This is a genomic window from Micromonospora sp. WMMD730 (assembly GCF_049178955.1).
GTDB lineage: Bacteria > Actinomycetota > Actinomycetes > Mycobacteriales > Micromonosporaceae > Micromonospora > Micromonospora wenchangensis.
On record NZ_JBMHML010000002.1, the window covers coordinates 5,611,213 to 5,668,883 of the forward strand.

At 72.9% G+C, this 57,671-nt stretch carries 46 protein-coding genes and 2 pseudogenes (2 of these 48 only partly in view); 15 read left to right on the forward strand and 33 right to left on the reverse strand.

Annotation, left to right across the window (positions count from 1 at the left end; translation table 11 throughout):
* Positions 1-555 carry the 3' portion of a nucleotidyltransferase domain-containing protein gene (locus ACN265_RS23750; protein WP_307826073.1) on the forward strand. The gene continues 177 nt to the left of window position 1, outside the view, so the window shows 555 of its 732 coding nt (coding positions 178-732); the start codon falls outside the window, past its left edge; it ends in the stop codon at positions 553-555.
* Between the two features lie 44 nt (positions 556-599).
* On the opposite strand, the gene ACN265_RS23755 is transcribed toward ACN265_RS23750, so the two are convergent.
* Both ACN265_RS23755 and map read right to left on the reverse strand, forming a co-directional pair.
* A complete protein-coding gene (locus tag ACN265_RS23755; protein ID WP_204923878.1) occupies positions 600-1,316 on the reverse strand; it encodes a VIT1/CCC1 transporter family protein in 717 nt (238 codons plus the stop codon).
* A complete protein-coding gene (gene map / locus ACN265_RS23760) occupies positions 1,313-2,170 on the reverse strand; it encodes a type I methionyl aminopeptidase (protein ID WP_088645554.1) in 858 nt (285 codons plus the stop codon). Before map ends, ACN265_RS23755 begins: the two co-directional genes overlap by 4 nt.
* An 88-nt stretch (positions 2,171-2,258) precedes the next feature.
* Here map and ACN265_RS23765 point away from each other — a divergent pair, with 88 nt between their 5' ends.
* Positions 2,259-2,573, forward strand: coding sequence for an STAS domain-containing protein (locus ACN265_RS23765; protein ID WP_307826072.1), 315 nt, complete (start codon positions 2,259-2,261; stop codon positions 2,571-2,573).
* 13 nt (positions 2,574-2,586) lie between these two features.
* On the opposite strand, the gene ACN265_RS23770 is transcribed toward ACN265_RS23765, so the two are convergent.
* From ACN265_RS23770 to ACN265_RS23795, 6 genes are all read right to left on the reverse strand, one after another.
* Entirely contained in the window at positions 2,587-6,270 is a 3,684-nt protein-coding gene (locus ACN265_RS23770; protein ID WP_421409597.1) for a SpoIIE family protein phosphatase, read from the reverse strand.
* Between the two features lie 175 nt (positions 6,271-6,445).
* The gene (locus ACN265_RS23775; RefSeq protein WP_420119585.1) at positions 6,446-6,997 is read right to left on the reverse strand and encodes a pyridoxamine 5'-phosphate oxidase family protein; all 552 of its coding nucleotides are present in this window, start codon (positions 6,995-6,997) and stop codon (positions 6,446-6,448) included.
* A 60-nt stretch (positions 6,998-7,057) separates the two neighbouring features.
* Positions 7,058-7,792 carry a gamma-glutamyl-gamma-aminobutyrate hydrolase family protein gene (locus ACN265_RS23780; RefSeq protein WP_420119586.1) on the reverse strand — a complete coding sequence of 245 codons (735 nt, stop codon included), beginning with the start codon at positions 7,790-7,792 and terminating at the stop codon, positions 7,058-7,060.
* Positions 7,789-8,556, reverse strand: coding sequence for a 3-oxoacyl-ACP reductase (locus tag ACN265_RS23785; RefSeq protein WP_204923873.1), 768 nt, complete (start codon positions 8,554-8,556; stop codon positions 7,789-7,791). Before ACN265_RS23785 ends, ACN265_RS23780 begins: the two co-directional genes overlap by 4 nt.
* Before the next feature lie 5 nt (positions 8,557-8,561).
* Positions 8,562-9,908, reverse strand: coding sequence for an aldehyde dehydrogenase family protein (locus ACN265_RS23790; RefSeq protein ID WP_421411603.1), 1,347 nt, complete (start codon positions 9,906-9,908; stop codon positions 8,562-8,564).
* 114 nt (positions 9,909-10,022) lie between these two features.
* Complete coding sequence (locus tag ACN265_RS23795) at positions 10,023-11,387, reverse strand: glutamine synthetase family protein (protein ID WP_421409599.1); 1,365 nt, start codon at positions 11,385-11,387, stop codon at positions 10,023-10,025.
* Between the two features lie 528 nt (positions 11,388-11,915).
* On the opposite strand from ACN265_RS23795, the gene ACN265_RS23800 reads away from it, so the two are divergent.
* Complete coding sequence (locus ACN265_RS23800; RefSeq protein WP_421409601.1) at positions 11,916-12,509, forward strand: hypothetical protein; 594 nt, start codon at positions 11,916-11,918, stop codon at positions 12,507-12,509.
* An 80-nt stretch (positions 12,510-12,589) separates the two neighbouring features.
* Here ACN265_RS23800 and ACN265_RS23805 read toward each other — a convergent pair whose 3' ends face one another.
* The 5 genes from ACN265_RS23805 to pcaF form a co-directional block, all read right to left on the reverse strand.
* Positions 12,590-14,248 (reverse strand): amino acid permease, encoded by a 1,659-nt coding sequence (locus ACN265_RS23805; protein WP_421409603.1) that lies wholly within the window; start codon positions 14,246-14,248, stop codon positions 12,590-12,592.
* Positions 14,249-14,692: 444 nt separating this feature from the next.
* On the reverse strand, positions 14,693-15,193 hold the full coding sequence (locus ACN265_RS23810) for a DUF456 domain-containing protein (RefSeq protein WP_357928451.1): 501 nt from the start codon (positions 15,191-15,193) through the stop codon (positions 14,693-14,695).
* Positions 15,194-15,370: 177 nt separating this feature from the next.
* A complete protein-coding gene (locus ACN265_RS23815; protein WP_421409606.1) occupies positions 15,371-17,536 on the reverse strand; it encodes a putative bifunctional diguanylate cyclase/phosphodiesterase in 2,166 nt (721 codons plus the stop codon).
* A 7-nt stretch (positions 17,537-17,543) separates the two neighbouring features.
* The gene (locus tag ACN265_RS23820; RefSeq protein WP_421409607.1) at positions 17,544-18,362 is read right to left on the reverse strand and encodes an SAM-dependent methyltransferase; all 819 of its coding nucleotides are present in this window, start codon (positions 18,360-18,362) and stop codon (positions 17,544-17,546) included.
* Between the two features lie 256 nt (positions 18,363-18,618).
* On the reverse strand, positions 18,619-19,824 hold the full coding sequence (pcaF, locus tag ACN265_RS23825) for a 3-oxoadipyl-CoA thiolase (protein ID WP_421409609.1): 1,206 nt from the start codon (positions 19,822-19,824) through the stop codon (positions 18,619-18,621).
* A 158-nt stretch (positions 19,825-19,982) separates the two neighbouring features.
* On the opposite strand from pcaF, the gene ACN265_RS23830 reads away from it, so the two are divergent.
* The 4 genes from ACN265_RS23830 (at position 19,983) to ACN265_RS23845 (ending at position 24,318) form a co-directional block, all read left to right on the forward strand.
* Positions 19,983-20,948 (forward strand): glutathione S-transferase family protein, encoded by a 966-nt coding sequence (locus ACN265_RS23830; RefSeq protein ID WP_421409611.1) that lies wholly within the window; start codon positions 19,983-19,985, stop codon positions 20,946-20,948.
* The gene (locus tag ACN265_RS23835) at positions 20,941-21,651 is read left to right on the forward strand and encodes a DUF998 domain-containing protein (RefSeq protein ID WP_421409613.1); all 711 of its coding nucleotides are present in this window, start codon (positions 20,941-20,943) and stop codon (positions 21,649-21,651) included. Before ACN265_RS23830 ends, ACN265_RS23835 begins: the two co-directional genes overlap by 8 nt.
* 205 nt (positions 21,652-21,856) lie before the next feature.
* On the forward strand, positions 21,857-23,173 hold the full coding sequence (locus tag ACN265_RS23840; RefSeq protein ID WP_204924145.1) for a dicarboxylate/amino acid:cation symporter: 1,317 nt from the start codon (positions 21,857-21,859) through the stop codon (positions 23,171-23,173).
* A gap of 77 nt (positions 23,174-23,250) precedes the next feature.
* A complete protein-coding gene (locus ACN265_RS23845) occupies positions 23,251-24,318 on the forward strand; it encodes an NADH:flavin oxidoreductase/NADH oxidase (RefSeq protein ID WP_420118811.1) in 1,068 nt (355 codons plus the stop codon).
* 98 nt (positions 24,319-24,416) lie between these two features.
* On the opposite strand, the gene ACN265_RS23850 is transcribed toward ACN265_RS23845, so the two are convergent.
* Both ACN265_RS23850 and ACN265_RS23855 read right to left on the reverse strand, forming a co-directional pair.
* The gene (locus tag ACN265_RS23850) at positions 24,417-28,124 is read right to left on the reverse strand and encodes an ATP-binding cassette domain-containing protein (protein WP_421409616.1); all 3,708 of its coding nucleotides are present in this window, start codon (positions 28,122-28,124) and stop codon (positions 24,417-24,419) included.
* 487 nt (positions 28,125-28,611) lie between these two features.
* Positions 28,612-29,451, reverse strand: coding sequence for a DUF4081 domain-containing GNAT family N-acetyltransferase (locus tag ACN265_RS23855; RefSeq protein WP_204923862.1), 840 nt, complete (start codon positions 29,449-29,451; stop codon positions 28,612-28,614).
* A 129-nt stretch (positions 29,452-29,580) separates the two neighbouring features.
* Between ACN265_RS23855 and ACN265_RS23860 the strand changes: the two genes are divergently transcribed.
* Positions 29,581-30,159, forward strand: a complete 579-nt coding sequence (locus ACN265_RS23860; protein ID WP_421409617.1) for a PadR family transcriptional regulator — start codon at positions 29,581-29,583, stop codon at positions 30,157-30,159.
* A 121-nt stretch (positions 30,160-30,280) separates the two neighbouring features.
* Here the strand turns inward: ACN265_RS23860 and ispG are convergent, their stop codons facing one another.
* The 6 genes from ispG to ACN265_RS23890 all read right to left on the reverse strand — a co-directional run bounded on the left by ispG (position 30,281) and on the right by ACN265_RS23890 (position 35,872).
* A complete protein-coding gene (gene ispG / locus ACN265_RS23865; protein ID WP_328339047.1) occupies positions 30,281-31,453 on the reverse strand; it encodes a flavodoxin-dependent (E)-4-hydroxy-3-methylbut-2-enyl-diphosphate synthase in 1,173 nt (390 codons plus the stop codon).
* A 9-nt stretch (positions 31,454-31,462) separates the two neighbouring features.
* Entirely contained in the window at positions 31,463-32,704 is a 1,242-nt protein-coding gene (locus ACN265_RS23870) for a M50 family metallopeptidase (RefSeq protein WP_204923859.1), read from the reverse strand.
* Positions 32,704-33,915 carry a 1-deoxy-D-xylulose-5-phosphate reductoisomerase gene (dxr, locus tag ACN265_RS23875; RefSeq protein ID WP_204923858.1) on the reverse strand — a complete coding sequence of 404 codons (1,212 nt, stop codon included), beginning with the start codon at positions 33,913-33,915 and terminating at the stop codon, positions 32,704-32,706. Before dxr ends, ACN265_RS23870 begins: the two co-directional genes overlap by 1 nt.
* Before the next feature lie 43 nt (positions 33,916-33,958).
* Entirely contained in the window at positions 33,959-34,678 is a 720-nt protein-coding gene (locus tag ACN265_RS23880) for a Uma2 family endonuclease (RefSeq protein WP_421409621.1), read from the reverse strand.
* A 193-nt stretch (positions 34,679-34,871) separates the two neighbouring features.
* Complete coding sequence (locus tag ACN265_RS23885; protein WP_421409623.1) at positions 34,872-35,075, reverse strand: DUF397 domain-containing protein; 204 nt, start codon at positions 35,073-35,075, stop codon at positions 34,872-34,874.
* A complete protein-coding gene (locus ACN265_RS23890; protein ID WP_421409624.1) occupies positions 35,066-35,872 on the reverse strand; it encodes a helix-turn-helix domain-containing protein in 807 nt (268 codons plus the stop codon). The genes ACN265_RS23885 and ACN265_RS23890 overlap by 10 nt, the downstream gene beginning before the upstream one ends.
* Before the next feature lie 150 nt (positions 35,873-36,022).
* Here ACN265_RS23890 and ACN265_RS23895 point away from each other — a divergent pair, with 150 nt between their 5' ends.
* Complete coding sequence (locus ACN265_RS23895) at positions 36,023-36,283, forward strand: hypothetical protein (protein WP_421409627.1); 261 nt, start codon at positions 36,023-36,025, stop codon at positions 36,281-36,283.
* Positions 36,284-36,556: 273 nt separating this feature from the next.
* On the opposite strand, the gene ACN265_RS23900 is transcribed toward ACN265_RS23895, so the two are convergent.
* Positions 36,557-38,116 carry a pectate lyase family protein gene (locus ACN265_RS23900; RefSeq protein WP_421409629.1) on the reverse strand — a complete coding sequence of 520 codons (1,560 nt, stop codon included), beginning with the start codon at positions 38,114-38,116 and terminating at the stop codon, positions 36,557-36,559.
* Between the two features lie 26 nt (positions 38,117-38,142).
* Here ACN265_RS23900 and ACN265_RS23905 point away from each other — a divergent pair, with 26 nt between their 5' ends.
* Positions 38,143-38,376 (forward strand): hypothetical protein, encoded by a 234-nt coding sequence (locus ACN265_RS23905; protein ID WP_204923853.1) that lies wholly within the window; start codon positions 38,143-38,145, stop codon positions 38,374-38,376.
* Between the two features lie 255 nt (positions 38,377-38,631).
* Positions 38,632-39,465, forward strand: a pseudogene (locus ACN265_RS23910) (YhjD/YihY/BrkB family envelope integrity protein); the annotation flags it as partial.
* On the opposite strand, the gene ACN265_RS23915 reads toward ACN265_RS23910, so the two are convergent.
* Complete coding sequence (locus tag ACN265_RS23915; RefSeq protein WP_421409632.1) at positions 39,414-41,834, reverse strand: MMPL family transporter; 2,421 nt, start codon at positions 41,832-41,834, stop codon at positions 39,414-39,416. The pseudogene ACN265_RS23910 and the gene ACN265_RS23915 sit on opposite strands and share 52 nt — an antisense overlap.
* 218 nt (positions 41,835-42,052) lie before the next feature.
* Between ACN265_RS23915 and ACN265_RS23920 the strand changes: the two genes are divergently transcribed.
* The gene (locus ACN265_RS23920) at positions 42,053-43,654 is read left to right on the forward strand and encodes a phytoene desaturase family protein (RefSeq protein WP_420119553.1); all 1,602 of its coding nucleotides are present in this window, start codon (positions 42,053-42,055) and stop codon (positions 43,652-43,654) included.
* Positions 43,655-43,689: 35 nt separating this feature from the next.
* Here the strand turns inward: ACN265_RS23920 and ACN265_RS23925 are convergent.
* Positions 43,690-44,410, reverse strand: a pseudogene (locus tag ACN265_RS23925) (TMEM175 family protein); the annotation flags it as partial.
* A 107-nt stretch (positions 44,411-44,517) separates the two neighbouring features.
* The gene (locus ACN265_RS23930; protein WP_421409634.1) at positions 44,518-46,068 is read right to left on the reverse strand and encodes a Rieske 2Fe-2S domain-containing protein; all 1,551 of its coding nucleotides are present in this window, start codon (positions 46,066-46,068) and stop codon (positions 44,518-44,520) included.
* Positions 46,069-46,332: 264 nt separating this feature from the next.
* Between ACN265_RS23930 and ACN265_RS23935 the strand changes: the two genes are divergently transcribed.
* Positions 46,333-46,554 carry a DUF2631 domain-containing protein gene (locus tag ACN265_RS23935; RefSeq protein WP_088645513.1) on the forward strand — a complete coding sequence of 74 codons (222 nt, stop codon included), beginning with the start codon at positions 46,333-46,335 and terminating at the stop codon, positions 46,552-46,554.
* Positions 46,555-46,623: 69 nt separating this feature from the next.
* On the opposite strand, the gene ACN265_RS23940 is transcribed toward ACN265_RS23935, so the two are convergent.
* From ACN265_RS23940 to ACN265_RS23975, 8 genes are all read right to left on the reverse strand, one after another.
* Entirely contained in the window at positions 46,624-47,844 is a 1,221-nt protein-coding gene (locus ACN265_RS23940) for a DivIVA domain-containing protein (RefSeq protein WP_204923841.1), read from the reverse strand.
* A gap of 22 nt (positions 47,845-47,866) precedes the next feature.
* Positions 47,867-49,018 carry a 23S rRNA (adenine(2503)-C(2))-methyltransferase RlmN gene (gene rlmN, locus ACN265_RS23945; RefSeq protein WP_204923840.1) on the reverse strand — a complete coding sequence of 384 codons (1,152 nt, stop codon included), beginning with the start codon at positions 49,016-49,018 and terminating at the stop codon, positions 47,867-47,869.
* A gap of 104 nt (positions 49,019-49,122) precedes the next feature.
* Positions 49,123-50,397: a phosphatidate cytidylyltransferase gene (locus ACN265_RS23950; RefSeq protein ID WP_421409638.1), complete on the reverse strand. Its 1,275-nt coding sequence runs from the start codon at positions 50,395-50,397 to the stop codon at positions 49,123-49,125.
* A gap of 450 nt (positions 50,398-50,847) precedes the next feature.
* Positions 50,848-51,405, reverse strand: coding sequence for a ribosome recycling factor (frr, locus tag ACN265_RS23955; protein ID WP_204923838.1), 558 nt, complete (start codon positions 51,403-51,405; stop codon positions 50,848-50,850).
* Between the two features lie 86 nt (positions 51,406-51,491).
* Positions 51,492-52,259, reverse strand: a complete 768-nt coding sequence (pyrH, locus tag ACN265_RS23960; protein ID WP_088645508.1) for a UMP kinase — start codon at positions 52,257-52,259, stop codon at positions 51,492-51,494.
* A gap of 171 nt (positions 52,260-52,430) precedes the next feature.
* A complete protein-coding gene (gene tsf, locus ACN265_RS23965) occupies positions 52,431-53,258 on the reverse strand; it encodes a translation elongation factor Ts (RefSeq protein WP_363652264.1) in 828 nt (275 codons plus the stop codon).
* 135 nt (positions 53,259-53,393) lie between these two features.
* Positions 53,394-54,272 carry a 30S ribosomal protein S2 gene (gene rpsB / locus ACN265_RS23970; RefSeq protein ID WP_420119558.1) on the reverse strand — a complete coding sequence of 293 codons (879 nt, stop codon included), beginning with the start codon at positions 54,270-54,272 and terminating at the stop codon, positions 53,394-53,396.
* A gap of 314 nt (positions 54,273-54,586) precedes the next feature.
* Positions 54,587-55,873, reverse strand: a complete 1,287-nt coding sequence (locus tag ACN265_RS23975) for a hypothetical protein (RefSeq protein WP_421409641.1) — start codon at positions 55,871-55,873, stop codon at positions 54,587-54,589.
* A gap of 233 nt (positions 55,874-56,106) precedes the next feature.
* Between ACN265_RS23975 and ACN265_RS23980 the strand changes: the two genes are divergently transcribed.
* Both ACN265_RS23980 and ACN265_RS23985 read left to right on the forward strand, forming a co-directional pair.
* Positions 56,107-56,466 carry a YraN family protein gene (locus tag ACN265_RS23980; RefSeq protein ID WP_204923834.1) on the forward strand — a complete coding sequence of 120 codons (360 nt, stop codon included), beginning with the start codon at positions 56,107-56,109 and terminating at the stop codon, positions 56,464-56,466.
* Between the two features lie 64 nt (positions 56,467-56,530).
* On the forward strand, positions 56,531-57,671 hold the 5' portion of the coding sequence (locus ACN265_RS23985; RefSeq protein ID WP_420119560.1) for a YifB family Mg chelatase-like AAA ATPase. The gene runs 380 nt beyond the window's last position; 1,141 of the gene's 1,521 nt are visible here — the first part of the coding sequence; its start codon is at positions 56,531-56,533; the stop codon falls past the right edge of the window.

Genomic DNA, 57,671 nt, shown 5'->3' on the forward strand with positions numbered 1-57,671 from the left:
CTGCTGGTCACCTACCGGGCGGGCGGCGGCCCGGCCCCGTCGACCCGGCGGGTGGACGGGGTGCTGGTGGCGCTGACCGTGGCCGACGCCGACGGCTACCTGCGGCGGGCCCGGACGCTGACCCCGGCCTGGCCGCTGACCGCCGACCGGTACGTCACCACCGTCGCGCTGTACGACCCGACCGGCTGGCTGCGCACCCTGCGCGACGAGCACCTGGGCCGGCTGGCCCGGGCCCGGCCGGCCGAGTTCAGCACCGCCGCCCGGGACGCCTGGTACCGGGGCTGGGCGGCGCACGCCCGCGCGGCCCGGCTCGCCGAGTGGTACGAGACCGACCAGGCGCTGGTCATGCTGGGTGAGGCACGGCTGGCGGCGGCAACGGTCAGCGGCCTGCTCAGCCGCACCTACTTCCGGGACCCGGGCGACGCGGTGCGGCGTACCGGGCTGGCCGGCGCGGACATGACCGAGGTGGGCCGGGTGCTGACCGGGCAGGCCGAGGAGCTGACCGCCCGGGGCCGACCGGTCGACGGCACGGTGGACGACCTGCTCACCGGCTGAGCCCCGGCACCGCCGGACCGACCTTGGCGACCGACCGGGCAGGTCTAGCCGAGGCCGCCCTGCACCCCGATGAGCATCCCGACCAGGTAGGTCGCGCCGGCCGCCGCCGCGCCGAGCAGCAGCTGCCGCAGCCCGCCGGCCCACCACGGGCGGTGGGTGAACCGGGCCACCACCGCCCCGGCCGCGAAGAGCCCCACCCCGCCGACGGCGAGCGCCAGCGCCAGGCTGGTGGAGCCGAGCAGGTAGCTCAGCAGCGGGAGCAGCGCGCCGACGGAGAAACAGAGGAACGACGAGATCGCCGCCGCCCAGGGGCTGGGTTGTTCGTCGGGGTCGACACCCAGTTCCTCCCGGACGTGCACCCGCAGCGCCTCCTCCGGGTTGCGGCGTACCGCCTCGGCGACCTGGTCGGCCAGGTCACGCGGCAGGCCCCGGGCCACCCAGGCGTCGGACAGCTCCCGGGCCTCGGCCTCCGGGTGGCGTTCCAGCTCGCGGCGTTCCTTGGCCACCTCGGCGGCGACCTGCTCGTTGGCCGACCGGACGCTGGTGTACTCGCCCAGCCCCATCGAGATGGCGCCGGCGACCAGGCCGGCGGTGCCGGTGAGCACGATGCTGTGCGCCGACACCCCACCGCCGCCGACCCCGGCGATCAGGGCGATGTTGGTGACCAGACCGTCCATCGCGCCGAAGACGGCGGGCCGCAGCCAGCCGCCGGACACGTCCGCGTGGTGCGCCTCGCGCAGCGCCGCCGGGGTCTCGGTCACGGCAGGGTGAGGATCTCGAAGCCGTCGTCGGTGACGACGATGGTGTGCTCGAACTGGGCCGTCCACTTCCGGTCCTTGGTGACGACCGTCCAGCCGTCGTCCCACATGTCGTACTGGTAGGTGCCGAGGGTGATCATCGGCTCGACGGTGAAGGTCATGCCGGGTTCCATGATGTCGGTGGGCCGGGGGCTGTCGTAGTGCGGCACGTACAGGCCGCTGTGGAAGGCCTCGCCGATGCCGTGGCCGGTGAAGTCACGGACCACCCCGTAGCCGAACCGCTTGGCGTACGACTCGATGACCCGGCCGATCACGTTGATCTGCCGGCCGGGGCGGACCGCCCGGATGCCGCGCATCATCGCCTCGTGGGTGCGCTCGACCAGCAGCCGGGCCTCCTCGCTCACCTCGCCCACGCAGAAGGTGGCGTCGGTGTCGCCGTGCACCCCGTCGAGGTAGGCGGTGACGTCGACGTTGACGATGTCACCGTCGGCGAGCACCGTCGAGTCGGGGATGCCGTGGCAGATGACCTCGTTGATGCTGGTGCAGCAGGACTTGGGGAAGCCCCGGTAGCCCAGCGTCGACGGGTAGGCGCCGTGGTCGACGAGGAACTCGTGCACCACCCGGTCGATCTCGTCGGTGGTGACCCCGGGCTTGCAGTGTGCGCCCGCGAGCTGGGTGGCCTGCGCCGCCAACCGGCCGGCGACCCGCATCTTCTCGATGGTCTGCGGGGTCTGCACGTGCGAGCCGCGCCACTGCTGGGGTTGCTTGCGGCCCACGTACTCCGGGCGGGCGATGTGGTCGGGGACCGCTCGCCACGGGGAGAGTGTGCCGGGGGTGAGCGGGGCACGGACGGTCATGACGACAGCCTATCTCCGGAGGGCGGAGGGCCTCCCGCACGGCCCGGCGGTTGTTGCCGCCACCACCGGGCTGTGCAATGGTGGCGGGGTGGATCTGGAGGGCGAACCGCCCGTGTTCTCCGCGCGCGCGGAGAACACCGGGGACCACGTCCGCGTCACGGTGACCGGCGAGGTCGACATGGCCACCGCGGACACCATGGTCCAGACCACCCTCCGTGAGCCGGCCCGGCAGGTCACCCTGGATCTGCGCGCGGTCACCTTCTTCGACTCCGCCGCCATCCACGCGGTGGTCCAGCTCGCCCGGCGGTTCCCGGGGGCGCTGACCGTTTTCCCGTCCCGGCAGGTCAGCCGGGTGCTGGAGATCTCCGGCCTGGGCGGGCAGGAGTGGCTGCGCCCGCTCTGACCCGGGGCCCGGCTCAGTCGGCCAGCCGGCGGCGCAGCGACACCTCCGTCCCCTCGTCGGTACGGCGCACCGACAGCTCGCCCAGCGCCTCGATCAGCGCGAGTCCCCGGCCCCGGAACCCGGCCCCGGTCGACTCCCGCCACCGGCCGCTGTCGCGCACCGTCGCCACCACCGTCCGGTCGACGATCGACACCTCGACCACGATCGTCGGCTCCACCGGCGCGACCGGGTGCTCGATGGCGTTGGCGGCGGCCTCGGACACGGCGACGATCAGGTCGAACAGGTCGTTCTCGCCGACGGAGTGCGCGACCAGGAAGTCCTCCAGCCGCTTGCGCAGCACGCTGAGCCGGGTCGGGTCGGCGGGCAGCCGCAACGCGAACCGGTTCAGCTCGGCGGCCTCCAGGGCCAGCACCGCGACGTCGTCGTGCCGGCTGCGCCCGTCGACCCGCCCTACCACCGCGTCCACCAGGTCGGCCACGTGTCCGCCGCCGGCACCGGCAGCGGCGTCCGCCCGGAGCTGGGCGAGGGCCGCGTCGATGCCGGCCCGCCGGTCCTCGATCAGGCCGTCGGTGTAGAGCAGCAGCCGACCGCCGGGGGCGAGTCCACCCTCGACGGTGCGGTAGTCGGTGCCGGTGAGCGCCCCGATGGGCGGCCCGAGGGCCTGTTCGTGCAGGAAGGCCACGTCGTCTCCTCGGATCAGCAGGGGGGACGGATGACCGGCGCTGGCGTACCGCAGCCGGCCGGTGCGCGGAGTGAAGGAGAGGCAGAACACGGTGGCGAACGACTGCCGCTCGGTCGAGCCGACCAGCCGGTTGAGCCGGGTCAGCGCCTGCCCCGGGTCGTAGCCCTCCAGCAGGTAGGCCCGCAGGCCGTTGCGGAGCTGACCCATCGCGGCGGCGGCCCGGACGCCCTTGCCGACGACGTCGCCGATGACCAGCACCACCTCGTCGTCGCCGGTGCCGATCACGTCGTACCAGTCGCCGCCGACCTCGACGTCGGTGCTGCCGGGCAGGTAGCAGCTGGCCATCACCGCACCCGGGAGCTGGGGCAGCGAACGCGGCAGCAGGCTGTGCTGCAGCGTGGTGGCGATCCGGTGTTCGGCCTCGTAGAGCTGCGCGTTCTCCAGTCGTACGCCGACCAGGCGGGCCAGTTCCCCGACGGCGGCGTGCTCGGTGCCGTCGCCCTCCCGACGCCAGACCCGCAGCTCGCCGAGCTGCCCACCGGTGCTGCCGGTCAGCGGCAGCACCTGGGACGGCTGGTCGGTGCTGGCACCACCGCCGTCGACCTCGTGCCGCGCGCCGGTGACCGTGGTGACCGACACCCGGGCCGCCTCGGCGAGGTGCAGGGCGTGCCGGGCGGCGACCCGGACCACGTCGGCGGTCGACTTCGCGGTGTTGACCGCCACAGCGGCGTCCGCGAGCGCCCGCAGCCGGCGGATGATCTGACCCCGCAACTGGCCCAGTTCGACGTTGGCCCGGACCCGGGCGATCAGCTCGGTGCCGGAGAACGGCTTGGTGAGGTAGTCGTCGGCGCCCACCGAGAGACCGGCGACCGCCTCGGCGGAACCGGCCCGCGCGGAGAGCAGCACGATCGGCACGTACCGGGTGGCCGGGTTACCGCGCAGCGCGGTGACCAGGCCGAAGCCGTCCAGCCGGGGCATCATCACGTCGGTGAGCACCAGGTCGAACCGGCCTGCGGTGGCCTCCTGGAGGGCCACCGCGCCGTCCGGTACGGCCACCACCTCGTACTCGGGACTGAGCAGGCGGGTGACGTGTTCGCGCAGGTCGGCGTTGTCGTCGGCGAGCAGGATCCGGCCGCCCCGGGCGGGGTGGCCGGTGGCCGGGGCGGGCCGCCCGTCACCGGCCGGGTCGGGCCGGTCGGTCCACCGGGCGGTCTCCGTGACATAGAGCGACGCCTGCACCGACTCGCTGGTGGGCAGCGGCGCGGCGGCGGCGACCCGGTCGGGCGGCAGGTGCGCGGAGCCGAACGGGACGGTCACGGTGACCGTGGTGCCGTGGTCGACCCGGCTGGTGGCGGCGACCGTGCCGCCGTGCATCTCGACCAGTTCACGGACGAGGGCCAGGCCGATCCCGGTGCCCTCGTGGGTACGCGAGCGGACCCCCGGCACCCGGTGGAACCGCTCGAAGACGTGTGGCAACTCCTCGGCGGCGATGCCGACCCCGGTGTCGACCACCTCCAGCCGGGCCGTGCCGTCGACCGCGACCACCCGGACCCGGATCTCCCCGTCGAAGGTGAACTTCAGCGCGTTGGAGAGCAGGTTGAAGACGATCTTCTCCCACATGTCGCGGTCCAGGAGGACCGGCGCGGGCAGCGGCGGGCAGTCGACCACGAGCCGCAGCCCGGCCCGCTCGGTCGCGGAGCGGAAGGTGCTGGCCAGCCGGGAGGTGTATTGGGCCAGGTCGGTGGGCTGGTAGTGGGCGGCCAGCCGGCCTGATTCCAGCCGGGAGAAGTCGAGCACCGTGTTGACCAGCTTGAGCAGGCGCAGCCCGTTGCGGTGCATCATGGTCAGCCGGTCGAGGTGCTCGGCGGACAGCGTCGGGTCGGCCAGCATCTCCTCCAACGGGCCGAGGACGAGGGTCAGCGGGGTGCGGAACTCGTGGCTGACGTTGGCGAAGAAGTTGGTCTTGGCGCGGTCGAGCGCGGCCAACTCGGCGGCGCGGGCCCGCTCCTGCTCGTACACCCGCTGCTGGCCGACCACCCGGGACACCTGCGCGGCGATCAGGCCGAGGAAGTCGCGGTACTCGTCGGTGAACGGCAGCCGGGCGGACCGGCCGACCACCAGCGCCCCGGCGGGCTCGCTGGTGGCGGTGAGCGGCAGCACCAGCGCCCGGGGGGCGACGTCGTCCGGCACCGCGCCGAGCAGCTCGGCCACCTCGATCTCGGCGGCCACCCCGCCGGCGGCCACCCGGGCCAGCGTGGCCGGCGGCTCGGCCGGCACCCGGGCGGGATCGACGCCGCTGGCCCCGGCCGGCACCGGCCGACCGGTCTCGTCGGTCAGGTAGACCAGGGCGAACGGCACGTCGGCCCGGTGCCCGTCGAGCACCGCCGCCGTGGCCCGCCCCAGCTCGGCCATGCTGCCGGCCGCGCCGAGCCGGACGCCGAGTTCGGCCAGGGCCCGCAGCCGGCGTTCCCCGACGACCCGGCCGGTGGTCTCGTTGACGAAGCAGAAGACGCCGTTGACGCTGCCGTCGTCGTCGCGAATCGGGTCGTAGGAGATGTCGAAGTAGACCCGCTCGACGAAGCCGTGCCGGTCGAGCAGGAACGGGTGGTTCTCACCCCGGTAGGACTCGCCGCTGCGGCGTACCCCGTCGAGCAGGGGGCCGAGCACCTCCCAGGTCTCGGCCCAGTGTTCCCTGGCGGGTCGGCCGAGCGCCACGGGATGCTTGTCGCCGATGGTGGGCCGGTAGGCGTCGTTGTAGAAGGCCAACTGGTCGGGGCCCCAGAACATGACGATCTGGGCCCGCGAGGAGAGCATCATGCCGATGGCGTGGCTCAGCGCCGCCGGCCAGGTGTCGGGGCTGCCGAGCGGGCTGGCCGCCCAGTCGTGTCCGCTCAGCCGACCGCCCATCTCGCCGCCCGCCGCGAACGCCCCGGTCAGCCACGGGGGCAGTACGCGGTCGGCGGACGACGGTGCGGACAGCCCACGGCCATCCTCGCCCCCACGGGCCGAGCTCATCCGCGCCCCCTGCTTCGGCCGGTCGTGCCCCCCAGAACGCCTCGGCTCACGCCGGTCGCGTCCGTCTTCTACCCCGACGGATCAGGAACGTAACGCACAGGTTCCGACGGACGCTGGTAACCCGTGCCTCATCCTGCCGTCATCTGCCCGACAGCGCACGGTGAGGGGCCGGCGCTCAGAAGACCGGCAGGCCGTCGATGCTGGCCGCGTTCTTGGTCGCCCGGTAGGTGACCAGATCCTCGGCGGTGCGCCGGGAGTGTGACGTGAGCAACAGGTCCCGGTCGGAGCGGTAGTCCATCAGGGGCACCGCGTAGCCGCAGGAGTCGCTGACCCGGTCCACGGTCACCCCGATCACCGCCCGCACGGCGTGCACGTCGGGCGGCTCGGGGAAGTCGGTCAGCAGCGCCGCGAAGCCGGGGTCGGTGACCGGGGTGGCGACACCCCGCCCGTGCAGTCGGACGATCTTCGGTGGGCCGTCGAAGGCGCAGAACATCAGCGTGATCCGGCCGTTGTCCCGCAGGTGGGCGATCGTCTCCGCGCCGCTGCCGTGGTAGTCGAGCCAGGCCACCCGGTGCGGCCCGAGCACGACGAAGGTGCCCCGCATGCCCTTGGGGGAGACGTTGACGTGCCCCCCGCTGCCGCTGGGCGCGGTGGCCACGAAGAACATCGGCTGCGCCTCGACGAACTCCCGCAGTCGCCCGTCCAGCGCCGGATACACGGTCCCCATGCCGTCATCCTGCCGCCGCTGACCGCATTCCGGGACAGGTTTCCCAGCTGGCAGGAAGCGTCAGCGGTCCCGGGCCGCCCTCACCAGGGCGCTCACCGGGCGCGGGTCGTCGTCGTTCTCCGGATGCCACTGCACCCCGAGCAGGAACCGTCGCGCCGGGTCCTCCACCGCCTCCACCACCGAGTCGTCGGCCCAGCCGGTGACCGTGAGCCGCCCCGGATCGGCCACCGCCTGGTGGTGGTACGAGTTGACCCGGTCCACCCCGGCCAGCACCGACGCCGTCCGGGTCCCCGGCGCGAACCGCACCGGATGCGCCCCGTACACCCCCGGGGCGGGGCGGTGCCGGTCGTGACCCACCACGTCCGGCAGGTGCTGGTGCAGCGACCCGCCGTACGCGACGGCCAGCAACTGCATGCCCCGGCACACCCCCAGCACCGGCAGGTCCACGGCGAGGGCGGCAGCCAGCAGGGCAGACTCCCCGGCGTCCCGGTCGGGCCGGGGCTCGGTACGCGGGTCCGCCGGCTGGCCGTAACGCTCCGGGCCGACGTCCGCGCCACCGGCCAGCAGCAGCCCGTCGAGCACGTCCACCACGTCGGCGTCCAGGTCGTCCGGGGGCAGCACCACGGCCCGGCCCCCGGCGGCGGTCACCGAGCGGACGTACGCCTGCGGGATCAGCGACGCCGGCACGTCCCGCCAGACGGCCCAGCTCGCCGGCTCGACGTACCCGGTGATGCCGATCAGCGGACGCGCCCTGCGGCCGGACGGCCCGGCGCCGCCACCCGCCGGCCCGCTCACAGCGGGGTGACGTACGCGCCGGTGATGCCGCCGTCGACGACGAACTGCGCGGCGGTCATGAACGACGCGTCGTCGCTGGCCAGGAACGCCACCGCGGCGGCGATCTCCTCCGGTGCGCCGAACCGGCCCATCGGCACGTGCACCAGCCGGCGGGCGGCCCGCTCCGGGTCGGCGGCGAACAGCTCCATCAGCAGCGGGGTGGCGACCGGGCCGGGGCAGAGCGCGTTGACCCGGATGCCCTCCCGGGCGAACTGCACGCCCAGCTCCCGGGTCATCGCCAGCACCCCGCCCTTGCTCGCGGTGTACGCGATCTGCGAAGTGGCCGCCCCCATCAGCGCCACGAACGAGGCGGTGTTGATGATCGAACCCTTGCCCTGCCGGCGCATGTGCGGAATCGCGTACTTGCAGCACAGGTAGACGCTGGTGGTGTTGACCCGCAGCACCCGCTCCCAGGCGTCCAGCCCGGTGTCGAGGATCGAGTCGTCGTCGGGTGGGGAGATGCCGGCGTTGTTGAACGCCACGTCGACCCGGCCGTGCCGCTGCACGACCCCGTCGAAGAGGTCCCGCACGGCCGCCTCGTCGGCGACGTCGGTGTGCACGTACTCGCCGCCGACCTCCTCGGCGGCCCGCCCACCGGCCTCGTCGTCGATGTCGACGCAGACCACCCGGGCCCCCTCGGCGGCGAACCGCCGCACGGTGGCCAACCCGATCCCGCTGCCCGCCCCGGTCACCACGGCGACCCGGTCCTGTAGCCGACCCTGCACTGGCGTCACTCCTCTGTGCCGATGAAGACGTTCTTGACGTCGGTGAAGGCGTGCAGCGCGTCCGGGCCCAGCTCACGGCCGAGCCCGGAACGCTTCATCCCACCGAACGGGGTCCAGTAGCGCACCGAGGAGTGTGAGTTGACGCTCAGGTTGCCCGCCTCCACGGCGCGGGCCAGCCGCAACGCCCGGCCGACGTCCCGGGTCCAGATCGAGCCGGACAGGCCGTACTCGGTGTCGTTGGCGAGCCGGACCGCATCGGCCTCGTCGTCGAAGGGGAGCACCGAGACGACCGGCCCGAAGATCTCCTCCCGCCAGTGCCGGTCGGCCGGGGAGTCGGCGAGCAGCACCGTCGGGGCGTGCCAGAAGCCGGGGCCGTCGGGCCGGTTGCCGGTGAACGCGACCCTCGCACCGTCGAGGTAGCCCGCGACCCGGTCCCGGTGGGCGGCGGAGATCAGCGGGCCCATCTCGGCGGTCTCGGCGGCCGGGTCCTCCACCCGCAGGGCCCGGACCGCCGGTTCCAGCAGTTCCAGGAACCGGTCGTAGACCGGGCGCTGGACCAGGATCCGGGAGCGGGCGCAGCAGTCCTGGCCTGCGTTGTCGAACACGGCGTACGGCGCGGTGGCCGCCGCCTTCTCCAGGTCGGCGTCGGCGAAGACCAGGTTGGCGCTCTTGCCGCCCAACTCCAGGGTGACCCGCTTCACCTGGGCGGCACAGCCGGCCATGATCCGGGTGCCCACCTCGGTCGAGCCGGTGAAGCAGACCTTGCGGACGGCCGGGTGGGTGACGAACCGTTCGCCGACCACGTCGCCCCGGCCGGGCAGCACGGTGAACACGCCCTCCGGCAGGCCGGCTTCGCGCCCCAACTCCGCCAGGCGCAGCGCGGTCAGCGGGGTCAGCTCGGCGGGCTTGAGCACGACCGTGTTGCCGGCGGCCAGCGCGGGGGCGAAACCCCAGGCGGCGATCGGCATCGGGAAGTTCCACGGCACGATCACCCCGACCACGCCGAGCGGTTCGTGGAAGGTGACGTCCCAGCCGCCCGGCACCGGGATCTGCTGCCCGGTCAACCGCTCCGGCGCCCCCGCGTAGTAGTCGAGCACGTCGCGGACGTTGCCCGCCTCCCACCGCGCATTGCCGATGGTGTGCCCGGAGTTACGCACCTCCAGCCGCGCCAACTCCTCCAGGTGCGCGTCCACCAGCCCCGCGAACCGCCGCAGAACCCGCCCCCGCTCCCCCGGCGCCACCTGACGCCACGCCTCGAACGCACCAGCAGCCCGCGAGATAGCCGCATCCACCTCCCCCGGTCCGGTGGCCGCCACCTCCCCCACCACATCCCCGCTCGCCGGATCAACCACCCGCGTCACACCCCACCCCTTTCCCCGTCGATCATGGAGTTGTGGCGCCCCGCATGAACCACATACCGCCACACGTCGCCCACCACAACTCCATGATCGACGCCGCAGCGGGGGTCAGAGGCGTTCGAAGCCACGGGTTAGTTCCCAGTCGGTTACCGCGGCGTCGAAGGCCGCCAGTTCGACCTTTGCCTGGTTGGCGTAGTGGGCGTGGACCTCGTCGCCGAAGGCCGACCGGGCGATGTCGGAGTTCTGCCAGAGGGTCAGGGCGTCGCGGAGGGTGGGTGGGACGCGTTCGGCGGACGGGTCGTCGTAGGCGTTGCCGGTGCACTCGTCGGCCAGCTCCAGCTCCTGCTCGATGCCGTGCACCGCCCCGGCGACCAGGGCGGCGATCGCCAGGTACGGGTTGACGTCCGCGCCGGGCACCCGGTTCTCCACCCGCATCCCCTGCCCGTGGCCGACCAGCCGCAGCGCACAGGTGCGGTTGTCGGTGCCCCAGCGCAGCGCGGTCGGCGCGAACGAGCCGGGCTGGTAGCGCTTGTAGGAGTTGATGTTCGGGGCGAACAGCACGCTCATCTCGCGCATGGTGGCGAGCAGCCCGGCCAGCACCCGCTGCCCGGTGACGCTGAGCTGCGCCGGCCCGTCGCCGAGCATCGCCGAGCGGCCGTCGACGTCGCGCAGCGAGAAGTGGATGTGGCAGGAGTTGCCCTCCCGGGCGTTGGGCTTGGCCATGAACGTGATCGACACGCCCTCCTGGGCGGCGATCTCCTTCGCCCCGTTCTTGTAGATCACGTGGTGGTCGGCGCAGGCCACCGCATCGTCGTAGCGGAAGGCGATCTCGTGCTGGCCGAGGTTGCACTCGCCCTTGGCGCTCTCCGGGGTCAGCCCCGCGCCGGCCATCTCGGTGCGGATGCGACGCAGCAGCGGCTCCACCCGGGCGGTGCCGAGCAGCGAGTAGTCCACGTTGTACTGGTTGGCCGGGGTGAGGTCGCGGTAGCCGCGCCGCCAGGCCTCCTCGTACGAGTCGCGGTAGAGGACGAACTCCAGCTCGGTGCCGGCGTACGCGGTCAGCCCGTGGTCGGCCAGCCGGTCGAGCTGCCGGCGCAGGATCTGCCGGGGCGAGGCGACCACCGGGCCGGAGCCGTCGAGCCACTCCAGGTCGGCCAGGAGCAGCACGCTGCCCGGCTGCCACGGCATCCGGCGCAGGGTGGACAGGTCGGGGCGCATGGCGAAGTCGCCGTAGCCGCGTTCCCAGCTCGACATGGCGTACCCGTCGACGGTGTTCATGTCGACGTCCACCGCGAGCAGATAGTTGCAGCCCTCGCTGCCGTTGGCGACGACCTGGTCGAGGAAGAACGGGGCGTGGAACCGTTTGCCCTGGAGGCGGCCCTGCATGTCGGTCAGGGCGAGCACCACCGTGTCGATCTCGCCATCGGCGACGGCGACCCGGAGCTGTTCCAACGTGAGCGGGGCTTTCCTCATCCGTGCGCCTCCATCACCAAGGTCTACCGGCCGAGCGGATCACCGTCAATGCCCCGTCCGGGCGGGCCGGCAAACCCCTGACCCGGGTGCCCGGTCGGACCCGGTCCGGAGACGGCGGCCCGGCCTGCGAGGGCCCGCCCGTGGCCCGGAGCCGGACGCGACCCCGACGCGCGAAACGAGCGGAAATTGTCGTACGCACAACGACGGAAATGCTTTTCCCAAAGGCGGGAAAGAAGCGCCGCGACACGCCACTCATCCGTTCGGACACATAGCCGGCCACACCGATCGGTAATCGCACGGCGACCTTGCGTGAAAGTTGGAACCCTTGCCAGAATTTGAGCCGGCCGGTGCGACGCACGGCACTTCGTCGGCCGATCCGCACGACCACTTCCCCTGACCCGCCGCGTATTCGCGCGCAATGCGTCGACAGGTCACCGGAGCGTGGATGTTCGGCCCCCTCGGTCGCACCGGGCCGGCCGGCCCAGAAACACCCGAACTGCTCCATCACGACGCACCGAAGGACGCGTAATGACGAGAGTACGTCCCAGTGGGAAGCCCCGGGCCCTCGCCGCCCTGGTGGCGATCGCCGTTTCCGCCGCGCTGCTCGCGGTGGCCGGCCCGACCCAGGCGGCCCCCCGCACCGCCGGAGCCGACGCCGCGCAGCCGGCGGCGGGATCGTCCGCCACCGGTGGCGCGCGGGCCGGTCGCCTCGCGCCGCTGTCCACCGGAGCCACCGGCGTGTCGGCGGGTTCCTCCGGCACCCTCGCCTCGACCTCGGTGACGGGGACCGTCGGTTCCATCACCGTCACCTGCACGCTGACCCCGAGCACCCCGTTCGTCTACTACGGCGGCCCGTACGGCGGCGGTGAGGAGGGCCTGGCGTCGGTGCAGTGCACCTATCCCGTCTACGCGATCCAGGTCGAGGTCGCCCTGTTCCGCTACAACACGCAGGTCACCTACAACACCAAGACGGCCTACAGCACCGTCCTCGGCACCGTCGACACCGAGTACCCCCGGTCCACCGGCGAGTACAAGACGGGCGCGGACGCCTTCATCACCTGGAACTACGGCGGCCCGACCACCTTCATCCCGCTCACCCTCAGCAACAGCGCGTACCTCTGACGGTCGCCGGGCGGCCCCCGGCCGGAACCCTTCAGGGCCCCGGCCGGGGGCTGTCCGTCGTCGCCCCGGAGGGCTGGTGGTCAGGCCGGCCCGTCGACCCGTGCGGCGTCCGCCGCCGGTGCCGCCGGTACGTCGACCGTCCGGCGCGGGCCGGTGAACCACTTCCGGGCCGAGGCGTACCACCAGATGCCCACCCCGAGCAGCACCCCGCCGACGGCCAGCGGCGCGTAGTTCACCGCCGACCAGCTGAACCCGTCGTTGCCGGGCACCCCGGCCGGCACGATCGGCAGCACGAAGTAGACCGAGATGATCACGATCTCGACCACCGCGACCCAGCCGAACAGTTTGTACTTGCGGCCCAGCGTCCACGGCCCCGGTTCGAACCGGTCGCCGAGGCGCAGCCGCAGCGCGATCGGGATGACGAAGGACAGGTAGAGGCCGATCACCGCCACCGACACCACCGCGTAGAAGGCGACCGGGACGCCGTCGCTCTGGTAGAGCGCCGGCAGGGTGAGCACCAGGCCGGCCAGCGTCGCCCCGATGATCGCGTTGGCCGGGGTGCCGTTGCGGTCGACCTTGGACCACAGCCGCCAGCCGGGCACCGCGCGGTCCCGGCTGAACGCGTACGTCATCCGGCTCATCGAGGTCACGCAGCTCATTCCGCAGAAGAACTGCCCGATGGTGGAGATGATGATGACCGTCTTGAAGAAGAACGGGGTCAGCGCGGATTCGAAGATGGCGCCGGAGAATCCGCCGGCCGCGTTGATCGCGTCCACGTCGGTGGCGGCGAACAGGAACGCCAGCAACAGGATCCACCCGCCCACCGCCGAATAGAAGATCGACCGCCACAACCCCTTGGCGGCGGCCTGCGACGCGCCCCGGGTCTCCTCGGACACGTGCGCGCAGGCGTCGAATCCGGTGATCGTGTACTGGGTGAGCAGGAATCCCAGCGGCAGCACGTAGAACCAGAACGTCAACCCACCGGTGTCGCCGTCACCGAATCCGGAGTTGTTGAACCGCTCGGTGAACACGAACTGGAAGCTCTGGTGCCGGTCGGGCACCACCAGCAGGATGGCCACCACGGCGGCGGCGCCGGCCACGTGCCACCAGACCGACACGTTCTGGAGTACGTCGATGATCCGGTGCCCGAAGATGTTGATCAGCCCGTGCAGGGCCAGGATGATCACGAACAGCAGGAACGCCTGCCGCAGCGTCCCCTCCCACCCGTCGAAGAGCGCCGACAGGGTGAGGTTGAGGAAGGTGGCGCAGCCGTAGTCCACCGACGCGGTGACGGCGACCAGGCCGATCAGGTTGAGCCAGCCGGTGAACCAGCCGTGCACCGGCCTGCCCATCTTCGCCGCCCACCAGTAGATCCCCCCGGCCGTCGGGTACGCCGAGACCAGCTCGGCCAGGCAGAACCCGATGATCAGGATGAACAGCGAGATCAGCGGCCAGCCCCAGGAGATGGCGACCGGCCCGCCGTTGTTCCACGCCTGCCCGAAGGTGGTGAAACAGCCGGCCAGGATCGAGATGATCGAGAACGAGATGGCGAAGTTGGAGAAGCCGCTCCATGTGCGGTGCAACTCCTGCTGGTAGCCGAGTTCGGCGAGTCGTCGGGCGTCGTCGTCCGGCGCGTGCGGTTGCCCGGCGGTCGACGGTTGCCCGTTCCCGGCGGTCGACGGTTGCCCGTTCCCGGCGGTCGGCGGTTGCCCGGTGGTCGGCGGGGGCGTTGTGGCCACAGCACACCTCCCTGAGGTGGTACCCGGTACTGCCCGGGTGATCCCCGGGTGCGCCCGAGTCTCGTCCCGCCGATCACGACGGTCAATCCGTCGCCGGTGCCGAACTCGTTAATTCGCGTCGCCCCGGGCGGCGGTGGTCAGGTCGCCCCGGCGGCGGTAATCGGGTTGCCCCGGGTCCGGCACCGACGCATGCTTGAGCCCGGGACCAGGCCCGATCGCGACGGGCCGACGCCGGGCGCTCGGCAGGAGCCCGGCACCACGGCGGCGCGGGACGCCCACCTCTCTCTCACGTACGGTGTCGTGCCGTACCCGACGGGCGTCCCGCTCCGCCTCCCACTCCCGCCCTGATCGACTCGCCTGGGCCGATGTTGCGGCATCCGCCGGGCATGGACACCGCAACATCGACCCAGAAGAGTCGATCTTGCCGGCCGCTCCCGTGGGTGGTCAGGTGAACAGGAGGCCGGCCACCCAGAGGGCGGCGATCGCCAGGCCGGCCAGGAACTCCACCAGCATCGACAGGCCGGCCGCCTTCAACGCCTGCACGGTCGCCGGCCAGGCGAGCTGGTTGCTGCCCAGCCGCAGCCGTTCGGCCCCCCACACCCCGCCGACGAAACCGATCACCAGGCCGATCACCGGGATGACGAAGAACCCGACCAGCCCGAGCAGACCCCCGACGAGCAGCGACGACGTGGGCACCCCGGTTCGCTTGAGGTTGCGCCCCGGCCAGGCGTACTTGATCACGGCACCGCCCGCGGCGACCACGGTGGCGGCGGCGAGCACCGCCCAGCGTCCCGGCCCGGCACCGCCGAAGAGCGCCCAGAGCAGCACCCCGCCCCAGCACAGCGGCAGCGCCGGCAGGCCGGGCACCACCACCCCGGCCAGCCCGGCCACGATCGCGATCGCCGCGACCACCGAGACCGCCGCCCCACCATCGGTCAGGCTCACCCCGCCACCTCTCCCCCGCCCGGTCCCGTCCCGGTCACGTCGTCACCATGCCAGAGCACCGGCCTCCCCGCCGGCCACCCGTACCCGACCGGCCGCTTGCGGCCACCCCACCCCGAACGACCACGCCCCGGTCACCACCGCGCCGTCGACGACGCCCCCGACCGGGCCGGGGGCAGGTCACTCCGTCGTCTCCCCGCGCAGCCGGGCGGTGATCTGGTCGGCCGGGGCGGGCGGCCCGAACCAGCGGCCCTGGCCGGTGTCGCAGCGCAACGCCCGCAACCGTTCGGCCTGCTCCCCGGTCTCCACCGCCTCGGCGGTCACGGACAGCTCCAGCGCGTGCGCCAACCGGACCAGGGCGTCGACGATCCGCTCGTCCCGGTGGTCCGGAGACGAGTCGCCGCCGTCACCCCGGATGCCCTCGACGAACGGACCGGCCAGCTTCAGGCAGTGGATCGGCAACCGCCGCAGGTACGCCAGGTTCGAGTAGCCGGTGCCGAAGTCGTCGATGGCCAGCCGTACGCCCAGATCCGCCAACCGGTACAACGACCGTAACGGCTCCCCGGCGGTGCCCATCACGGCGCTCTCGGTCAGCTCCAGCTGCAACAGCTCCGCCGGCAGGCCGCTGCGGCTCAGCGCGCTGGCGACGGTGTCCACGATGGCCGGATCGTCGGCCTGCCGGGCGGCCAGGTTGACGCTGACCACCAGCTTCGCCTCCGGGAACTCCCGGTGCCAGGCGCGGGCGTCGCGGCACGCCTGCCGCAGCACCCACTCGCCCAGCCTGACGATCAGCCCGGTCTCCTCGGCCAGGCCGATGAACCGGTCCGGGCCGACCAGGCCCAGCTCCGGGTGGGACCAGCGCACCAGCGCCTCCACCGCGAGCATCGAGCCGTCCAGCAGGGAGACGATCGGCTGGTAGTGGACCACGAACTCGCCCCGGTCCAGTGCCGCCGGCAGGCCCGCCGCCAGCGCGGACCGGGCGATGTCGGCGGCGCTGCGCTCCGGGTCGTACACCGCCCAGCGGCCCCGGCCCTCCGCCTTCGCCCAGTACAGCGTGGTGTCGGCGGCCTTCATCAGCTCGGACACGCTGGTCTCGCTGGCCGGGCACTCGACCACACCCACGCTCGCCGAGACGGCGAGCTGATGGTCGCCGACGAGCACCGGCGCGGCCACCGCGGCGAGCGCCAACTCGGCGACACCGACCGCGTCGTCGATGCCCTCGCCGCCGTTGACCAGGATGACGAACTCGTCGCCACCCATCCGGGCCACCAGGTGCCCCTGGCCGATGACACAGTCGGACAGCCGCCGGGCGATGGTGACCAGCAGCCGGTCGCCGAGGTCGTGGCCGAGGCTGTCGTTGACCGCCTTGAAGCCGTCCAGGTCGAGGAAGCAGACGCCGATCCGCTGCTCGGGCCCGGCGTCGGCGAAGACCTGGCCGAGCTTCTCGAAGAACAGCGTCCGGTTGGGCAGGCCGGTGAGCGGATCGTGCAGGGCCTGGAACCGCAGCCGCTGCTGGAGTTCGTACCGCTGGGTGATGTCCTCGATCATGGCGACCGTGAACCGGGGGCGGCCGTCGTCGTGCCGGATCAGCGAGACGGCCAGGTCGGTCAGGACGACGCTGCCGTCCTTGCGGTAGTAGCGCTTCTCCACCCGGACGCTGTCGTGCTTGCCCTCGATCAGCTCCTGGTACATCTCCCACATCCCGGCCGCGTCGTCGGGATGGAACAGCGCCGAGACGTTGGTCTGCCGCAGCTCCTCCGGGGTGTAGCCGAGCATGTCGGCGAAGGACTGGTTGACCTCGATGATCTGACCGTCGATGCCGGCGAGGCCGATGCCGATGACCGCCCCGGTGAAGACCGCCCGGAACCGGGCCTCGCTGTCACGCAACGCCCGCTCCACCGAATCCCGCGCCTGCCAGGCCGAGCGGGCGATCCGCTCCTGCTGGCTGAAGGTACGGTCGCGCAGCGCCCGGCCGAACCCGGCGGCCAGCCCACCCTGCAACGCGGCCACCCGGACGGGCAGGTCGGGCGGCGGGTCGTCCGGGGGCAGCACCCGCTGCGGCAACTGCTCGCCGAGCGCCCGCACCGACCAGTCCAGGATGCGCGGTTCGGTCAGGTGCGCCTCCACCAGCGCCCGGCCCACCTCCTCCGCCGGGGCGGCGGAGAACTCCTCGGCGAGCAGGGCCTGCGCCAGCCGTACGGTGTGCGCCAGCAGCAGCCGCTCGGTCTCGTCCGTGCTCATCGGCACGAACCCGAGCCGGCGTACCGCCCGTGCCCAGTCGGCGGCGTAGCCCTGCGCGCCCGGACGGGACGCGTCGGTGCCGCCGGGGTCCGGAACGGCGGACATGGTCGGCTCAGCCGGCGGAACGGTCGTACCGGGCGACGCCGCCGAACGCCCCGAACCGCTCGGGGTGGTCGTCCACGTCGGACGGGGAGTCGGGCCGCCACAACGGCATGTGCACCACACCCGGCTCAAGCAGCGTCCAGTCGCCGAAGAAGCCGGTGATCTCGGCGCGGGACCGCAGGGTGATCTCGGTGTCGGTGCGGGCCGAGAGCCGCTGCGCGTCGAGCATCTCCTGGGGCTGGTCCTCGAAGGTGGAGTGGGAGATGACCAGGAAGCTGCCGGGTGCGGCGGCGGCCCGCAGGGTGGCGAGGACGTCGGCCGGGCGGTCGGCGTCGGGGACGAAGTGCACCACCCCGGCGAGCAGGATGCCCAACGGACGGTCGAAGTCGATCAGGCCGCTGGACCGGGCCTCGTCCAGGATCAGCTTCGGCTCCCGCAGGTCGGCGTGCACGGCGACGGCCCGGTCGTTGCCGGTGAGCAGTTCGCGGCTGTGCGCCACCGCTACCGGGTCGATGTCGACGTAGACGATGCGGGCCTGCGGGTCGGCGGCCTGGGCGACCTCGTGGACGTTGCCGACGGTGGGGATGCCCGAGCCGATGTCGAGGAACTGGTCGATGCCGGCGTCGAGCAGCACCCGCACGGCGCGGCGCAGGAACTCCCGGCCGGAGCGCATGGTGGCCGCGAGGTTCGGGGTCATGCCGGCGATCTGCTCGGCGAGCCGCCTGTCGATCTCGAAGTTGTGCGCGCCGCCGAGGAAGTAGTCGTAGACCCGGGCGGCGCTGGGCCGGCTCAGGTCGATCTCGGCGGGAAGTCCGTCCGGCGTCTGCATCTCTGCCTGGCCCCCAGTTCGTCGCCGCCATGCGGGAGGGCACCGGTGTCGACGGCGTGCGCGGGCACGCGGAGCCGCACCGGCCGACCCGCGGATCGTGTGGTGCTGACCACTCTAGGCCCGTCCGCCCAGGTACGGGAGATCAGCCGACCCCGATCTGTGCCCGGGACCGGCAGGTCGGACCCGCCGGGCTGAACCGTGGTCACGCTACGCGTCCGCCCGCGCACCACAGGCCACCACGGCGCGTCCGGGCGGGTCAGCCGACGGATTCCAGCACCAGGGCGATGCCCTGACCCACCCCGACGCACATGGTCGCCAGGGCCCGCCGGCCGCCCCGACGGCGCAGTTCCAGGGCTGCGGTCAACGCCAGCCGGGCGCCGCTGGCCCCGAGCGGATGCCCCAGCGCGATCGCGCCGCCGTTCGGGTTGACGTGCTCGGCGTCCTCCGGCAGGCCCAGCTCACGCAGCACCGCGATCCCCTGCGCGGCGAACGCCTCGTTCAGCTCGACCACGTCCACGTCGGCCAGGGTGAGGCCGAGCCGGTCGAGCAGCCGACGGGTGGCCGGCACCGGCCCGATCCCCATGATCCGGGGCGGTACGCCGGCCGCCGCCGCGCCGCCGATCCGGGCGAGCGGGCTCAGGCCGTACCGGGCCACCGCCGCCTCGGACGCGACAAGCAGGGCCACCGCGCCGTCGTTGACGCCTGAGGAGTTGCCGGCGGTGACGGTGCCGCCGGCCCGGAACGGGGTGGGCAGCGCGGCCAGCTTCGCAAGCGAGGTCTCCCGGGGATGCTCGTCGACCTCGACCAGCTTCGTCTCCCGCCGACCGGCCGGCACGGTCACCGGCACGATCTCCTCGGCGAACCGGCCGTCGGCCTGCGCCTTGGCGGCCCGCTGTTGGGAACGCAGCGCGAACTCGTCCTGCGCGCGCCGGTCGACGCCGAACTCGGCGGCCACGTTCTCGGCCGTCTCGGGCATCGAGTCGATCCCCCACCCCGCCTCCATCAGCGGGTTGACCAGCCGCCAGCCCAGGGTGGTGTCGTACACCTCGGCGGCCCGCGAATACGGCGTGGTCGCCTTCGGCATGACGAACGGGGCCCGGCTCATGCTCTCGACGCCACCGGCGAGCACCAGGTCGGCCTCCCCGGCCACCACGGCGCGGGCGGCGGTGGCCAGCGCGTCCAGGCCGGAGCCGCAGAGCCGGTTGACGGTGCTGCCCGGCACCTCCTGCGGCAGGCCGGCCAGCAGCGCCGCCATCCGGGCCACGTTGCGGTTGTCCTCGCCGGCCTGGTTGGCGCAGCCCAGCACCACGTCGTCGACCCGGGACCAGTCCACCGCCGGGTGCCGGGCGACCAGTTCGCGCAGCACGTGGGCGGCCAGGTCGTCGGGGCGCACCCCGGCCAGCGCGCCGGCGTACCGGCCGATCGGGGTACGGACTCCGGACACGAGGTAGGCCACGGTCATCGACGCACGTCCTTCGGGGGTGGGAAGGGGCTGGCGGTCCCGGCGTCACCCGGGTCACGGGGGACGCCCGCCGTCAGGATATCCACGCCCGCGCGCGACGCCGCCCCGGCCGGGTCGCGCACCAGGTCGGGCGGGCGGACGCCGGATAGGTTGGCGGTATGACCCGGCCCCAGTTCAGCGCAGAGACCTCCGGCGGTGGGGCGTTCGTCCGCCAGCCCAACCGGTTCACCGGCCGGGTCACCCCGCACTCCACCTCGCCCGAGGGCGGCGGGCCGGACGAGCAGGGGCGCTGGCCGCTTGCGGCCGGCCGGTACCGGCTGATCTGGTGCCGGGCCTGCCCCTGGGCGCACCGGGCCATGATCGTGCGGGGCCTGCTCGGCCTGGACGGGGTGATCTCGCTGGGCACTGTCGACCCGATCCGCGACGAACGCGGCTGGCGGTTCACCCTCGACCCGGACGGCTTCGACCCGGCGCTGGGCATCGGCTTCCTGTCCGAGGCGTACCTCGCCACCGACCCCGACTACACCGGCCGGGTGACCGTGCCCGCGCTGGTGGACACGCTCACCGGCCGGGTGGTCACCAACGACTATCCGCAGCTCACCCTCGACTTCTCCACCGAGTGGCGACGCCTGCACGCCCCGGACGCGCCCGACCTCTACCCGGTCGCGCTGCGTCCGGAGCTGGACGCGCTGATGGCCGAGATCCACACCGACGTCAACAACGGCGTGTACCGGTGCGGCTTCGCCACCTCCCAGCAGGCGTACGACGAGGCGTACGCGGCGCTGTTCGCCCGGCTGGACGCGTTGTCACAGCGGTTGGCCGGGCAGCGGTACCTGATGGGTGACGCGATCACCGAGGCGGACGTGCGGCTGTTCACCACCCTGGTCCGCTTCGACGTGGCCTACCACGGGCACTTCAAGTGCAACCGGCAGAAGCTGACCGAGATGCCGGTGCTCTGGGCGTACGCCCGGGATCTGTTCCAGACCCCGGGTTTCGGCGGGACGGTCGACTTCGACCACATCAAGCGGCACTACTACGCCACCCACCGTGAGATCAATCCCACCGGGGTGGTGCCGGCGGGCCCGGACACGTCCGGCTGGCTCACCCCGCACGGCCGTGCCTGAGGCCGCCCGCGCCGTCGCCGGCCGGCTCGCCGCCGGCTGCGTGCTGCTCGGCGCGGTCGCGGTGACCGTCGCCGTCGGAGCCGGCCCGGGTGGCCCGTGGCGCGGGTACGTCAGCGAGGCCGGCGTCAGCGACAGCGCGTTCGCCTCGACGTACCGGATGGGGGTGTTCGCCCTGGCGGCGGCGCTGCTGTCGCTGGCCGCGGCGCTGCCGGTGACGTTGCGGCTCGCGGCCGGCCTGCTGCTGGCCGGCGCGGCCGGCACCGTGGTCTCGGGCGCGGTGACGTGCAGCGCCGGGTGCCCGCTGCCGCCGTTCGAGGCGGCGACACCGGCCGACCTGGTGCACGCCGGGGCGAGCATCGTGGCGGCCGGGGTGACCGTGCTCGCCATGCTGGTGGTCGGGTTCCTCCGGCCGGCGACGCCGGGGCTGCGCCGGGTGGCCCGGGTCGCCGGGGTGCTGGCGTTGCCGGTGGCCGGGGCGGTCGCGCTGGGCCTGCTGACGGTGGGCCGGGGCGATCTGGTGGCCGGGCTGGAACGGGTGCTGCTGGTGGTCTGTGCCGGCTGGGGCCTGTGCACCGCTCTGCTGCTGGCCCGGCACCGGCCGGCCGCTGACGGACCGGCCGAGCGGACCGGCTCCGGCGTGCCCCGTGTCCGTGAGCACGACGAACGTGACGAACGGGTCACCGGGTCGACAACCTCCGTGTAAGGAGCCTCACGCGGAGCGGTCCTTCCAGCTCGCGGTCGGCCGGGAGTAGCGTCGACAGGCGATGACCAATGTCTGGCACCTCACCGTGCGCCTGTACGTCGACCTCCGACGCCAGGCCAGTGGGGTCTGTCCGGCGCAGCCACGCTCCTGACGCTGCCCGCGACCGACCCCTACCGACATTGGACCCGCCCTGATGGCTTCCACCCTGCGCAAATTCCCCTTCTCCGCCCAGATCCTGCTCGGCCTCGTGCTCGGCGCGGCGCTGGGCTTCCTCGCCCGCGAGGGCGACCTGAGCTGGCTGGCCAGCACCCTCGACACCGTCGGCGGGCTCTTCGTCCAGTTGCTCAAGCTGGCCGTCCCGCCGCTGGTCTTCACCGCGATCGTGGTCAGCGTGGTCAGCCTGCGCGGGGTGGCCAACGCCGCCCGGCTGGCGCTGAAGACGCTGCTCTGGTTCGGCGTCACCGCCTTGATCGCGGTGAGCCTCGGCATCGGCATCGGCCTGCTCACCGACCCGGGCCGGGGGGTGAGCCTGGACGTCGGCGGCGCGACCGCCCCGAAGACCACCGGCTCGTGGACCGACTTCCTCACCGGCATCGTGCCGACCAACCCGGTGGGCGCGTTCGTCGAGGGCAACGTGCTCCAGATCGTCTTCCTCGCCCTGGTGGTCGGTGCCGCCGCGCTGCTGGTCGGTGCGGCCGCCGAGCCCTTCGTCGCGCTCAACCGCGCGGTGCTGGCCATCGTGCAGAAGGCGCTGTGGTGGGTGATCCGGCTCGCCCCGATCGGCACCCTCGGGCTGATCGGCCACGCCGTCGCCGCGTACGGCTGGGACCTGCTGGCCCCGCTGGCGAAGTTCACCACCGCCGTCTACGTCGGCTGCGCGATCGTCCTGTTCGTGGTCTACCCGCTGCTGCTGGTGACGGCCGGCCGGCTCAACCCGCTGCGCTTCTTCGCCGGGGCCTGGCCGGCGATCGAGCTGGCCTTCGTGTCCCGGTCCTCGGTGGGCACCATGCCGGTGACCCAGCGTTCCGTCGAGCGGCTCGGCGTCCCCCGTGAGTACGCCTCCTTCGCGGTGCCGTTCGGCGCGACCACCAAGATGGACGGCTGCGCCGCCATCTACCCGGCGCTCGCCGCGATCTTCGTGGCGCAGGTCTTCGGGGTGGACCTCGGCATCGGCGACTACCTGCTGATCGCCTTCGTCTCGGTGGTCGGCTCGGCCGCCACCGCCGGCCTGACCGGTGCCATCGTCATGCTGACCCTGACCCTGAGCACGCTGGGCCTGCCGCTGGCCGGGGCCGGCCTGCTGCTGGCGATCGACCCGATCCTCGACATGATCCGCACCGCCACCAACGTGGCCGGGCAGGCCGTCGTGCCGACCATCGTGGCCGCCCGCGAGGGCATCCTGGACCGCGACGCCTACGCCAACGCCGGACGGCGCGACCTGACCGACGCCGACGAGACCGACGCCGACGAGGCCGCCGACCGGCCGGCCCGCCGCGACGACCTCGCGCCGGCACCCGCCTGAGCGCACCGGCCGGGCCCTCCTTTGGACACCGCGCCCCGCCCCGCACCGCCACCCGCCCGTACCGGAGGATCACCCGCATGAGTGCCCTGTTCACCCCACTCGCCCTGCGCGGCGTCACCCTGCCCAACCGGATCGCCCTCGCGCCGATGTGCCAGTACAGCGCCGGCCCGGACGGGCTGCCCACGGACTGGCACCGGGTGCACCTCGGGTCCCGGGCCGTCGGCGGAGCCGGCCTGATCCTCACCGAGGCCACCGCGGTCGTTCCCGAGGGGCGGATCAGCCCCCAGGACACGGGCATCTGGTCCGACGCGCACGTCGACGCGTGGCGGCCGGTCACCGCGTTCGTCGCCGCCCAGGGGGCGGTGCCCGCCGTGCAGCTCGCCCACGCCGGGTTCAAGGCCAGCACCTACCGGCCCTGGGCGGCCGAGCGCGGCGGGGTGCCGGACGCCGAGGGCGGCTGGACGCCGGTCGGCCCCGGAGCCGAGCCGTTCCTGCCCGACTACCGGCAGCCGACCGCGCTGGACGAGACCGGGATCGCCGGGGTGGTGTCCGCGTTCGCCACCGCCGCCGGTCGGGCCGTCGACGCCGGCTTCGCCGTCGTGGAGATCCACGCCGCACACGGCTACCTGCTGCACGAGTTCCTGTCCCCGCTGACCAACCACCGCACCGACGGCTACGGCGGCGACCGGGCCGCCCGGATGCGGCTCACCCTGGAGGTGGCCCGCGCGGTCCGGGCCGCCGTCGGCGAGCAGGTGCCGGTGCTCACCCGGATCTCCGCCACCGACTGGGTCGACGGCGGCTGGACGGTGGACGACAGCGTCGCCCTCGCCGCCGAGCTGGCCGCGACCGGCGTCGACCTGGTGGACGCCTCCTCCGGCGGGGCGTCGACCCGGGCGGCCATCCCGGTCGGACCCGGCTACCAGGTGCCGCTGGCCGCGCAGATCCGCCGCGAGGCGGGCGTGCCGACGGGTGCGGTCGGCCTGATCGTCGAGCCGGAGCAGGCCGAGCAGATCGTCGCCGCCGGGGAGGCCGACCTGGTGCTGCTCGGTCGGGAACTGCTGCGTGACCCGTACTGGCCGCGCCGGGCCGCCGCGAAGCTCGGTGCCACCCCCGACTGGCCCGAACCGTACGCCCGCGCCTTCTGACCGTCTGCCGACCGGCCTGCGGCGACCGCTGTGGGGAGAGTTGTCGTCGCTGGAGCGACGACAACTCTCCCCGGTCCCGCGGCCCGACGGCGGCGGGGTCAGCCGGCCAGGTGACCCCAGTCGTCCTCCAGGTTCCGCCACGGGCCCTGGGCGGCGACCGTGCCGTCGACCAGCACCACCACGTGGTCGGCGCGGACCAGCGCCGCCCGCTTCGAGGTGGAGCCGAGCACGGTCACCCCGTGCTCCCGCAACGCCGCCCACAGCGCCAGCTCGGTGGTGACGTCCAGCGCGGAGGACACGTCGTCGGCGACCAGCAGTTCGGTACGCGGGGCGAGTGCCCGGGCCAGCGCCAGCCGCTGCAACTGCCCACCGGACAACCGGGTGCCCTTGTGCCCGATGAGCAGCCCCAGCCCGCCGCCGCCCGCCAGGTCGTGCTCCAGTTGGGCGGTGGTGACCGCCCCGGCGGCGTCCACGTCGTGGCCGAGGGCGATGTTGTCGGCGACCGTGCCGGAGAGCACCCGGGGCAGCTGACCGACGTAGCCGACCTGCTGGGGGCGTAGGAACAGCTCCGGCTCGGTCACCGGCTCGCCGTTCCACCGCAGCTCGCCGACGTGGTGCACGATCCCGGCCAGCGCCCGCAGCAGCGACGACTTGCCGGACCCGACCGGCCCGACCACCAGGACCAGGTGGCCCCGGTCGACGGTCAGGTCGACGTCCCGCACGGCGAGGGTGCCGTCGGAGTGCCGCGCCCCGAAGCCGACCAGTTCCAGGCGGCGCAGCGGCCGGCGCGGCGGCGGCTGCGGTGCGGGGGCGGTGCCGGCGGCGATGTCCACCCCCGGCACCTCCGCCGAGTACGCCCCGATCCCGGTCATCGCCACCGTCCGCCGGGTCCACACCCGCGCCGACGGGTACTGCGAGACCAGGGACGCGGTGGTCCAGGCGAACCAGCGGGCCGCCCCGAGGGTGGAGACGGCGACCAGGGTGGCACCGGCGGAGAGCCCCCCGCCGAGGTAGAGCGCCCACGCGGCGATCGGCAGCAGCCCGCTGGCCACCGAGGGGGTGGAGCGGGCCCACACCTGCGCGGCGATCTCCCGCCGCTGCCGGTCGCTGCGCACCAGGTCCAGCGCGGAGAGGTGGTCGAGCACCGGCCGGGTCGCCCCGGCGAGCTTGACCGTCCGGGCCGCCGACAGCGACGAGACCAGCGCGGTGGCGAAGGCGGCCCGGGCGGCCACCGTGTCCCGCGCGGAACGCTCCAACCGGGGGCCGAACAGGGTCGCGGCGAGCCCGGACACGGCCATCGTGCCCACGAAGAACAGCGCCGGCACGAGACTGCCCGTGATCAGCGTCATGGTCACCATCGTCACCAGGGCGATGAACTGGTCCATCAGGTTGTCGGCGAGCTGCACGACCCGTTCGGTGTCCCCGCTCTGCGCCACCACCTCGGCCGGGGTGTGCCGGCTGGTACGGCGCGGGCCGGTCTGGCCGTGCACCAGCCGCAGGCTCATCCGCAGCATCTGCCGTACCCACCACTGGGGGAACCGCAGGTTCGTCAGGAAGGGCAGCGGCAGCACCACCACCAGCGCGGCGGCGATACCGAGCGCCGGCAGCCACGGGTCACCGCCGTCGACGACGTCCGCCCACAGCCAGGGCAGCACCGCGCCGTCGAGGCCGAGCACGGTGATCACCATGAACAGCCCGACCGACAGCAGGCCGAGGCGCGGGTCGTTCAGGCCCAGCCGCAGGATCTCCCGCATGGTCCGCGCGGGCGGTAGCGGTGGCAGCGGCGGCGGGTCCCCCTTCGGTACGGCCACCGCCGTCCGTCCGGCCGTCCCGGTCCCCCGCACGGCGCCGGCCCGACCCGGCCCGTCACCGCCCGGCTTGTCGATGCCCGACCCGGTACCGGGCGGCCCGGCCGGGGACGTCGCGTCGGCGTCCGGCCAGGCGGTGACCGCCGCGTCGGCGTCCGGCCAGCCGGTGACCGGCGCGTCGGCCTCCGGCCAGGCGGTGACCGGCGCGTCGGCGTCCGGCCAGGCGGTGCCCCTGGTGCCGGCCTCCGGCCAGGCGGTGGCCGGGCCGTCGAGCAGGTCCAGTCCGCCCCGGCTGCCGGACCGGCCCGCACCGACCGGGGTGTACGCGGCGGCGTGGCTGGTGGCGAGCAGCTCGGCGAAACGGGCCGAGGAGCGCAGCGGGCCGGCCTCCAGGACCGCCCCGTCGGCCATCACCACCACCTCGTCGCAGCGCCGCACCGACGACAGCCGGTGCGCGATGATGATGCCGATCCGGTCGGTGAGCAGACGTTCCGTCGCCTCGCGTACCCGGGTCTCGGTGACCGGGTCCAGCCGTGCGGTGGCCTCGTCGAGGATCACCACGTGCGGGTCGCGCACCAGGATGCGGGCGAAGGCCACCAGCTGTTCCTGGCCGGCGGAGAGCACGTGGCCGCCCTCGCCCAGCCGGGTCCGGATGCCGTCGGGCAGCTCCGCGACCCACCCGGTGAGCCCCAGCTCGGCCAGCGCGCGGGGCGCGTCGTCGAGCAGGTCCGGGTCGAACAGGGCGACGTTCTCGGCGAGGGTGCCGGCAAGGATCTCGGTACGCTGCGGCACCACCGCGATCCAGCGCCGCAACTCCTCGACGTCCAGGTCGCACAGGTCGGTGTCGCCGAGCAGCACCGTCCCACGCGGCACCTCGACCGCCCGGGTGAGCACCTTGGCCAGCGTCGACTTGCCCGAACCGGTCCGCCCCACCAGCGCGTACGACCGGCCCCGGACGAAGCTGAGCCGGACGTCGCGCAGCGCGGGTTCCCGCTCGTCCTCGCCGGTGACCGGGTAGCGGAAGGTGAGCCCGCGCAGGGTCAGGTCGCCGTCGGTGGGGGTGAGACCGCCTGAGGGTTCCTGCCGGGAGTCGGAGAGCAGCAGCACCCGGGCCCAGGCGCCGAGCGCGTACTGCAGGTGCGGCACCCAGCGGGCGAGGTGTTCGACGGTCGCGCCGAAGCTCAACGCGAGCAGCCAGATCGCGGTCAGCCGGGCACCGTCGATCCGGCCGGTGGTCAACGCCCAAGCCCCGGCGAGCACCACCGCGGCGATCCCGACCCGGATGGTGCCGGCGGCGAAGGCGGTGACCCGCGCCGACATCAGGAAGACCCGGCGGCAGCGGGCCAGCACCTCGGCGGCCCGCCGGGCGTACAACCGCAGCACGTACGGCTGGGCGAGGCTGGTGCGGACGTCGTCCTGGCCGTGCACCGCCTCCTCCATCACGGCGGCCAGGTCCGACCAGGCTTCCTCCTCGGACATCCGGGCCGGGGCGATGGCGGCGGTGGGACGCCGCAGCACCACGACGAGCAGCGCGGTGAGCAGCAACATCGCCACCCCGGCCGGCCACCAGACGAACAGCGCGCTGACCGTGGCGAGCAGGCAGAGCACCAACCCCTGGACCAGCCGTACGCCGGTGTTTCGCAGCTCGGAGGCGACCTGGTAGACGTCGTTGTCGATCCGGTCGAGCAGTTCACCGACCGGGGTGCCCTCCAGGGTGGGCAGATCCTGCCCGAGGGCGACCCGGCAGAGCCGGCGGCGCACATCGGCGGACCAGTCGGCGGTGATGCCCGCCATCAGCAGCGCGATCACCAACTCGCCGAAGACCGCGACGACCAGCGCGACGACCAGCGCGGCGAACCATCCGGCCGAGCGGTGTACCAGCACCGTGCCGGCGACCGCCGAGGCGGCGGCCTGACCGGCGGCACCGAGGACGACAAGAACGATCACGACCGTCACGCGGCGTGGCGCGGACGCCCAGAGATCACGGAGCAGGCGCATGGAGACTCCCTCCGGGACTCGGGGTGGCGGTACCCCCCAGCCTGACCCCCCGCCCCCCTCCCCTCAACGCATTTACCGCCCCCCCCACCACCCTCCCCCGCCCCACCTCCCCCTGCCCCGCCCGCCCCTGCCCTGCCCCTGCCCCGCCCCGGTGATCAAGAGATTTGCGTCAAGATTGATCTTCAGATTGCCTCAAACCTCTTGATCAACTGACTCAAACCTCTTGATCACCGAGACGAGCCGGCGACCAAACGGGGGGAGGTGACGACCGAGGCGAGGTGGCGACCGACGGGGCGAGGTGGCGACCGACGGGGCGAGGTGGCGACCGACGGGGCGAGACGGAGCGACCGGGGCGAGACGGATGACGGGCGGGGTACCCAGAGGAGGCAGGAGCCAGGGGAGGCAGGAGCCCGGAAGGCGGGGGCTCGTGGCGAGCGGGGGTGCCCGGGGAGGCGGGGCGCGCGGGGAGGCGCGAGGGGCGGGATCGTCAGAAGAGGATGGTGGCGAGGGTGCCCACGCGGTGGAAGCCGCAGCGTTCGTAGACCCGGCGGGCGGGGCGGTTGAAGTCGTTGACGTAGAGGCTGACCGTGGGGGCTACCCGGAGCAGCGCGTCGTGGACGACGGCGGCCATCGCGGCGCTCGCGATCCCGCGTCCGCGCCACGCGGGGGCCACCCAGACGCCCTGGACCTGGGCGGTACGGCGGGTCACCACCGCCAGTTCGGCCTTGAACACGACCTCGCCGTCGACCATGCGGGCGTACGCCCGGCCGGCGCGGACCAGGTCCTCGACCCGTCGGCGATAGGCCCGGCCGCCGTCCTCGGCCAGCGGTGAGACGCCGACCTCCTCGGCGTACATGGCGACCGCGGCGGGGAAGAGCAGGTGCACCTCGTCGGGGCGGACCCGGCGCACCTCGGGGTCGACCGGGATGGCGGGCAGGGCATCGGTGGCCAGCAGCGGCTGGTTGGGGCGGACGTCGCGGGCCGGCCCCCAGTGGTCGGCGAGCCGGTCCCAGAGGCCGAGCACCGCGTCGGCCCGTCCGACGATGGAGGAGCAGAGCCGCTCCTCGCCGGAGAGCTGCTCGGCGAAGGCGGCGACGGCGGAGTCGGTGGCGAGGATCGGGGTGAGGTTGCCGCCGAGCCAGCAGATCGACTCCAGGTTGCGGCGGGTGCCGTAGCCGAGGATCCGGCCCTCGGCCCGCCACCAGGCGAGGCCGCGTGCGGAGACCCGCTCGGCGACCTGCGCGCCCGCGTACGGGTCGAGGTCGAGCAGCCGCTCGACGGCGCGCCGCTCCGACTCTCCCAGTTGGCGTACCGGCACCGTCAGCACGCTTACCAGCCTGCCAGATCCGGGCGGTGGTTCGCCGGGCGACCGGCACAGCCGTCAAGGGACTTGTCGCCAACACATTGCCGATATATCGTTGATGCATCAGCGACAGCACAACGAGAGGACGACATGATGGGATTCCACCGTCGGATCCACGCACTGCAGGAGGCCCGGCAGCGCGGCTTCGGCTTCCCGCCCATGCCCCCCGGCCCGCACGGGCACGGAGGCTGGGGCGGTGGCCGGGGCGGGCGCGGGCGGGGTCGGGCACGCCGCCCCAACGTCCGGGCCGCCGTGCTGGCCCTGCTCACCGAGCGGCCGATGCACGGCTACGAGATGATCCAGGAGATCGACTCCCGCACCGGCGGGGCCTGGCGGCCCAGCCCGGGGTCGATCTACCCGACGCTGCAACTGCTGGAGGACGAGGGCGTCATCGCCGCCAGCACCGATCCGACCGGCGGCGGGCGCAAGCGGTTCGACCTGACCGAGGCCGGCCGGGAGGAGGCCACCACGGCCGCGCAGACCCCGCCCTGGGCCGAGTTCGCCGAGGACACCGTCAACAGCTGGCACGACATCCGCGACGCGGGCGCGCAGGCCATGCACGCGCTGCGCCAGGTGATGATGACCGGCACCGACGACCAGCGGGAACGCGCCGCCCAGGTGCTCGACGAGACCCGCCGCAAGCTGTACGCGATCCTCGCCGAATCCGAGTGACCCCCGGGGTACGCCCCGGCGACCTGCCGACCGGCCCGGACCGGGACGACTCCGGCGACGATCACCCGGTACCGACGAAGGCGGCCCTCCCGGTGGGAGGGCCGCCTTCGTCGACGGTGGATCAGTGCACGGTGACGGTGGGGCCGGGGATCAGGTCGCGCAGCTCCTCGGGGATCTCCGCGCCCATCTCGTCGGCGATCCGCAGCGCCTCCTCGATCAGCGTCTCGACGATCTGCCCCTCGGGGACGGTCTTGACGACCTGCCCCTTGACGAAGATCTGCCCCTTGCCGTTGCCGGAGGCCACCCCGAGGTCGGCCTCGCGGGCCTCGCCCGGCCCGTTCACCACGCAGCCCATCACGGCGACCCGCAGCGGGACGGGCAGCCCCTCCAGGCCGGCGGTGACCTCCTCGGCGAGCTTGTAGACGTCCACCTGGGCCCGCCCGCAGGACGGGCAGGAGACGATCTCCAGGCCGCGCTCGCGCAGCCCCAGCGACTCCAGGATCTGGTTGCCGACCTTGATCTCCTCGACCGGCGGGGCCGACAGCGACACCCGGATGGTGTCGCCGATCCCCTCGGCCAGCAACGCCCCGAAAGCGACCGCTGACTTGATGGTGCCCTGGAAGGCAGGCCCGGCCTCGGTCACCCCCAGGTGCAGCGGGTAGTCGCACTGCTCGGCGAGCTGCCGGTACGCCCGGATCATCACCACCGGGTCGTTGTGCTTGACCGAGATCTTGATGTCCCGGAAGCCGTGCTCCTCGAACAGCGAGCACTCCCAGAGCGCCGACTCGACGAGCGCCTCGGCGGTGGCCTTGCCGTACTTGGCGAGCAGCCGCTTGTCGAGCGAGCCGGCGTTGACGCCGATGCGGATCGGCGTACCGGCGGCGGAGGCCGCTGCCGCGATCTCCCTGACCTTGTCGTCGAACTGGCGGATGTTGCCGGGGTTGACCCGGACGGCCGCGCAGCCGGCGTCGATCGCGGCGAAGACGTACTTCGGCTGGAAGTGGATGTCGGCGATCACCGGGATCTGCGACTTCCTGGCGATCGCCGGCAGCGCCTCCACGTCGTCCTGGCTGGGCACGGCGACCCGGACGATCTGGCAGCCGGACGCGGTCAGCTCGGCGATCTGCTGGAGGGTGGCGTTGACGTCGGAGGTGAGGGTGGTGGTCATCGACTGCACCGAGACGGGGGCACCGCCACCGACGGGCACCGAACCGACCATGATCTGGCGGCTGGCCCGGCGCGGGGCGAGCGGCGGGGGAGGTACGGCGGGCATACCGAGACTGACAGCGGTCACTTCAGGCACTCACCTTGTGAAGAGGGTGATGGGGTTGACGATGTCCGCGGTGGCGGTGAGCAGGGTGAACGCGCCACCGATGAGGATCACCGCGTACGTGATGGGCATCAGCTTGAGGTAGTCGACCCGGCCGGGGTCGCGCCGGCCGATCCGGGCGTAGAGCCAGGAGCGGGCCCGTTCGAACCAGGCGATGGCGATGTGGCCGCCGTCCAGGGGCAGCAGCGGCAGCAGGTTGAACACGCCGACGAAGAAGTTCAGCGAGATGAACAGCAGGACCAGCAGCTGCCAGACGCCGTTCTCCAGGGCTTCGCCGCCGAGCCGGCTCGCGCCGACGACGCTGATCGGGGTGTCCTTGTCCCGCTCGCCGCCGGTGACGGCGGTCCACAGCGCGGGCACCTTGTCGGGGATGCGCTTGAGTGCCTCGTAGGTGCCGACGGCCAGGTCCTTGGTGTAGCCGGCGGTGGCCGGGATGGCCTCGACCGGGCCGTAGGTGACGTTCGCCGGGACACCGGGCGGGAGCATCGGGCCGGCGACGCCGAGGGCGGAGACGGTGATCGGGGCGCCGTTCGGGTCGTCCAGCGGCTTGCGCTGCACGGCGGCGAGGTCGGCCCGGACCTGGCCGGCGACCCCGTCGCGCTCGTAGCTGATCGTCGCCGGCTGGCCCGGCGGCAGGTCACGGACGGTCTTGACCAGCGCGGCGTAGTCGGGGACGGCGACGCCGTTGATCGCGACGATCTTGTCGTCGTCACGCAGCCCGGCCTGCTTGGCGGGGCTGACCGGGTCTCCGGGGGCGCACTCGCGGACCGCGTCGGTGGGGACGACGCACTCGACGACCTTGACGTGCGCCGGCAGCGGGTTGGGCAGGTCCTTGTTGGGCAGGCCCATGAACATGGCGGCCAGCCAGATCGCGATGACGGCCAGCGCGAAGTGGGTGACCGAGCCGGCGGACATCACGATCGTCCGCTTCCAGACCGGGTAACGCCACATCGCCCGCTTCTCGTCGCCCGGTTCGACGTCGTCGTCCTGCGGCGTCATGCCGACGATCTTGCAGAATCCGCCGAGCGGGATCGCCTTGAGGCCGTACTCCGTCTCACCCCGGCGGAACGACCAGATGGTCGGCCCGAAGCCGACGAAGTAACGGGTGACCTTCATGCCGAACGCCTTGGCGGTCAACATGTGACCGGCCTCGTGCAGGCTCACCGAGATGAGGATCGCCAGGGCGATCACCACCACCCCGAGCAGATAGAGCATCAGGCTTCCTTCCCCGACCCCGAGATGATCTCCTGCGCGTGCGCGCGCGCCCACGATTCGGCGGCGAGCACGTCCTCGACGGTACCTGGTTCACCGAAATCGGGGGCGTCCTCCAAGACCCGCCCGAGGGTGTCGACGATGCCGAGGAACGGCAGCCGTCCGGCGACGAACGCCGCAACACACTCCTCGTTGGCCGCGTTGTAGACCGCCGGGCGGCAGTGGCCCGCCACGCCGGCCGCCTTGGCCAGCGCCACCGCCGGGAACGCCTCGTCGTCGAGCGGGGCGAACTCCCAGGTGTGGGCGGTGGTCCAGTCGACGGCGGTGGCGGCGTCGGGCACCCGGTCGGGCCAGCCGAGGCCGAGCGCGATGGGCAGCCGCATGTCCGGTGGGCTCGCCTGGGCCAGGGTGGAGCCGTCGACGAACTCGACCATCGAGTGGATCACCGACTGCGGGTGCACCATCACGGTGATGTCGGCGTAGGGCACGTCGAACAACTCGTGCGCCTCGATCACCTCCAGCGCCTTGTTGACCATGGTGGCCGAGTTGATCGTGACGACCGGTCCCATGTTCCACGTCGGGTGGGCGAGCGCCTGCTCCGGGGTGACAGCGGTCAGCTCGTCGCGTCGCCGCCCCCGGAACGGTCCGCCGCTGGCCGTGACGACCAGCCGCCGCACCTCGCCCCGGGTGCCGCCGCGCAGGCACTGGGCCAGCGCCGAATGCTCCGAGTCGACGGGCACGATCTGCCCCGGCCGCGTCACCGCGGCCTTCACCAGCGGGCCGCCGGCCACCAGCGACTCCTTGTTGGCCAACGCGAGGGTACGACCACAGCGCAGCGCGGCCAGCGTCGGCGCGAGCCCGAGCGACCCGACCACCCCGTTGAGGACCACGTCGCAGGGCCACTGCGCCAGCTCGGTCATGGCGTCCGGGCCGGCGATGATCTTCGGCAGCCTGAAGTCGCCGGTGGCCCAGCCGCGCCGGCTCGCCTCGGCGTAGAAGGCGAGTTGCAGATCCTGCGCGGCGGACGCCTTCGCCACCCCGACCGCGTCCACGCCCAGTTCGAGCGCCTGGGTGGCGAGCAGTTCGACGTTGCCGCCGCCGGCACCGAGCGCCACCACCCGGAACCGGTCGGGGTTACGCCTGACGATGTCGATCGCCTGGGTGCCGATCGAACCTGTGGAGCCGAGCAGAACGAGGTCCCGGGGAGTTGTCACCCGGTCATTCTGCCCCGTACACGCTGTGCGCCGGCTGGGAGCCTCACCGCTCGACGTCACCCTCCGCGTCTGCCCCCTGCCCCAGCGGTTCCGCCTCCTCGACCGGTGCCTCCTCGCCCAGTAGGTCGGCCGGATCGATACTGAACGCGAAGGGCTGCCGCATGACGAACGTCGTCCCGGCGGCAGCCGCCGAGACCGGCCGGTACTCCCCGTCGGTCAACTCGAAGAGCGCGATGGTGGGCACCCGGTTACGCAGGTCGACGCGGAGGAAGAACGGGACACCGGCGGCGGCGTACTCACGGGGCCGGTCGATCACGTCCTTACGCCTGTTGCCCGGCGAGACGACCTCACCGAGCAGCACGGCGTGGCCGATGTCCATCGTCGTCCGCCCGCCACCGGGAACGTCGAGGATCACGATGTCCGGAATGAAGAGGTCGGCACCAGAAACGATGTTGGCTTCGGCGTACAGCCACAGTTTTTCCCGGCGGGCCGCCTGTTTGAGCAGGTAGGCCAGATCCAACTCGGCATTCTGATGGTCGTATCCGGCATGTGGGGTCACGATCACGCTTCCGCTCAGGACTTCAACCTTGGGACCGTTGGTCTCCGGCAACAGGTCGAGGGCGAGCTGGGCGGTCCACGGCTCGTCGTGCCAGCGCAGCACGTCGAACGACGGCCCGGTCGGCCGGTCGATCGACCCCGGCGACGGGGACGTCGGGTCGGGCGACTGCGGTGCCGGCTCGGGCGCGAATGCGGCCTGGGCCATCCGGGCTCACCCCCTCAGCGGAACATCCTGCTGGTCCCAGCCTAATCGCCGCAGCCCCGCCGCCGGGCCGTCGCACCACTGGTGCGTCTCCAGGCACCCGCCCACCCACCCCGACCGCGTTGATCAACACGATGGGGCCAATATGGGGGTGTCCGGGCGGCGTGGCCCCCCTACACCGACCCAACTGGGTCGATCACCACGAGGTCAGGTCACCCGAGCGGGTCGCGGCGACGAAGCCGGCCCAGGCGGCGGGTGTGAACGTCAACACCGGGCCACCACGGTCCTTGCTGTCCCGCACCCCGACCACCTGCGGCAGATTCGTCGCCACCTCCACACAGGTGGCACCGCCATTGTCGCTGCGGGTCGACTTGCGCCAGATCGCGCCGCTCAGCTCCATGACTTCGCCAACTCCCGTATCAGCTCCCGCGAGGCCCGCCGGGGCAGCGCCTCGCCACGCAGGTTCTCCCACCTGCGTTGAAGGCTATCAACGTCATCCGGACGGTCGGTGACCTGCGCCCGCAGCGGGGTGTCCAGGTGCGCTACCTCGCCGCCCTCGGGCATGCGGGCCAGGATGAACGGACCGGCCAGGCCGGCGTGCATACCGGCATCCGCCGGCACCACATGCACGCTGATGTGTGAGTGTTCGGTCAGCCGCAGCAGATGCTCGAACTGCCCGATCATGACCGCCGGCTCACCGACCGCCCGGCGAAGGACCGCCTCGTCAACCACGGCCACGAATTCCGGTGGAGGCTCCCGTTCCAGCACGGACTGTCGTTCCAGACGCGCCGTGAGTCGCTGCTCGGTCTCCCCCTCCCGCAGCATTCCGCCACCGTGCAGCACGGCACGGGCGTACGCCTCGGTCTGCAACAGACCCGGGATGAGGGACGGCTCGAACCAGCGGATCAGGGTCGCCTCCCGCTCCACGCTGATCCATTCCCGAAACCACGGGGGCGCGGAGTCGGCGCGGACCAGGGCTAGCAGCCGTTCGAAGAGGCCGCCGGCCGCCAGGACAGCGTCCGCGCGGGTGATGAAGTCCTGCGACGGCGTACGGTGGCCGATCTCGACCATGCCCACCAGCGACGACGAGTAGCTGATCTGTTGGGCCAGGTCCTCCTGGCTCAGCCCACGTTCCTTGCGCGCCCGGCGCAGCTCCGCCCCGAGGAATTCCAGGGTCGACATCGGTCCACCGGTCATCACACCTCCACCACACGTATGCCTTCCGCCGCCAACGTCGCCCACCGGGCCGGCCCCGGTCGGCACACCCGACGCTGAGGCCACGCGCCGCCTTCCGACAGTAGTCGCGTCCACAGCAGAGTGTGAACAGGCATACGGGAGGAGCGGCGGATGAGGAAGCGCGACAGGCCGGTACCGCTGACGCCACGGCATCGGCGGGACTGGTCCCGGTGGGGTCGGCACTGCACCTGTGGGCTGCGCTGGCCGTGCCCGGACCGGCTCGCCGCCGTACCGCTGCGGGAACCGCCACCACCCACGCTGCCCGTGCCCCGCCCTTACCTGTGGAACGGCCCCACCGCCGCCTACTGGGTGGGCGCTGCGGGACTGGTCACCCGGGGGCAGGCACGTCGGGCGAACGGCCGCCACCGGTGACCCTGCCGACGGGCGGCGCACGGCGCGGGCGACCGGCGTCGGCCGTGCCGCCACCGGACGACGCACGACGGGAACGGTCCTGTCGGCGATGACCCCGCCAGTGGACGGGGCACGGCGGGGGCGGTCGGCGGCGGTCCGGGCGGACGGCCCGGGTCGTCGCCCGCCGGTTGATCGGCACAACGGGGCCGATGTGGGGGTGTCCACGCCGATCGGACACCCCAACATCGGCCCCACTGAGATGATCACCGTCCCGGGACCGCCCGGGGACGACGGTCAGGCGTAGGTCTCGAACTCGGCGACCTTCGGGGTGGCAGCAGAGCTGTTGATCCGGAAGGTGACCTTCTTCAGGGAGGTACGGGCAAAGGTGATCACGCCGGCCCGGCTGCCGGAGGCCAGCACCGCCCCGGTGTCACCGTTGAGCACCTGCCAGGAGGTGATGCTGCCGGCCGAGCCCGACGCCTCCCGGATGTTGATCGAGGAGATGCTGGTCGCGGAGCCCCACTTGATCGAGATGTCACCGGTCGACCCGGCGGGCGACCAGTAGGTGCCCAGGTTGCCGTCCCGGACGTCGCCGTAGCTCGTACCGCTGGCCTTGCTGGAGCCGTCGGAGCCGGCGCCGATGCTGAGGTTGGTCCCGCCGGGGGCGCTGGTGGGCGGCGGGGTGGTCGGGGCCGGCGTGGTCGGCGCAGGCGTGGTCGGTCCCGGCGTGGTCGGGTTCGGGGTGGTCGGCGTGCAGCTTCCGTTGGACTCCTTGAGGCCCATGTTCGCGCCGGCCGTCTGCCGGACGATGTCCGGCACGCAGCTCGCCCCGTCGAGGCGGTAGGAGTACGGGATGCTGACGCTGGTGTTCGACGGCATGCCCGGCCCGGCGGGGTTGGTCTCGCTGCCGGGGCTGGACCAGGTCACGTTGTCCAGGATGTTGCCGCTGGCCTGCCAGTAGCCGGCCTCGCTGGTGTAGAAGGTGCCCAGCACGTCCCGGGAGTTCTTGAAGTAGTTGTTCTCCACCTTGGCCCGCGCACCGGCCCGGGAGTTGATCCCCGACTCGTTGAGCTGCACGTACGAGTTGTTGTAGATGTGCGCGATCCCGCCCCGCAGCAACGGCGTACGGGAGTCGATGTTCTGGTAGAGGTTGTGGTGGAAGGTGACGAAGCCGTTGCCCCGGTCGCTCTCGCTGGAGCCGATCAGGCCGCCCCGGCCGGAGTTGCGCAGGATGCTGTACGACAGCGTCACGTACTGGACGTCGTCCTTCATGTCGAACAGCCCGTCGTAGCCCGCCGACTCGCCGCCCGACGCCTCCAGCGTGGTGTGGTCGACCCAGACGTTGCGCACGCTGCTCTCCATGCCGATGGCGTCGCCGCCGTTGGAGATGGGCGAGCCCGACTTCTTGACGTTCCGCACCGTCACGTTCTGGATGATGATGTTGCGGGAGTCGCGGATGTGGATGCCGAGCTGGTCGAAGACCGCCCCGCTGCCGACCCCGACGATGGTGACGTTGCTGATCTCCTTCAGCTCGATCTTGTCGGCTGCGGTGTTGCAGCTGTTGCCCGACACCTTCGTGGTGTTGCCGTGGTTGATCGTGCCCTGCACCTCGATCACGATCGGGGTGCTGCTGCTGGCCCGGTTGCACAGCGCCGCGTGGATCGCGGTGCCGGTGCTGGCCCGTACGGTCTGCCCGCCCGCGCCGCCGGTGGTGCCGCCGTTCTGGGTGGCGTAGCCGCTGGCGCTGCCGGCCGCCGCCGACGCCTGGTGCACCGGCAGGGCCACGCAGATCGCGGCACCGACGGCGGCCGTGGCCAGCCCCGCCTGGACTCGTCGTGCGACTGGTCGTCTCATCCTCGCGTCACCTTTCTCATTACCTGGTGGTGGTGCCGCTGCCGGGTGGTGTGGTGCCCGGTCGGGCGGCGGTGATGACGGTGGTCCTGGTGGACCTCTGCGCGCCGGGGACGGGCCGGGCCTTCGCGGCCGTCAGGCGGAGTCGCCGGCCGGCCAGGGGTGTCTGCGCCGGTGGTCGGGTCGACCCGCTCGCCGTGCTGCCGCGCACGGCGAACTGGCGCCTGCGGCGGTGGTGGAACTCGCCGGGGCACCCGCACTGAGCATCTGGAAAGCGCTTTCCACAAGCGAGGATAGGGCGACGTCTATGGACACCGCAAGACGTCGTCCGGATTGCGGCTAATGACCGCCTACCTGCCGGCCAGCCCGCTATTGATCCACTCGCCGGGGCTGATGTTGCGCCATCACGGCGTCCCGACACCGCAACATCGGCCGAGTTGAGCCGATCATGGCTGGCACACGGGCATGACGCGGGATCGTGATGCGTGGCGGCGGGCGACAGGGGGAAGAACATCGCGATGGGCGACGCATGGCAGCGTACGAAGCGGATCACCAGCGCCGCGTTCCGACCGGTACGCGGGCGGGACCTCTCCCTGCACGCCGCCGCGATCACCTTCTACGGGGCGATCGCCGTGGTGCCGGTGGCCCTGCTGGCGATCTGGCTGACCTCGCTGCTGGCCGGCGCGGACCGGGTACGCCGGCTCACCGCGTACGCCGTGGAGACGCTGCCGGACGCGATCGGTGCGCCCGAGGCGGTGGACGCGCTGGTCAACGCCGGGGTGCAGTTGACCCCGCTACTGGCGCTGGCCTCCCTGCTGCCCGCCTCGCTCTACGGCGAGGGGCTGCGCCGGGCGTTCGTCTCGGTGGCCGTCGCCCCCAATCCGGACGAGTCGCTGGTCGGCTGGCGGGGCCGGTTGCTGTTGCTGCCGCTGCTCGCCCCCGCCCCCGCCCTGCTGCTGTCGATCCTCATCGCGCTGCCCACCACCACCCGGCTGATCCGGCAGGGCGGCTGGGTCGCCGCCCTGGGCATCGTGCTGTCGTTCCTGGCGGTGTGGCTGGTGCTCACCCCGGTGCTGATGTGGGTGTTCCGGGTGGTCGGGCCGGCCTCACCGGACTGGCTGTCGACGTTGGCGGTCGGCTCGTTCACCGCCGCCAACCTCTCCGGCTTCCTGCACGGCTTCGTGCTGTTCTGCTCGCTCCCGCTGGATCTCGGGGTGCCGTTCGGCGGCTTCGACCCGGTCGGGGCCGGCGTCGCGGTGCTGCTCTGGCTCTACCTGTTCCACGTGATCGTGCTGGCCGGCTACTCGGCCACCCTCGCGTTGTCCCGCTGGCGGGCCCGCCGCGCCGCCGCCTCCGGGTCGACGTCCGGCTCGGGGCCGACCGTCGGCTCGGCGTCGACGTCGGGCCCCGGGAGCGCGTCCGCAGGCGTCGATGCCGCGTCGGCCACGGCGAACCAGCCCGAGGCATCCGCCGACCCGCCCGGGGTCCCCGCCGCCGGGACGGGCGACACCACCGGGACGGGCGCCGGCGACGGGACGGGCGACGCCGACGCCGACGTGTCCGGGGTCGTCGGCGGTTCCGCCGGGTCGTCGGTCTCGCGCAGGCCGTAGCGGGCCCAGAACCGGGCCAGGGGCGCCGGGGCCCACCAGTTCCACCGCCCCAGCAGCCGCATGGTGGCCGGCACGAGCAGCGCCCGGACCAGCGTCGCGTCCACCACGATCGCCACGATCATGCCGACGCCGATCAGCTTGATGTAGGCCATCCCGCCGGTGGTGAAGCCGGCCACCACGATGATCAGCAGCAGCGCGGCGGCGGTGATGATCCGGCCGGTGCGTTGCAGGCCGGTGGCGACCGAGGCGGTGTTGTCGCCGGTGCGGTCCCACTCCTCGCGGACCCGGCTGAGCAGGAACACCTCGTAGTCGGTGGCCAGCCCGAACAGCACCGCGAGCATGAGGATGAGGTTGCTCGGCTCGATGAACCCGGTGGAGGTGAAGCCGAGCAGGCCGGACAGGTGCCCGTCCTGGAAGATCCAGACCACCACGCCGAACGACGCGCCGATCGACAGCAGGTTCATCAGCACCGCCTTGACCGGCAGCACCACCGAGCCGAAGGCGAGGAAGAGCAGCAGCAGGGTCGCGCCGGCCATCAGCAGCGCCATCCACGGCAGCCGGTCGCCGAGGCTGTCCAGCAGGTCGACGTCGGCGGCGGGCCGCCCACCGACCAGCACCTGCGCCCCGGCCGGGCCGGGCAGGTCGCGCAGCGTCCGCACCAGGTCCCGGGCGGCGTCGCCGGTCGGCTCCCCGGGGTAGCTCACCGACAGCAGGGTGGACTCCCCCTTCGCCGCCGTCACCTGCACCCCGGTCACCCCGGGCAGCGCCGCGATCCGGTCGGCGAACGGGCGTACCGTGTCGGCGGGCGCGCCGGAGACCAGCACCTCGACCGGGGCGATCGTGCCGCCGGGGAACTCGGCGGCGATCCGCTCGGAGACCACCCGGGGTGCGGCGTCCGCCGGCAGCACCCGCTCGTCGACCCCGCCGAAGGTGATCCGCGCGAACGGGGTGGCCAGCACGCCGAGCAGCAGCGCGACCCCCACCAGGTACAGCGCCGGCCGGCGCATCACGCTGCGCGCGATCCGGGCCCAGGCGCCGCCGGACGCACCCGCCGCCGGCCGCCCACCCCGCGTCCCCCGCCGCCACGGCAGCGGTACGCGCACCGCGTCCACCCGGCGGCCGAGCACCACCAGTAGGGCCGGCAGCACGGTGAGCGCGGCCAGCATCGCGATCAGCACGGCGGCCATCCCGCCGAAGCCCATCGACCGCAGGAACGGCTGCGGGAAGATCAGCAGGCTGGCCATGGCGAGCGCGACGGTCAGCCCGGAGACGAAGACGGTCCGGCCGGCGGTGAGCATGGTGCGGCGGATCGCCTCGGCGACGGACCGGCCGGCGGCCAGCTCCTCCCGGAACCGGCTGACGATGAACAGCGCGTAGTCGACCGCCATCCCGAGGCCGATCAGGGTGATCACGTTGATCGCGAAGATCGACACGTCGGTGACCAGGTTGACCAGGCGCACCGCCACGAACGCGCCGAGGATGGCCAGCCCGCCGACGAGCAGCGGGGTGCCGGCGGCGACCAGCCCACCGAAGATCAACACGAGCAGCACCAGCAGCACCGGCATGGACAGCAGCTCGGCCCGGGTCACGTCCTCGGTGCTCTGGGTGGTGGCCGCCTCCTGGAACGCCACCAGCCCGCCGACGTCGGTCCGCAGGCCGGGCGCGTCCAGCGCGGGGCGCAGCGCCGCGAACTGCGCCGAGCGGGCGTCCTCGTCGCCGCCGGTGAGCTTGACCAGCGCGTAGGTGGCCCGGTGGTCGGTGGCGACCAGCGCGGGCGCGAGCGCGTCGTACCAGGTGGTCACCTCGGCCACCTCGGCGCGCTGACGCAGCCCGGCCACCGTGAAGGTGACCGGGTCGCGGAACTGCGGGTCCTCGACGGTGACGGTGTCGCTGGACCACAGGACGATCACGTCGGCACCCTGCCTGCCGAGTTCGGCGGTCACCCGCTGCACGGTCCGGCTGGACTCGCTCGACGGGTCGTCGAAGCCGCCTCCGCTCAGCTCGCCGAAGACGCCGGTGCCCCAGGTCGCCCCGACGGCGATCAGCACCCCGGCGACGGCCAGCACCGCCCACCGGGCGCGCACCACCACCTGCCCCCACCAGGCGAACATCGGCCTCTCCCCTCGTCGACCCGCCGGCCCGTCCAACCACCGCCGCCCGCACCCGGGCCGTCCACCGGGACCGCCCCACAGCGATCGACGTCCACTATCGCAACAACCGTTCACGTTCGACGGGCCGGGACCGGCCTCTCCCGGTTGCCGGAGCGGGCGGGGCACCCGCCGGTCGAGCCGGCACACGGACGCCACGTACCGCACTAGGCTGCGCAGGCATGAGCGATGCGAGTGAGCTGCCGTCCCGCGCCGACGTCGTGATCGTCGGATCGGGGCACAACGGGCTGGTCTCCGCCGTCCTGCTGGCCCGCGCCGGGCTGGACGTGCTGGTGCTGGAGGCGGCGGAGGTGATCGGCGGGGCCACCCGCACCGAGAACCCGTTCCCGAAGGTGCCCGCGCTGCGCCACTCCACCGGGTCGTACCTGCTGGGGCTGATGCCGCCGGAGCTGCTCGCCACCCTCGACGTCCGCATCCCGGTGCTGCGCCGCGACCCGCACTACTTCCTGCCCACCCCGGGCGGGCCCGGTGCGCCGTACCTGCTGTTCGGCAGCGACACCGCGGCGACCCGGCGGCAGCTCACCGAGTTCTTCTCCCCCGCCGACGTGGCCGCCGACGACGCGCTCCAGGCCGAACTGGCGCAGTTGCGCGCCGACCTGGCCCCGGCCTGGCTGGCCGAGCCGCTGCCGGTGGAGCAGACCGCCGAGCGCTACGTCCGCCCCGAGCTGCGGCAGGTCTTCGTCGACCTGGTCCGTGGTTCCGTCGCCGACTATCTGGCCCGCTTCGACTTCCGCTCCGAGCTGCTGGTCAGCATGTACGCGGTCACCGACGGGCTGTCCGGCCTCAACGCCGGCCCGGACGACCCCGGCACCGGCCACAACTTCCTCGTGCACAACATGTGCCGGCTGCCCGGCGCGGACGGCACCTGGATGATCGCCCAGGGCGGGATGGGCACCGTCTCCCGCACCTTCGCCGAGGCCGCCCGCGCCGCCGGGGCGACCATCCTGACCGGTGCCCGGGTCGACGCCGTCACCCTGTCCGGGGGCGCGGCGTCCGGCGTGCGGCTCGCCGACGGGCGGGAGGTCGCCGCCGAGGTGGTGCTCGGCGCGTGTGACCCGTACCGGCTGATGGAGCTGGTGCCCGACGGCGCGCTGCCGGCGGAGCTGGGCGCGCGGATGGCGGCGGTCCGCCGGCCCGGCACCACCCTGAAGCTCAACCTGGCGCTGACCGGGCTGCCCCGGTTCTCCTGCCTGCCGGCCGACGCGCCCAGCCCGTTCGGGTCCACCATCCACCTGCTCCCCGGGTCGGCGTCGCTGGTCGGGGCGGGCGGCGAGTCGCCGATGGCGGCGCTGCGGGCGATGTGGGCCGACGTGCAGGCCGGGCGGCTGCCCGACGAGCCGACCATCGAGTGGTACCTGCACACCACCGTCGACCCGTCGCTGTCCGACCCGGCCGGGCACCACTCGTCGGCGCTGTTCGTCCAGTCGGTGCCCTACACGCTGGCCGGCACCGACTGGGACACCGCGTTGCCCGGCTACGTCACCCGGCTGGTGGAGATCTGCGAACGGTACGCCCCGGGCACCGGTGACCTGATCGCCGACGCGGTGCCGCTGCCCCCGCCCGGCATCGAGGCGCACTTCGGCATCACCGGCGGGCACATCCACCACGTCGACAACACCGTTTCGTTCACCGACCGGATGCCGTACGCCACCGGCATCGACGGGGTGTACGCGGGCAGCGCCGGCTGCCATCCGGCAGGCAGCGTGATCGGCGCGGCCGGCCACAACGCCGCCCAGCGCATCCTCGCCGACCTGGGCCGCTGACACCCGACCGGCCACTGACACCCGACCGGCCCGCGCCCCCGCTCAGGCGGGGGCCGGCCGGGAGGACGGCAGGTCGCCCGGACCCCGGATCAGGTAGAGCCCGGTGAGCAGGAAGTACGCCGCGAGGCTGAGCACCGGGTCGACGAACGAGATGCCGAACGCGACGACGTACAGCACCGGGCCGAGCAGGAACCGGCGGGCCACGGCGCGGGCCAGCCGGGGGTCCAGCCCCGGGTCGAGCAGTCGGCGGCGGCGGGCCCACCACCAGCTCAGGTTGAAGAACAGCGCCTCACCGAGCACCGTGCCCACGTAGAGCGCGGCGGTCAACCGCTGGTCGGCGACGGTGCCCCGCAGGTTGTCGGCGAGCAGGCTGGCCGCGAACGGGATGGCCGCGACGAACAGCAGCAACAGCAGATTGAGGACGAGCAGCATCTGGTCGACCTTGACGACGTACCGCCACATGTTGTGGTGGGTCAACCAGACCTGCCCGACGATCACGAACGTGATCACGTACGCCAGGTAGGCGGGCCACTCGTGGAACAACGCCCCGGGCAGGTCCTGCCCCTCGGGCCGCTGCGGGCTGAGTTGGAGCAGCTCCACCGCCATCAGGGTGAGCACGATCGCGATCACCGCGTCGCTGAACGCCTCCACCCGCGACGCGTCCCGCTCCTTCTCCCGCCGATGCCCGAACTCGTACTCCTCCTCGTCCCCCACCCCACCCCCACTCCCCACGCCCACCCTCACCCCACCCTCCATGCCTGTGTCGATCAAGGAGTTGTGGTGCCCGGGGTGCACCGGTTCAGGGCCACTGCGGCCCAGCACAACTCCATGATCGCCGGAAACGGGGGTGGGTCGGGGAGGGATTAGGGGGTTTGGGTGCGGGCGGCGCGGATCTTGTGGCCGACGCTGGTGAGGCAGCGGCCGGACGGCAGGTCGAACTTCCAGCCGTGCAGCTGGCAGGTGAGCTGGTCGCCATCGACGATGCCGAACCGGGTCAGGTCCGCCTTCAGGTGCGGGCAACGGCGCTGCACCACCCAGTCGCCCAGGGTGACGTCCTCGGCGTCGACGGCCCGCTCGTGCTCGTCGTACCAGCCCTCGGCGTACTGGAGGCGCTCGGTGGACAGGCACTTGAAGAAGGCATACACGAACTCGTTGTACTGGCCGATCCGGGCCGCCGAGAAACGGCAGGACAGGAAGAGCGAGTTGACCCAGTCGACCTCGTCGATGTAGAGCAGGTGCTCGATCAGCGCCCGCTCGGTGCGGAACCGGTACCGGACCTTCTCGTCCGCGTACGGCCGGACCTCCTTGCCGGGGAAGTCCACCACGATCGACTCGACGCTGTCGCCGTCGTAGCCGACCAGATCGAAGCGGACCGGGCCGCCGACGCCCTTGGCCAGGTAGATCGACTCGTCGAGCAGCGGCTCGATCCGGCGCTTCATCCCGGCCAACACGTCGATCTCGGGGTGCCGCCAGGACGCCTTCTCGGCCTCGATGACGCCGCGCTTACGCTCCCGCATCTCCTCCAGGTGGGCGGTCTTGTTCGCGAAGAACTCCTCGACCGGCTGCGGGTGGGTGGTGGTCGCACCGGAGGTGGTCACCTCGGCGACGCTGCCCGGCAGCAGCACGATGCCGTTGGTGCCGCCGACCTTCGCGTACTCCGACAGGAACACCGACTGGTCCGGGAAGATGTTGCCCTCGTCGCCGTGGATGTCGTTGAACTGCCACAGCGCGTCGTCGAGGAAGCACGGCGGGCCGGCGATCGGGAAGACGTGGTCGGCCTTCAGGTCGTCGATGTAGCGCCAGGTCCGGTCGAACTGCCGCTCCCGCTTCTGCTTGCCGAACGCGGTCTTCGCCGCCTGCGGCAGCTCGTAGACCATCGGGTACCAGATCGCGCCGGAGAACTGGAGCAGGTGCGCGTGCACGTGGCCCAGCTCGGCGAAGACGGTGAGGTCGGTGGGGCGGGCGTCGTTCTGGTTGAGCAGCCGGACCCCGTCGTACTCCACCCAGAGCGACGAGTCGCCGATCGGGCCGTCGGTCGGGCTGGTCAACGCCTGAATCATGATCTTCAGGCCGCCGTCCAGCTCCACCACCTGCTCGTTGGGGGCCCGCAGGAACTTCGTGAAGCCCAGCGCCCGCAGCTCGTCCTCCATCTCCGAGGTGGGGAACTCGGGCAGCAGGACGGTGGCGTCCTTCGAGACGAAGTCCCGCAGGTGTTTGGCGTCGAAGTGGTCCCGGTGCAGGTGCGACACGTACAGATAGTCGACCCGGCCCAGGGTCTCCCAGTCGAGCAGGGAGTTGTCGGGGAACGGGAACCACGAGGCGAAGTAGGCCGGATTGACCCACGGGTCGCACAGGATGCTGCCCGCAGCCGTGTCGATCCGCATGCTGGCGTGTCCCGTACCGGTCACTCGCACCGCAGTCCCCCTCAAACAGACAATCAAGGTGTACGTCAGGAACGCTACCGGAGGCAGTGTGGTCGACGGCCCGCGACGCCGGTAGAGCCGACCCGCCCCACCGGGAAAGGGACCTTCGGCCCGGGTGCCGCCCCGGCCGGCCAACCCCACCCGGTGGCGTGGTCCTGCGCCGTACCGCGCCTCCAGCAGGGCGGACCCCGCACCGGGCCCGGGGCGGGGCGTGCCAGACTAACCGGAGATCCGATCGCGAGGGAAGGACCGACAGTGGCAGGAAGCGAGCCGGTAACCGCGCCAGATCAGCACAGGCCCGGGCACCGCAAGGCCGGGCGGATCGGCGCGGTGCTCTCCGCGTTGGCGCTGCTGGCGATGCTGTGCGGCAACCACGAGGGCAAGGTCGAGGACATCTGGCTGGTCGGCCTGGCGGTGCTGTTGCTGGCGATCGTCGTCGGCGACGCCGTGCTGCGTCGCAGCGGGCTGCGCTCCTGACGCACCGCCCCCGCAACGCCACGAGGGCCCACCCCCGGCCGGGGGTGGGCCCTCGTCACGTGTGGTGGATCACCGGCCGAAGAGGATGTCCTGCACGTCCTTGAGCGCGGCATCGACCTCGGCCTCAAAGTAGCCGCCCGGCACCAGGCCGAAGCGCAACGTGTCCAGGTCCTTCGGGTTCACCGGCATCTGGTTACGGCCCTGCATCCCACCGAGCAGGCTCTCGAAGAACCGGTCCACCTGGTCCGGGTCGTACCCGCTGCCGAACCGGCGCACCTGGAAGCTGCGCCGGATCTGGTCGACCCGGTACAGCTCGCTGCCCGGCGGACCGGCCATCGGCGGACCCACCATCGGCGGGCCACCGACCGGCGGGCCCATCTGCGCGGGCGGGCCGCCCAGCGGGGGGCCACCCAGCGACTGCGGCGGCATCGGCGGAGGGCCGGCCGGGCCCCGGCCACGCATGTCCCGGGGGTCGCGGTCCAGCATGGGGTCCCGCTCCGGCATCCGGTCCCGGTCGGGCATGCGGTCGTACTCGGGCATCCGGTCGCGGTCCAGCATGCGGTCCCGCTCCGGCATGCGGTCCCGGTCGGGCATCCGGTCCCGGTCCGACATGCGGTCCCGCTCCGGCATCCGGATCTCGGCGGTCATGTCGGCACGGCCGTGGCGACCGGCCTCGAACCCGTCGAAACGCTGCTCGTCGGGGGGTGGTCCGTAGCCACTGCCCGGACCGGCCGGCAGACCACGCGGCGGCGGGCCACCGTGACCCATCGGCGCACCCGGACCGGGGCCCATCGGGCCGCCGGGGCCCGGCCCCAACTGGCCGCGCGGGGCGTCGTACCCGCCACGCGGGGCGTCGTAGCCCCCGGCGAAGGCACCGGTCGGCTCGTCGTAGCGGCTGCCGTACCGGTCGGGTGGGCCGGGCTGCGCCGGCATGGCGCGCGGCGGCATCGACGGCGGGGTCTGCGGGAGGCCCCGGTGGTCGTCACGCATCGGCGGGGCGAGCCGGTCCGCGCCGCGCGGGTCGGCACCGCGACCGGTCGGGGCGGACCGTTCCTCCAGCTCGGCCAGCTGCCGCTCCACCCGGTCCAGGTGCAGGTCGACCTGCCACTCGTCGTAACCGTTGAAGCGGACCCGGAAGACGACGTCGTGGACCTCCTGGGAAGCCACCGGAGCACCGACCGGCTGACCGGCGAGGGTCGCCTCCACCCGATCCAGGAAGGCGTCGACCTCGTCGACCTTGTAGCCCCGGCGGAGCGCCTTACGCCGGAAACGCTGACCCTGACTCGCCACTATGTCTCCTGGTCTCGTACCGCTACGCCCGGTCGCGCCCGCGCGGCGCTTCGCTGTCACTGTCCCCCGCGGCAGCCAACTGCCCGCACGCACCGTCGATCTCACGCCCCCGGGTGTCACGCACCGTGGTGGACACGCCGGACTCGCGCAACCGTCGGACGAACTCCCGTTCCACCGGCTTGGCACTGGCGTCCCACCGGCTGCCCGGCGTCGGATTGAGCGGGATGAGGTTGACGTGCGCCGACCGTCCGGCCAACAGGCGTCCGAGCAGGTCGGCCCGCCACGGTTGATCGTTCACGTCCTTGATCATCGCGTACTCGATCGACACCCGGCGGCCCGTCGTCGCCGCGTAGTCCCACGCTGCGTCCAGCACCTCGGCTACCTTCCAGCGCTGGTTGACCGGCACGAGTTCGTCGCGCAGCTCATCATCGGGCGCATGCAGCGACAACGCAAGGGTCACCGAGAGGTCTTCGCTGGCCAGTCGGCGGATGGCCGGCACCAGACCGACCGTGGAGACGGTGACGTGACGCTGCGACAGACCCAGCCCCTCCGGGGCCGGCGCGACCAGCCGCCGGATCGCCGTGACGACCCGGGAGTAGTTGGCCAACGGCTCACCCATGCCCATGAACACGACGTGGGACAGCCGGGGCGGCGAACCGGCCACCGCGCCCGAGGCGGCGACGCCGGCCAGGTAGACCGCCTGGTCGACGATCTCGGCGGCGGAGAGGTTACGGGTCAGCCCGGCCTGGCCGGTGGCGCAGAACGGGCAGGCCATGCCGCACCCCGCCTGGCTGGAGATACAGACGGTGACCCGGTCCGGGTAGCCCATCAGCACGCTCTCCACCAGCGAACCGTCGTGCAGCCGCCACAGCGCCTTGCGGGTGGCGCCGTCGTCGCAGGCCAGCTCCCGGACCGGGGTGAGCAGCCGGGGCAGCAGCGCCCCGGCCAGCCGGTCCCGGCTGGCCGCCGGCAGGTCGGTCATCTCAGCCGGGTCGCGGACCAGCCGACCGAAGTAGTGGTGGGAGATCTGCCGGGCCCGGAAGGCCGGCTCGCCCAGCTCGGTGACGAGCGCCTTCCGGCCCGGCAGATCGAGATCGGCCAGGTGCCGGGGAGGCATCGCCGGGCGGCGGCCGGGGGCGTCGGGGTCAACGGGGATCACAGGCAGGCTCGTCATGGCTGGTCCAGTCTGTCACGCCGTGTGCCGCAGCCGCCCGTCCGGAGGTGCCGAATCGACCCCCGCCGCCGGGACCGCCCGGGTGGCACGGCGTGATTCATCCCTCAGCCCACCACCGGTACGAGGACCGCCAGCAGCAGATAGGCGGTGGGTACGGCGAACAGGATCGAGTCCAGCCGGTCCATCAGGCCCCCGTGCCCCGGCAACAGGCTGCTCATGTCCTTCACGCCCAGATCCCGTTTGATCATCGACTCGGCGAGGTCACCCAGCACCGCCGCCACCGAGACCGCCACCCCGAACAGCGCGCCCCACCAGGGGGCCACGTCGAAGAGCAGCCAGATCAGCAGGGCGCTGCCGACGGCCGCGGCGACGACCGAACCGGCGAACCCCTCCCAGGACTTCTTCGGGCTGATCCGGGGGGCCATCGGATGCTTGCCGAAGTTCGCCCCGGCGGCGTACCCGCCGGTGTCGGAGAGCACCACGCCGGCCACGGTGACCAGCACCCGCAACGGGCCGTCGCCGGGGGCCGCCGCGAGCATCGCCGCGAAGCCGCCCAGGAACGGCACGTAGACCGCGATCAGGGTGGCCGCGGTGATGTCCCGTTGGAAACCGGCCGGGCCGTCACCCAACCGCCAGATCATCGTGCCCAGCACGGTGACCAGCAGGCCCAGGCTCAGCGCGTCGGGGCCGGCGAACCAGGCCAGCCCGATGGTGAGCACGCCACCGGCGAGCAGCGGCACCAGCGGCGGATGGGCGCCGCTGCGCCGTACCGCGCGGGCCATCTCCCAGATGCCGACCCCGATCGCGCCGGCCAGCACGGCCAGGAAACCGGGGAGGAAGAAGAAGAGCGGGACCAGGACCAGCGCACCGAGCCCGAGTCCGACCCCGATCGCGGCCGGCAGGTTGCGCCCGGCCCGGCCGGTCGACGGCTGCCCGGTGGCGGGCCGCTCGGCGCTGGCCCGTCGCCGACCCGGGGACCGCCGGCCGGGCGGTGGCTCCTGCGGGTCGACCTCGGGCCGGGCGGCGTCGTCGGTCCGGACCGGGGTGAACGGCGAGGTGGGGACGGCGTCGTCGCGGACCGGGGGCAGCTGGGCGGTCGGAGCGTCGTCGTCGCGGACCGGGGGTAGCTGCGAGGTCGGGGCGTCGTCGTCGGCGAACGGCCGGCCGGCCACCGGCGGGTCGTACGGACCGTCAGGCGACTCGTCGTGCCGGCGGACGGGCGGTCGGGGCGGGGCCTGCGGCACCGCGGACAGGTCGGTGCCCGACTGCCGGGGAGACCACGGTTCGACCTCCCGGTCCGGCCAGGGCAACGCCGGAGGGCGGTCGGACCGCTCCCAGCCACGGGGCTCGGTGCCGCTGTAGGGGTCGAGGGGGGACATCACGTACCGGACGACGGTACGAGTGCCACCACATGACGCAAGACCACAACCATCCCCTACCCGCGTGACTACTTCGGTTGACCGGCCCGACGGCCGATCGATCCCCGCCGTTCACCGCCCGGTGGCCGGGAATCGTGCCGAGCCTACTGCACGGGCCGGCCGGGCACGGTGGACGCCGGGCCCGGTTGGCCAGCGGTGGCGTCCGTGCCGCCCGCCCGCCGGCCTCGTCCCGCCGGCCCGTCACCGCGCGGAGACGGTGGGTTCCGCGTGGTGCCCCCGCCGGCCGGCGCCCCTGCCGATCGGGAAGCCGGTCCCCGCCGCCGGCACCTCCCCGACGCGGCCACCTCCAGGACGGCGGCACCCCCACGACGACGGCGACCCCAACGACGACGGCACCGGAGCGACGCCGCCGTCAGGCGGTGCCGCGCCGGTGCCGTGGCAGCCGGGAGCTCAGACTTCGAGCAGCTCCGACTCCTTGTGCTTGACCAGCTCGTCGACGGTGGCGACGTACCGCTGGGTCAGGTCGTCGAGTTCCTTCTCGGCGCGGCGGCCGTCGTCCTCGCCGACCTCGCCGTCCTTGACCAGCCGGTCCAGCTCTTCCTTGCCCTTGCGGCGGACGTTGCGGACCGCCACCTTGGCTTCCTCGCCCTTGTGCCGGGCCACCTTGATCATTTCGCGGCGGCGTTCCTCGGTCATCTGCGGGAGCAGGATGCGCAGTTGGTTGCCCTCGTTGTTCGGGTTCAGCCCGAGGTCCGAGTCGCGGATCGCCTTCTCCATGGCGTTGATCTGCGAGTTGTCGTACGGCTTGATGATGACCATGCGCGGCTCGGGCACCCCGATGGACGCCATCTGGGGCAGCGGGGTGGGCGTGCCGTAGTAGTCGATGATGACCTTGGAGAACATGGCGGCGTTGGCGCGACCGGTACGGATGGCGCCGAACTCCTCCTTGGCGTGCTCGACCGCACGCTCCATCTTCTCCTCGGCCTCGAGGAGGGTGTCGTCGATCACCGGTCTCCTCGCCTCCTTCTGTTGCTCGTCGTGGGCTGATCTGCTGCTCTGGTGCGGAGGACCGCTGCGGTGGCCGGCGGGATCGGTCAGGCGGTGATCAGCGTACCGATCTTGTCACCGCCGACGGCCCGGATGATCGTGTCCTCGCCCTGGGCGCCGAAGACCAGCATCGGCAGCCCGTTCTCCATGCAGAGGCTGAACGCCGCCGCGTCGGCCACCCGCAGGTTACGGCGCAGCACCTCGGAGAAGGTGATCGAGTCGAACTTGCTGGCGTCCGGGTCGATCCGCGGGTCGGCGCTGTAGACGCCGTCCACGCCGTTCTTGCTCATCAGCACCACGTCGGCGCGGATCTCCAGGGCCCGCTGGGCGGCCACCGTGTCGGTGGAGAAGTACGGCATCCCGGCGCCCGCGCCGAAGATCACCACCCGCCCCTTCTCCAGGTGCCGGATCGCCCGCAGCGGAATGTACGGCTCGGCGACCTGGGCCATCGTGATCGCGCTCTGCACGCGCGTCTCGATGCCCTCCTTCTCCAGGAAGTCCTGCAACGCCAGGCAGTTCATCACGGTGCCCAGCATGCCCATGTAGTCGGCGCGGGCCCGGTCCATGCCGCGCTTCTGCAACTCCGCGCCCCGGAAGAAGTTGCCGCCGCCGACCACCACGGAGACCTGCACACCACGTCGTACGACGGTGGCGATCTGCCGGGCGATGGCCTGCACGACGTCCGGGTCGACACCGATCGCCCCACCGCCGAACACCTCGCCGGAGAGCTTCAGCACCACTCGGCGGGCGCGGCCGGGCGGCGGCGCCGTCGGGTCGTCCGCCTCCAGGCTCCGGTCGTTCACAACCTGTGTCATCCGCCCCGCCCTTCCCGCGCGCACGTCGACCGCGCCGCGTCACCGCGTACCTGCCCGTTGCCGACCCTATGTGACGAGGAGGCCCCGGTGCCTGTCACGTACACCGGCGGCCTCCTCGTCGACGTTGCGTTCCCGCCCGGGCGCGGTGTCCGCGCCCGGTCCGTGGGCGGCTCAGGCCTGGCCGACCTCGAACCGGAGGAAGCGGGTCACCTCGATGCCGGCCTCGGCCAGCACCTGCTTGACGGTCTTCTTGTTGTCGGACACCGACGCCTGCTCGATCAGGACGTAGTCCTTGAAGAAGGCGTTCACCCGACCCTCGACGATCTTCGGCAGGGCCGCCTCGGGCTTGTTCTCCTCGCGGGCGGTCTGCTCGGCGATGCGCCGCTCGGACTCGACGACGTCGGCCGGCACCTCGTCGCGGGTGACGTACTTCGGGCGCATCGCGGCGATCTGCATCGCGGTGCCCCGGGCGTCGGCGTCGGCGGCCTCGTCGGTCTTGCCGGTGTACTCCACCAGCACGCCGACGGCCGGCGGCAGGTCCTGGCTCTTGCGGTGCAGGTAGACCGCGACGGTGCCGTCGAGCTTGGCGAAGCGGTTCAGCACCAGCTTCTCGCCGATCTTGGCGGACTGCTCCTGGACCAGGTCGGCGACGGTCTTGCCGTCCAACTCGGTGGCGAGCAGCTCCTCGGCGGTGCCGACGCCGCTGCGCTCACCGTGCTCGACCAGCTGCTGGGCCAGGGCGACGAAGGCGTCGGTCTTGGCCACGAAGTCGGTCTCGCAGTTGAGCTCCAGCAGCGCCTTGCCCGAGTGCGCGATGAGGCCGTTGGCGGCGGTCCGGCCGGCCCGCTTGCCGACGTCCTTCGCGCCCTTGACGCGCAGGATCTCGACGGCCTTGTCGAAGTCGCCCTCCGCCTCGGTGAGCGCCTTCTTGCAGTCCATCATGCCGGCGCCGGTGAGGTCGCGGAGCTTCTTGACATCCGCGGCGGTGAAGTTGGACATGACTCTCTCTTCGGTGTTGAGACTGCGGTGGGTGGTCTGAGGTGCCGGTTTACCCGGAACAGCACCGGACGTGCCCGGCAGAAACCGTCGCACCCCGCCGCCCGGTCGTCCGGGCGGCGGGACGCGACGGTGCGGTCACTCGGCGGCGGCGGTGGCCGGCTGCTCGGCCGGCTGCTGCGCGTCGGCCGCCGGCTGCTGGGCCTCGGCCGCCGGCTGCTCGTCGGCCTTCTTCGGCTCCAGCAGCTCGCGCTCCCACTCGGTCAGCGGCTCGTCGCTGCCGACCTGACCCGCCTCCGGCTTCTCGTCGCCACCGCGACGCCGGCCGGAACGGGCGATCAGGCCGTCGGCGACGGCGGCGGCCACGACCTTGGTCAGCAGCTCGGCGGAGCGGATCGCGTCGTCGTTGCCCGGGATCGGGAAGTCGACCTCGTCCGGGTCGCAGTTGGTGTCCAGCACCGCGATCACCGGGATGCCCAGCTTGCGGGCCTCGTCGACGGCGATGTGCTCCTTCTTGGTGTCGACGATCCAGACCGCGGCCGGGAGCTTCTGCATGTCCCGCAGACCACCGAGGGTCTTGGTGAGCTTGGTCTTCTCGCGGAACAGCTGGAGGGTCTCCTTCTTGGTGTACCCGGCGGCGGTGCCGGTCAGGTCACCCAGCGCCTCCAGCTCCTTCATCCGCTGGAGCCGCTTGTACACCGTCTGGAAGTTGGTCAGCATGCCACCGAGCCAACGGTGGTTGACGTACGGCTGACCGACCCGGGTGGCCTGCTCGGAGATGGCCTCCTGAGCCTGCTTCTTGGTGCCGACGAACAGGATGCTGCCGCCCTCGGCCACCGTGTTGCGCACGAAGTCGTACGCCTTCTCGATGTAGTCGAGGGTCTGGCGCAGGTCGATGATGTAGATGCCGTTGCGCTCGGTCATGATGAAGCGCTTCATCTTCGGGTTCCAGCGCCGGGTCTGGTGCCCGAAGTGGACACCGCTCTCCAGCAGCTGACGCATGGTCACGACGGCCATGGTGGGGTACTCCTCAAGATCCCTGGTTGTTCCGCCCGACCGGTGGCCGGGCGTCCTGGCGCCTGGTCGCCGGCCATGGTGGGCCCGACGGGATCGGGACCAGGGAGGCCGTCGCCCCACGACGAGACGTGGAGAGGGCACGCGAGGTCGACCGCGCAAGGCGGTCGCCAAGAGCCCAGTGTACGCCCCCACCCCGCCACCCGGCCCCGGGCTCCCCTCCGGCGCAGGGACGGCCCGGGACGGGGGTGCGGCCACCCACGGCCCAGCCGGCTGGCGGGCGGCTCAACGGGCGGCGAGGACTGCCGACGGGCGGGTCAGCGGGCGGCGAGGGCGGCGGCGACGAAGAGGACCAGCCCGATGGTGAGATAGGCGGTCGGTGGGCGCAGCCAGCCCCGGTCGCCGTCGGCCATCGCCAGCCCGCCGGCCCGCAGCCCGTACAGGCCGCCGGCGAAGATCGGCAGACCGGCCACCAGGAAGACGCCCACGACGACGTGCGCCACCGGGACCGGATCGCCGGTCAGTCCGTGCAGCAGCACCCGTAGCGCCGGGATCTCGAAGACCAGCACCGACAGGCCCAGCAACGCCGCCAGCGCCGGCCGCCGGGTGCGGTAGACGCCGTCGGAGGCCGGCGCGCCCGTCCGGTACGTCCCGTCGGGGCCGGCCACGCCGTCCGGACGGGGCACGACCGGCGCCATCGGGCCGGTCGGCACCTCCAGCGGGGAGGGCTCGGCCGGCCGGCTCGGCTCGACGATCGGATAGTTGCCCAGCGCCGCCGGTCGACCCGCCTCGGAGCCGGCCAGCGGGCCGACCCCGCTGACCCCCAGCACACCGGAGTCGGCGGCGAACCGACCGGTGCCGCCGTCAGCCGCGCCGAACCGACCGGCACCGCCCGACCGGCCCGGGTCGCCGACGCCCCGGTCCACCCCGGGGCCGGTCAGCAGGCCGGCCCCGGTGTCACCGGCCCCCCGCACCGGGAGGCCACCGAGCGCCCCGACGCCGGTGTCGCCGCTCGACCGGGCCGCGCCGAGCGGGCCGCTCCCGGTATCGCCCACGCTCCGTCCCAGGCCGGTGTCGGACAGCCGGCCGGTGCCGGTGTCACCCACACTCCGCCCCGGCCCGGTGTCCGTCAGGTGGCCGGTGCCGGTGTCGCTCACACTCCGTCCCAGACCGCCGTCGGCCAGCCGACCGGTACCGGTGTCGCCGATGCCCCGGGGGGAGCCGCCGAGCGCTCCCGTGCCGGTGTCCCCGAGCGGCCCGGAGTCGCCGACGCCGGCCTCCCGGGCGGCCCGTCGGCCCACCCGGTCGGTGGGGAGTTCGCCGGAGACCTCCGGTTCGTCCCGACGGAGCCGGGTCGGCCGGTATCCGGCGGAGTCGCCCGCGCCGTCACCCAACGGGTCGGCCGCGTCGAAGCGCCCCGGGTCGAGGCGTTTCGCGTCCGCGTACCGGCCCTCCTCGGCAGCCCGCTGGTCGGGTGTCCGCAGCTCGTCGTACCGGCGCACCCCGCTCGCCGTCCGCCAGTCCGGGTCGTCGTACGCGCGGTCCCGGCCGGCCGGGTACCAGCGCGACTCCTGATCTTCGGGGTAGCTCCGTCGTGCGTCCACGTCCGGCACCGTATGCGACCGACCCGTCCGACGCCATTCGCAGGTCGGACGGCTGAACACGACCGATCGGGCGGATCGTCCCCGGCGACCGACCGGCCCCGGAGCAGGACGTATCCGGGTTTCCATAGCACGTCGGGGCCTTGATCGTCCGGTCGTCCACAGGCCCCCGGGTTGTCCACAGCCGGGGTGACGGGGGTCGCGTTCCGCCCGTCCCCACCCGGACGCTGACCGTCATGACCAACCGGAACCAGGCGATCGGCGCGTACGGCGAGCGGTGCGCCGTACGCCATCTGATCGGGGCCGGGCTACGCCCGGTGGCCCGCAACTGGCGCTGCCGGGCGGGCGAGATCGACGTCATCGCCTGGGACGGCCCGGTCCTCGCCTTCTGCGAGGTGAAGACCCGCCGGGGAGACACCTACGGCAGTCCCGCCGAGGCGATCGTCCCGGCCAAGGCCCGGCGGTTGCGCGGGCTCGCCGTCCGCTGGCTGGCCGAGACCGGGACCACCGCCGACGAGGTCCGCTTCGACGTCCTGTCGGTCCGGCTGCCACCCGCCGGACCGGCCCGCGTCGAGCATCTCAAGGGGGCCTTCTGATGGCCGGCGGGCGTCGGGACGAGGACCGGCGGGCCGGCAGGCGGGTCCGGGCGGGGGTGGCGTGGTGAGCTACGCCAAGGTGCTCGGGGTGGGCCTGGTCGGCGTCACCGGCCACCTGGTCGAGGTCGAGGCGGACCTCTCCCCCGGGCTGCCGGCGGTCGTCATCTCCGGGCTGCCGGACACCGCCCTGCACGAGGCACGGGACCGGGTCCGCGCGGCCGTGGTCAACTCGGGGCAGCGCTGGCCCAACCGCCGGATCACCCTCAACCTGCTGCCCGCCACGCTGCCCAAGTACGGCTCGGCCTTCGACCTGGCCATCGCGGTCGCCCTGCTCGGTGCCGCCGGTGAACTGCCGCTGCTGCCGGTGGAGGGGGTGGTGGTGCTCGGCGAGCTGGGGCTCGACGGGACGGTCCGGCCGGTTCGTGGCGTACTGCCGATGGTCACCGCCGCCGTACGCGCCGGGCTGGACCGGGTGGTCGTACCGGTGGGGAACGCGGCGGAGGCGGCGGTGATCCCCGGGGTGCGGGTCCGCGCCGTCGACACCCTGCACCGGCTGGTGGCCTTCATCCGGGACGGGACGCCGCTGCTCGAACCACCGCCACCCGCCCCCGCCGAGGCGGCGGCCGGGCCGGATCTCGCCGACGTCGCCGGGCAGGGCCTGGGCCGACGCGCGGTGGAGGTGGCGGCGGCCGGCGGACACCACCTCTCCCTGCTGGGGCCACCCGGTGCCGGCAAGACCATGCTCGCCGAGCGGTTGCCGTCGATCCTGCCGGAACTCGACGACGCCGCCGCGCTGGAGGTGACCGCGCTGCACTCGATCGCCGGCACCCTGCCGCCGGACGGGCGGCTGCTGCGCCGTCCACCGTTCCAGGCACCACACCACTCGGCCACCGTGGCATCCCTCGTCGGCGGTGGCTCGGGACTGGCCCGGCCGGGGGCCCTGTCGCTGGCGCACCGGGGTGTGCTCTTCCTCGACGAGGCCGCCGAGTTCAGCAAGGCCGCCCTGGAGGCGTTGCGCCAGCCGCTGGAGAGCGGTCAGGTGCACCTGACGCGGGCCCGTGGCGGCACCCGGTACCCGGCCCGGGTCCAGTTGGTGCTGGCCGCCAATCCCTGCCCCTGCGCCCGGCCCGGGGGCGACACGCTCTGCGAGTGCAGCCCGCTGGCCCGCCGGCGGTATCTCGGCCGGCTCTCCGGTCCGCTGCTCG

Excerpts from the sequence above, each read along its gene's own strand:
- ACN265_RS23895 (WP_421409627.1), top strand. The coding sequence starts at position 36,023 with ATGAGGAAGCGCGACAGGCCGGTACCGCTGACGCCACGGCATCGGCGG.
- ACN265_RS23890 (WP_421409624.1), bottom strand. The coding sequence starts at position 35,872 with ATGACCGGTGGACCGATGTCGACCCTGGAATTCCTCGGGGCGGAGCTG.
- ACN265_RS23770 (WP_421409597.1), bottom strand. The coding sequence starts at position 6,270 with ATGAGCTCGGCCCGTGGGGGCGAGGATGGCCGTGGGCTGTCCGCACCG.
- tsf (WP_363652264.1), bottom strand. The coding sequence starts at position 53,258 with ATGTCCAACTTCACCGCCGCGGATGTCAAGAAGCTCCGCGACCTCACC.
- map (WP_088645554.1), bottom strand. The coding sequence starts at position 2,170 with ATGACCGTCCGTGCCCCGCTCACCCCCGGCACACTCTCCCCGTGGCGA.
- pyrH (WP_088645508.1), bottom strand. The coding sequence starts at position 52,259 with ATGACACAGGTTGTGAACGACCGGAGCCTGGAGGCGGACGACCCGACG.
- ACN265_RS23820 (WP_421409607.1), bottom strand. The coding sequence starts at position 18,362 with ATGCAGACGCCGGACGGACTTCCCGCCGAGATCGACCTGAGCCGGCCC.
- ACN265_RS23900 (WP_421409629.1), bottom strand. The coding sequence starts at position 38,116 with ATGAGACGACCAGTCGCACGACGAGTCCAGGCGGGGCTGGCCACGGCC.
- rlmN (WP_204923840.1), bottom strand. The coding sequence starts at position 49,018 with ATGACGAGCCTGCCTGTGATCCCCGTTGACCCCGACGCCCCCGGCCGC.
- ACN265_RS23845 (WP_420118811.1), top strand. The coding sequence starts at position 23,251 with ATGAGTGCCCTGTTCACCCCACTCGCCCTGCGCGGCGTCACCCTGCCC.
- ACN265_RS23775 (WP_420119585.1), bottom strand. The coding sequence starts at position 6,997 with ATGGGGACCGTGTATCCGGCGCTGGACGGGCGACTGCGGGAGTTCGTC.
- ACN265_RS23830 (WP_421409611.1), top strand. The coding sequence starts at position 19,983 with ATGACCCGGCCCCAGTTCAGCGCAGAGACCTCCGGCGGTGGGGCGTTC.
- ACN265_RS23880 (WP_421409621.1), bottom strand. The coding sequence starts at position 34,678 with ATGGCCCAGGCCGCATTCGCGCCCGAGCCGGCACCGCAGTCGCCCGAC.
- ACN265_RS23815 (WP_421409606.1), bottom strand. The coding sequence starts at position 17,536 with ATGTCCGCCGTTCCGGACCCCGGCGGCACCGACGCGTCCCGTCCGGGC.
- ACN265_RS23980 (WP_204923834.1), top strand. The coding sequence starts at position 56,107 with ATGACCAACCGGAACCAGGCGATCGGCGCGTACGGCGAGCGGTGCGCC.
- rpsB (WP_420119558.1), bottom strand. The coding sequence starts at position 54,272 with ATGGCCGTCGTGACCATGCGTCAGCTGCTGGAGAGCGGTGTCCACTTC.
- ACN265_RS23800 (WP_421409601.1), top strand. The coding sequence starts at position 11,916 with ATGACGAGAGTACGTCCCAGTGGGAAGCCCCGGGCCCTCGCCGCCCTG.
- ACN265_RS23870 (WP_204923859.1), bottom strand. The coding sequence starts at position 32,704 with ATGCTCTATCTGCTCGGGGTGGTGGTGATCGCCCTGGCGATCCTCATC.
- pcaF (WP_421409609.1), bottom strand. The coding sequence starts at position 19,824 with ATGACCGTGGCCTACCTCGTGTCCGGAGTCCGTACCCCGATCGGCCGG.
- ACN265_RS23795 (WP_421409599.1), bottom strand. The coding sequence starts at position 11,387 with ATGAGGAAAGCCCCGCTCACGTTGGAACAGCTCCGGGTCGCCGTCGCC.
- ACN265_RS23915 (WP_421409632.1), bottom strand. The coding sequence starts at position 41,834 with ATGTTCGCCTGGTGGGGGCAGGTGGTGGTGCGCGCCCGGTGGGCGGTG.
- ACN265_RS23885 (WP_421409623.1), bottom strand. The coding sequence starts at position 35,075 with ATGGAGCTGAGCGGCGCGATCTGGCGCAAGTCGACCCGCAGCGACAAT.
- ACN265_RS23920 (WP_420119553.1), top strand. The coding sequence starts at position 42,053 with ATGAGCGATGCGAGTGAGCTGCCGTCCCGCGCCGACGTCGTGATCGTC.
- ACN265_RS23850 (WP_421409616.1), bottom strand. The coding sequence starts at position 28,124 with ATGCGCCTGCTCCGTGATCTCTGGGCGTCCGCGCCACGCCGCGTGACG.
- ACN265_RS23860 (WP_421409617.1), top strand. The coding sequence starts at position 29,581 with ATGGGATTCCACCGTCGGATCCACGCACTGCAGGAGGCCCGGCAGCGC.
- ACN265_RS23950 (WP_421409638.1), bottom strand. The coding sequence starts at position 50,397 with ATGTCCCCCCTCGACCCCTACAGCGGCACCGAGCCCCGTGGCTGGGAG.